This window comes from Acinetobacter sp. 12966, assembly GCF_031196995.1.
GTDB lineage: Bacteria > Pseudomonadota > Gammaproteobacteria > Pseudomonadales > Moraxellaceae > Acinetobacter > Acinetobacter geminorum.
The window spans coordinates 1-44,409 of sequence record NZ_JAVIMC010000069.1; the positions used below are offsets into that span (position 1 = coordinate 1).

Consider the following 44,409-nt stretch of genomic DNA (forward strand, 5'->3'; position numbering starts at 1 on the left):
ACTGACTATTGTCAGCAACAATGCCGGTAATGGCGATTACGGTCTGGCTAAGCTACTTAAAGCTGGTTCGGTTAAAAAAGTCATCTGCTCTTTCCCACGTCAGTCAGATTCTTATGTGTTTGATGAACTTTATCGTGCTGGAAAAGTCGAGCTTGAAGTAGTGCCGCAAGGTAATCTGGCATGTCGTATTCAGGCAGCTGGTATGGGCCTTGGGGCGGTATTTACCCCAACAGGCTTTGGAACACTTTTGGCCGAAGGTAAAGAGACCCGCCAGATCGATGGGAAAGATTACGTACTTGAATATCCAATCAAGGCTGACTTTGCCTTGATTAAAGCTTACAAAGGCGACCGCTGGGGCAATCTGGTTTACCGTAAATCTGCACGTAACTTTGGCCCGATTATGGCGATGGCTGCTGATGTCACCATTGCTCAGGTTTCTGAAGTGGTAGAGCTAGGTGGATTAGACCCTGAGCACATCATCACCCCGGGTATTTTTGTACAGCATGTTGTACAAGTAGCGCCAGCACAGTAAGCAATAAGGAGAAATAACATGAGCTACCAGAAACACAGCCGTGACCAGATTGCACAACGTGTGGCGCAAGATATTCCAGATGGTGCCTATGTGAACTTGGGTATTGGCCTACCAACCAAGATTGCGAGCTACTTACCTGAGGATAAAGATATTTTTCTTCATTCTGAAAATGGTTTATTGGCTTTTGGCCCACCGCCAGCTGCTGGTGAAGAAGATCCTGAACTGATTAATGCGGGTAAAGAGTTTGTGACCATGCTTGAAGGCGGCAGCTTTTTCCACCATGGCGACTCATTTGCGATGATGCGTGGTGGTCACCTTGATATTGCAGTACTTGGTGCATTTCAGGTTGCCGCGAATGGTGACTTGGCGAACTGGCACACGGGAGCACCGGATGCGATTCCTGCGGTTGGTGGTGCGATGGATTTGGCTGTGGGCGCTAAGAAAGTATTTATCACCACAGACCATGTAACCAAACAAGGTGAGCCGAAGATTGTGGCTGAGCTAACTTATCCAGTGACGGGTAAAAAATGTGTTGACCGTATTTACACTGATCTTTGTGTGATTGATGTGACCAAAGATGGTTTGAAGGTGATTGAGAAAGTGAAAGGTCTTAGCTTTGATGAGTTACAGGCTTTGACTGGTGCAACTTTGATTGATGCGACTCAAGGGTAAGTTTAAACAGCAGTAACTATCGTGACAGGCGACATGGATGTCGCCCGTTGGACAGGGAGGCAAGGAAGCCTCCTCTGTTCAACAAAGGTTTTTGTTACTTTTGACCTTTCAAAAGTAAGGTATCGCTTATGCAATAGACCTATGGATATCACAGTAAATTACAGCCGTGATGTTATCCGTTGATATGAAAATTTATAAATCATCACAACGGAGGCTTACCTGTTTAAGCCAGATACCACCAGCTAATTCGTGTCACTTTTTTAAAAAAGTAACCAAAAACCTTTGTTACTCAGACACAACATCCCTGTTGTGCTGAGCAACGAGGCGACATCCATGTCGCCACCGCGAAATACCTACGGAGAATGGCTAAAAGGCCTGAAGTAAAGGACAAAAGTTAGAATGAAAACCGCTTATATCATCGATGCCATCCGTACTCCATTCGGCCGTTATGCCGGTGGCCTTGCTCCTGTCCGTGCCGATGACCTGGGGGCTGTGCCGATTAAAGCCTTCATGCAGCGTAACCCGAATGTAGATTGGGAACAGGTCGATGATGTGATCTATGGTTGTGCTAACCAAGCCGGTGAAGATAACCGTAATGTCGGTCGTATGTCAGCACTGCTTGCAGGTTTGCCATACCAAGTACCGGCAACCACGATTAACCGTTTGTGTGGTTCTTCACTCGATGCCATTGCCATTGCTGCCCGTGCCATTAAGGCAGGTGAAGCAAATTTGGTGATTGCTGGTGGTGTAGAAAGCATGAGCCGTGCACCCTATGTGATGGGTAAGTCTGACAGTGCTTTTGGCCGTAGCCAGAAGATTGAAGACACCACCATGGGCTGGCGTTTCATTAATCCTAAACTTAAAGAATTGTATGGTGTAGACACCATGCCCCAGACTGCCGAAAACGTGGCTGAACAGTTCAACGTCAATCGTGCAGATCAGGACCAGTTTGCCTTGGTGAGCCAACAACGCACCACAAGCGCGCAAGCCAAAGGCTTTTTTTCTAAAGAAATCGTGGCAGTTGAAATCCCTCAACGTAAGGGTGATGCGGTGGTGATTGATACCGATGAACATCCACGTGCATCGACCACGCTTGAAGCTTTAAGCAAACTTAAACCTGTGGTTAAAGCAGATGGCACAGTAACAGCAGGCAATGCTTCAGGGATTAACGATGGTGCGGCAGCTCTACTGATTGCTTCCGATGATGCCATTCAAGCTTACAACTTAAAACCCCGTGCCAAGATTATTGCTTCAACAGCAGTGGGTGTAGAACCACGCATTATGGGTTTTGCTCCGGCACCAGCCATTAAAAAATTACTAAAACAAGCCAATCTGACTTTAGATCAGATGGATGTAATTGAGCTGAATGAAGCTTTTGCTGCACAAGCTTTGGCAGTGACTCGTGATTTAGGTTTGCCAGATGATAGCAACAAGGTAAATCCAAATGGTGGTGCCATCGCTTTAGGTCATCCACTTGGTGCATCAGGTGCACGACTAGTGACCACTGCCTTAAACCAGCTTGAACAAACAGGTGGTCGTTATGCCTTATGTTCAATGTGTATTGGTGTCGGCCAAGGTATTGCTTTGATTATTGAACGTGTTGAAGCACTTTAAGGAGAAACAAATGCCATCTTTTCAATCTGCCGATGCACAAATCAACTATCAAACCTTTGGTGAACCGTCTTCCCCTGCTCTAGTGTTTTCCAATTCTTTGGGCACCAACTATGGCATGTGGCAAAAACAGTTTAATGAGTTAAAAGATCAATTTTTTGTGATCTGCTATGACACTCGTGGTCACGGTTCGTCATCTACCCCTGACGGCCCATACACTGTAGAGCAATTAGGTGAAGATGTTGTTCGTTTACTGGATCATCTGAATATTAGCAAAGCTGCTTTTTGTGGTATTTCTATGGGTGGTTTAACCGGTCAATGGCTGGCGATTCATTACCCTGATCGTTTTAGTCATGTGGTTGTGGCAAATACTGCCGCTAAAATTGGACAAGAACAGGCATGGCTTGACCGTGCAAAATTAGTACGTGAGCAAGGTTTACAACCGATCGCAGCTACAGCAGCTTCGCGATGGTTTACAGATCCCTTTATCCAAAGTCATGCTTCAATTGTCAACAACCTGTGTAACGACTTAAGTGCTGGCAGCGCAATGGGTTATGCCAATTGTTGTGAGGCTTTGGCTAAAGCGGATGTCCAAGAGCAATTAAAAGACATTAAAATTTCTGTATTGGTGATTGCTGGAACTCAAGACCCTGTAACGACTATCGCAGATGGTGAATTTATGCAGCAACGCATTCCACAATCACAACTTGCAGAAATAGATGCCTCTCATATTTCCAATGTAGAGCAACCAGAAGCTTTTAATAAAATCCTAAAGGATTTTTTATTAGGTTAATTTAATGATTCAAAAAAAATGGCCTATAAAGGCCATTTTTTTATATCTCGTAGAAACTTAATATCGAATCATGACCGATTTTAATTCAGTGTAATCTTCAATAAATGCATCTGAAAACTCTCTGCCAATTCCTGAAGCTTTTACCCCGCCAAATGGAACTGATGGATCTAAGAACGTATGCATATTGACCCACAAGGTCCCTGCTTCAATTTTAGGAATCAAACGCAATGCTTTAGATAAATCATTTGTCCAGATACTTGCGGTTAAACCAAAGCGCGACTGATTCATAAGCTGAATAAGCTCTTCATCAGTTTCAAATGGCATTACCCCGACCACTGGACCAAAAGTTTCCTCTGAAAATAAAGGATCATCTGTATTTTTAAAGGAAATCAAAGTCGGTTGTACAAAATATCCTGCCTGATCTAAAGCCTCACCACCGGCAATAATCTGGTTTTTGGCTTTAGCCATATCTAAATAATGTTTCACTTTATTAAAATGTGGCTGATTAGAGAGTGGACCAAACATACTTCCTTCATCCATAGCCGATCCAATTTTGAAACCAGTGAGTGCTTTCGAGAGTTTCTCGACAAGTTCATCATGTTTTGTATGGTGTACAAAAAAACGCTCTGGGGATGCACAAACTTGACCTTGATGCATAAAAGTTGCTTGCAACAAAGTTGGTAAAATCTCATCAATATTTGCATCAGCCAAGATAGCTATCGCATTTTTACCACCCAGCTCCAGACTTACACGGGTTAAATCACTGCTCATCGCGAGCTTACCAATGGCAATGCCAGTTGGTACTGAACCTGTAAATGAGACTTTCTTCACAAGCGGCGATTCAATTAAATATTGTCCAGTCTCCCCCTTGCCTGTCACTACATTAATTACGCCAGCTGGAATACCTGCCTCGATGGCAAGTTCAGCTAAACGCAATAAAGATAAGCTGGCAAACTCACTTGGTTTAAGCACAATGGTACAACCAGTTGTTAAAGCTGAGCCAATTTTCCAAACGCCAATCATCAGTGAGAAATTCCAAGGCACAATACCTGCAACCACACCCACTGGTTGTCTTAAAGTAAAAGCTGTATATTTTTCACCTTGCATAGAAGGAATAGAAGGCTGCATGGTTTGACCATTAATTTTGGTTGCCCAACCAGCAAAATATCTTAAGAAAATAACGGATTGTGCGACCTCAAGATGTCTTGAAATATTGATAAGTTTTCCTGTAGACAACGACTCAAGCTGTGCAAGTTCTTCACCATGTTGCTCAATTAAATTTGCCAACTTATTTAGTTTAACGCCACGTTCATACGGCGTAGTTTCAGCCCAAGCATTTTGAAAAGCATGTTCAGCACTTTTAACGGCGCTTACTACATCTTGTTGACTACCTATACTAATTTGAGCAACAACTTGTTCAGTCGATGGATTCACAATATCCACTTTATCTAAAAGCTCAGCAGCAACTAACTTTCCATCAATAAAATGTCCATGTTGACGTGCCATAAATTGCTGCACGCTTTGTAAAATCTGAACTTCACTCATTTTTATTTCTCTCAATTCATTTAAAAGGATCTATTAATAGATGTATTGCAAAATTAACTGCGCATAGACATTGGTTTTGTCATCGTAGTTTTGAGTACCACCACTATGGATATCGTGTTTCGGTTTATAAAGCCCAACTAAAGGAATAACATTGAATTTTTTATTGACCGACCAGACCGAAAAGATATCTAACTCATGTCCATCCACATTGCTTAAAGACTTATTTACTGTTTTAAACTTATACGCCAAAGCACCCAACATAAAATTTTCTTGCAAGTTCATCATGTAAGAAACTTGATGAATATCTGCATTTTTATTGAATGGCCCAGCATAATTTCCGGCAACTTCACCTTGAAACCATGTGCCAAAGCCGACCGTATTCCCGTAAAACATAGGGTCGTATTGGTCTGAAAAATGGCTAAAACGATAGCCTAATGAGGGCGTATATTTTGAAGATAAAAAGTTATAGTTCAGTGCCAAGTAGCCAGCATTTTCTTGGCCATCTTTTTTATCTTGCACTACAAACTCAGTTTTGAGCTGTAGTTCTGGTAAAGGTTGATAATTCAAACGTAAAGCATAATTTTTAAGATCTTCGCGCCCTGAAACCTGTTCAGCATCATCAAGGTCTAATACATTTAAATAGGTGAACCCAACGCCCTTATCTTTAAGCTGATACATCAGATCAGTCACAAAGAGTTCAGGTGAAAATTGTGCTTTATTGTCGGACTTTAAATAAGCCAGTTTTAAGGTTGTGTTCTCTTGCGGTTTGTATTGAAGCAAACTTGTAAAATCAAAGCTTCGACGAGCTGCCAGATAATATGCCCCGCCACGGTCTAATGTACCATCCGCAGGTGCTTTACCGAGGTTTAACGCATCACCTGCAATGAAGAACCCGTCACCAATCATGATATTTTGCCGACCAATACTTAAATCATAGGTCGTCAACTCATCTTTATTGGTGCCATCTTTAAAACCAATGATCCATTCATTTACATCTGTTTTACGTTCTTTGCCATTACTATTTTGGCCGGCATCACCATCACCAAATGTTGCCGAGCTAATACCGCTCAAACTTGCATAGAGCTGATTGTTTTCAAAGGTGTACTGTCCTTTAGCACCATATTTAAGATGACCTTCTTGCCAATTAATTCTTTCATCCTCTAGATTTTCGCCGTTATAGCTTTTACCACTACTAAAAGCTCCAAAAGTTGCTTCAAAAGTTGGCTTAATTTCAAGCTCACCGGCATGCACAGTTGAAAAAAATGAGACAAAGAGAGTCCCTCTCACAACCTGAGAAAATAAATTTTTCATTGAGAAATTCCTTTTTTGCGAACGGCCTAACCGTGCTCAAGTGTGGGTAACCGATTCATTACCCACTCTAGATCATTTACTCGTTTAGTGATGGTCGTGCTGCGTGTTTTGCTCTTCTTCGCCCAAGTTTAAAGTCGGGGTGCTGTCAAAGAAGTTCCAAGGTTTGATAAGTGTATTGACCCACTCTGTAGGCATGATTGGCCATTCTTCAGCACGTGCTACATGGGTTGTACCAGTTGTCATCCACACCACAAGGTCTTTATTTTCAATATTTTCGTTGTTGCCAATGAATTGTCCTAACCCTGTGTCATGAGTCGAACGGTTTGAATATTTACCTTCAGGATAGCGCTCGTCTGGATTGTACTGAGTCACCCAAATTTGCTTATCCATAAAGTTCAAACGTTTAAATAACCATTCATCTTTAGAGAAATTAGCACCTTTCGCAACAGGGTGTGTTCCACCCGCAAACGGAATAAGTTGGTAAGAAACTGGATTACCTAATTTATTTTCCTTGTTAAAATTCGTGAGTAAGCGAATAGTGGATGGATCAAATTTTTCAGCCGCATTTTGCTCATTCGTAATGACTTTACTGTCAATTTGCATTGAGCTTGTACGGACACCACCTTTGTCATTGGCTTTCACCACAGGGTCCATATGTATAAAGCTGTTGTTTTCCCCGTCTACATCCATATCTAAGCGGAAGTTATAGATGTGTTGATGCGTTGTACCCACAATATTATGGTCAATTAAAGTTCCATATTTGGTGTCTTCTTTGGCGGTACTGTCATGCATGGTGCGTGATTTAACACCTTTAACAGCTTCAATACCCGTCGCACCCGCATTAATTCCAATTACACCATTTTGGGCAAATACCCAGTCAAACATGTAATCGTAGTTCCCAACCGTACTAATCCAACGCACAACAAGCTCACGGCGTGCTTCACTTGCATCCTGATCACCAAAAATTTCTTGGTGTTTATATTCAGGGCCAGCATATCGCTCAAAAATTGCGATTGCATTTGGAATCACTTGTGGCTGACCTTTGTAGTCTGCAATCACAGCATCAAGTAAAACTGCATTTTCAGGTGCATCAGTTCCAAGTTGAATGGCTGATGTGAGCGTTCCCATTCCGTACTCACCGGAGTCCAGATAAGACTTAAAGTACCATCCCATGTCAGGGTCACCATATGGAACCACCATTCCACCAAGGTTACCTTCATACATGACTTTACGTTTTACGCCTTTATCTTTATATGTCACGGTTGAAAGCTGTAAGCCAACACGAGAGTCTAGTGCGACATGGAAACACCAATTACCCCAATGTATAGTTTGACCGGTAATGCTAAAGTTTTTGCCCTCAGGTTCAGTAATATTGAGTGGCTTTAGCTTATTTGGTACTGGCTTATTCGACATATAAGGTCGATTTGCCATTGGTACAGGAATGATTGCACCTTCTTCAATCTTAATAATTTTTTCTTTATCTAAATCGACTACAGCAACTAGATTTTCAATAGGATGCGCCCAGTAGTTACCATCCCCTACATCTAGGTAAGCAACGACTTTTAATATATTAAGTTGTTTATCCAGACCATCTTTACCGCCAAAATATCCAACAGTTAGCGGAGTAGCAATCACTTTCTTCACATCGGTAATGCCACGTTTGCGTAAAGCTTCCTGATATTCTTTACTCGTCTCAATTACACGCTGTACGGCTTCAAAATTATCGAGCAACACCATTCCATGAGTGTTTTTAAGTACATTCCATTTGGTGACTTGTTGAGTATTAAGATTAACTTCACCTTCAATCGCTTGGGTACCTTTTAACAAAATGAAAGATGCAATTCGAGCGTCTGTATATTCTTTGTGATTGATGAAGTAGTCCCAAACTTTGCTTTTTCAGGTTCTTTAAGCTTTAATTCGGCAAAACGCATATTTTTATAGGCATATTTTGAGCGGTTAATCACATCAAATGTCTTTTTAATTTCATCGGAATTTAAACTATTGAGTGGATGAAACGTATTTTCAATTTTAAAGGTTTGATCTAACCCAGACTGGAAAACTTCATTAAAAAAATCTTTTCCAATAACAGGTTTACCATCTTTGACTAATAAAGGGACACTGAGTTTAAAAGGTTTACCATTTATCAAAACCTGATCTGAATTGGGTTTGGCCCGAACCACCATAGAACCTTTGGTGATCATATAAGTATTAGTAAAATCGTCTTTGACAACTTTAGCACCTTGCTCACTCATATTTTGATAAAGTGAGACCATTTCGGCCTTTCCACCATGAGCAAACGCTTGAGTATTGAGTCCCCAAAAGCTTGCAGCGATTGATAAGTTAAGTGCCAGTATTTTTTGTATGTCATTCAATAATCGTTGTTTACGCATTGGTTTCATCCTTTTGATCTATCCCTGAACTATCTGAATCAGACAGTTAAAATGCACTTTCCTGTGAGTGAAATTCATTAGATTAACTTAATAGTTTTATGATTATTAAGCTTATCTAGCCTGCTCTAATGAATTTAATTTCAACACAGTTACATAGGGCTAGCTTGTTCAAGAATGACGTCGAACTTGTCTAAAAATGACATTGAGAGATGAAAGTTTTAAACCGAGATACCCTCTCTAAATTCTTTAGGAGAAATGCCATAAGTCTTTTTAAAGATCTTTGAGAAATGCGCCCCGTCCCAAAAACCCCATTTCAAGGCAATCTGGGTAATCGAACTCTGTTTGTTCTTTTTATCAAGTAAATCTGCTTTGACTTTTTCTAGGCGTTTGAGCTGTATATATTTGTTAATAGATAAATTTTCTTGAAGAAATAGACGATAGAGATGGCGTAGAGATACCCCAATATGTTCTGCAATTAATTTAGGAGTTAAATCTGGTTTTGCTAAGTTCTCAATAATAAAACGCTCGGCTTTTTCCATCAGGTTATTGGAACTATTAATATTTTTATAATTGATTGTAGGTTTAATTAGGGCAATTAACGCATCTTCAAAAGCATTACCGTCTTCGGTTGCGTACCAAAGTTTGATGTTTTCAGCAGACATATTTTTCAAAATATTCTTGAGTAAAAAACCACTCATATTTTGCGTAATCAGTTTTCCAAAATATTCGGTACTAATATTTTCTTTCAGTAATTTTTCACGCGACAGATGGACAGAAATCTGACTTACCAAACCTTGCGGATACATCGAAATGGTTTCGACCGGATCGACCAACACAATATCGCCTTCATTCAGGCTTAGCGTTTCATTTTTATACTCGAGCAGCATTTTTCCCGAATACTGCAAAATCAAAAAACAAAAACGGTTATTCACTCGATCAATTTCATCGGCTTTTCGGACAATTTTATTGGCATTGTTTTTAATAAAAGCAATTTCAGTATCGCCCAATAAAAAGCACTGAACTTCACCAATGAATAAATTACGGGTTCCGTCAAAATCGGTTTCAAAATTGCCGCACACACTTTTAATATGGTGCGTCCATGTGAGTAAAGCATCACTTACATATTGGTTCATCCCTTACCTCTCTATACATGTGCCACCGCTCAAGATTTTGCGTTTGTGGTGGTGCACTGTCTTGGCTTATTTACAATCTTGTTTTATTGATAAACAATTTATGTGCCAAAAATTCCTTATCCTTGGAATTCTTTTGATGATAGTCAGTTAGATGTAAAGAAGCTGATAAATCAATTCAATTTATCAGCTTAATGAGGCTTATGCTACTCCTGCAAAGTCTCGCAGCATGGTAATAAAAATATCCTTTTGTTCCTCAGAATATTTTTTAAACACTTCATTTTGGTGGCTATCGGCAATATCAAATAAATACTGTGCCGTTTGTTTACCTTTCTCGGTCAGTGCGTATAAATTATCGTGATCGACCAGCAATCCTTCAAATTTTAAAATTTCGGCCGATCTCTCAACCTCTTGCATTGGCATAGCAATATCTCGTGGTAAATCTTCTTTACTTGAAGCAGTACCACTTGCCAAAACCAGCAACAGCCGTGATTCACTGGTACGGAATCCAGAAGCCATTTGTTTAGGAATATAGTCAGTCTGATAAGCTTTAAAAGCACGACTCATCAAATAGCAAACATTATTATATAAGTGCCCATAATGTGTTTGGTCTACGCCATTCTCTTCAGTTTGTTTCACTTGAAGGCTTGGATGCGGCATGACACAAGAATATGCGCCTTGATGGTAGACCAACGGGCTTCGACCTTGGTCATGAAAACGGACTACCTTGCCAACAATAATCCAGTGGTCACCACCTTCAATCACTTGATAACGTTCACACTCAAACACCGCAGAACAATTTTCTAAAATTGGTGCGCGTCCAGCACCAAGTTGAAAGTTTGTGTCTGCAAATTTATCAATATTGCGTCTCGAAAACTTATTAGACAGTTCAATTTGCGTGCCCGATAAAATATTGACGGCAAAATGTGTCGCTTCTTCAAATACCGAAAAACTTGAAGACTTTTTATCAATACTCCACAAAATAAGTGGTGGGTCGAGAGACACCGAGTTAAAACTATTTGCGGTTACACCGACTTTCTCACCTTGTGCATTTTGTGCGGTAACAATGGTAACGCCTGTTGCAAAATTTCCTAATGCTCGTCGGAACTGTAATGGATCGACCGTAAACTCATCTATTTGTTGTAATACATTCATCATCTTTCTCCTAAACCTTCTCTTACATCCATATAAATCGCGAGAGCATTAGATATCTAAAACTAATCTCGGTGTTTTAGAGCGTGAACAGCACACCAATATTTGCTCATTGCTGGCCTTTTCTTCATCAGTAAAATAAACATCTCGATGATCGGGTTCGCCTTCAATCACATCACACATGCAGGTTCCACATACGCCTTGCTCGCATGACATTTCGATCTCGATGCCTTCTTTAGCCAAAGCCTGCAAAATGGTTTCACCAGCTTCAACCATAATGATTTTTCCGCTACGTTCAGCCACCACTTCAAATGAATCTCCCGAGGTGTCAGTTTCGACTTGGAAATATTCTTTGTGGATTTGCTGCTCAGGAAAATTGTGAGTCGTAGCAAGGTTAATCACCCAATCCATAAAACCGACTGGACCACAGGTGTAAATATGGCTCTCAAGATCAATATCTTTAATGGCAGATTCAAAAAATGCTCGGTGGCTTGCACCTTCCGATTTAAAATGAAAAGTTGTGTGTTTTGCTAACTCACCATTTTTAATTTCATCAACAAAAGCACAGTTTTCTGGGCTAGCCCCGCAGTAGTGAAGCTCAAATGATTCGCCTTCATGTGCAAGTTGATATGCCATTGTGATTAACGGCGTAATTCCAATTCCACCGCCAATCAATACGCTGTGTTTGGCTTTTAAAAGTGGAAATAAATTTTTTGGCTCACTCACCTGAATTTGCATGCCATCTTTAATTTCATCAAAAGCCGAAACTGAGCCACCACGTGATTCAGGGTCACGTAAAATTCCAAGGCGGAACTTACCTTCATCATTTGGATTTTGGCAAAGTGAATATTGACGCACCATACCATTCGGTAAGTGCACGTCAATATGTGCACCAGCTTCAACTTTTGGCAATGTTGCAGAAGTTGCAGACTCAAATTCCATGACTGCAATATTTCCGCCTTCAACATGGCGATTTTTAACGACAACATCATAAAGTGTAGTCATGATTTAACTCCCTTTTCATGCGTAGCCTATTGGCTTAACGCATGAATAAACCACCGTTAATATCCCATGTTGCACCAGTCACAAAACTCGCATTTGGACTCGCAAGCAACCCACAAGTTTCAGCAATAAAATGCATACTTCCTAAGGCTTTAACCGGAATATTCTGGATGAACTGTTCCATTTTTTCATCTGGCACCACGCTATGAACAATTGGAGATTCCATTGGGCCCGGTGCAACCGCATTGACCGTCACTCCTTTTGCAGCAAATTCTTTAGCAAAAATTTTGGTTAAAGTCACAATCGCACCTTTGGTTGCCGCATAGTGTGCACCTGTTGCAGTACCGCCATTTTGTCCTGCTAACGACGCCATATTTATGATGCGTCCATAACCCTTTTTAGCCATATATTGACCAATAATTTGGCAAGCTTGGAAGGTACCGCGTTGGTTGACTTGGGTCACCCAATCAAAATCGGCTGCGGTAATTTGTAATACTGGCGTTGCTTTGGTGACGGTAGCATTATTAATTAACACATCAAGTTTAGAAAATTTCTCTTCTATCAATTGCACTGCTGCATAAAAATCTGCCTCAACCGAAATATCTAATTTCAAGGGAAACATATTTTGGGCATACTGACTTTGAGCCTTGGCATTTTCGGCTTTTTCAAGCGTACTTGCCGACAAAATCACTTGATGGCCTTGGCTCGCAAAATATTCAGCAATCACATTACCGAGTCCAGAAGCAGCACCTGTCACTAAAACAACCTGTTTCATGTTACCGCTCCTAAAGAATGTAGCTAATACCAGCTAAGGTATCGGTTGAGTTAACCAAGTTAATGATTTTACGGTTAATCTTAAAACCTGTAGCTGCATCACGAGTTAGATGGTAGGTAATATCAGCTGTGTAATGCTTGAGGTTTTCTTTACGGAATTCACGTAAGTTTTGAGCACAGCGTAAAACGATTTCATCATCCTGATCTTGAATCACTCGTACACGAGAAATGCTACGCACAGTATTTGCTTTAGGCGCTGTAGAAATCGCTTCACCATTTTCAAGACGCTGTACACGCAAAGTACGCATATGATTATCGTCATAGGCATAATTTAAGTTGTTTTCGTAGTCCGTTAAGTTTGGGTCAATTGGGATGATATAAACGCCTTTTTCATTCCATAAATTGAGCCATTCACGGTATTCACTGTGATCTAACATATCTGCTTCAGCCCAGATGAAAGCAGTGACTTCATTTAATAATTGCAGATTCATATTCATTGCTCTCTCCTTAAGCCGTCATCATCTTTTTCCACTGCTGATATGCTGCACGCATACCTGTTTCAGCACTGACATCACTTTTTAAGCCATCTTCAGTTTTGACTTCGCCCGGCAAACCTCGGTTGAGCATGATCCATAAATCATTACCAGCATTGGCACCGTGTTGTACGCGTTCCCAAGCTTCAGAGTCATCTGGCGTACCAAAACCAAATGGACCTTGGAAATGTTCATGCAAACGTAAGCGATATTGGTTGGCAATTTGCGGACCACCATCCATCGTAATCACCGAGTGATGAATTTCTGTTTCAGCAACTGAAATTGGCTGTAACACTCGGAAGAACGCCATTGAACATGCAATATTCGGGAATAAATTTAAGTTAAAGCCAGAACCACCAACTGCACGCACAATACGGCGTACTTCTAATTCCTCATGGCCTTCGTCGCGCAAAGCTTGAGCCAAGTCTTCGAAACGCTCTTGAATTGGACGTTCCATGAGCTCTTCTTCTAAATCGACCAGTTCAGGAATCATCACCATGACACTGTGACCGTTTCCTAAGTCTTCAACAAAGCCCGGTTGGTTTTCGAAGTTAAAGAGCTCTTCGGTTTTTTCATCTACAGAACTTAAGAATGACTTGTGTACTAACGGGAAATGATATGCATCTGTAGTATTTTCAAGCTGGATTTTCCAGTTACCCGGGAAACGGAAACGGTGTTCACCCAACACTTTAATTGGATAACCCGCGCCTTGTTTCATAAACAGATCAATCCATTTTTTTGCTGGCCCAAGGAACTCATCAAGCGGTTGAATGTCTTCTTTAAATGAAGCGAAGATCATGCCGTTATATTCTTCTACCCGTAGGCTCACCAGCGGTAATTCTGACTTATCTAAACAATCGCCGTAGCTTTCCGGAGATGGCACACCACGTAAACTACCGTCAAGTGCATAACTCCAACCGTGGTACGGACATACAAAACTATTAGTTTTTCCTTTTTTATGTTCGCATACGGTTGCTGCACGATGACGACAACGATTTAAAAGTACATGGACTTTCTTTTTACGGTCACGCACCACAACAACAGGCTGTTTACCGATATTAATAGTTTTATAGCTTCCGCCTTCCGGAATTTCACTCGCATGTGCAACCCACACCCAAGTGCTATAAAAGATTTTTTCCATCTCTTCATCAAAAATGCGTTCATCTTTATAAAGAGAAGTATGAGCACGGTCACTTTGAACCAAAGCATCGTAATCAGTGCCAATGTTATGCGTTGGGATAATACTGTTCATATCAATAGTCCTTTTAAATATGTCCTGGGTCATTCATGGGAAGGTACCGGCAATTCGGCTTCGCTGTGCCAATGCGATACGGGACGACTGAAAATATTCTGTGTTTGGAAATGTTTAATTTTCCATATTCCATCTGCTTGCTTTTGAAACTTCACGTTGAGCTTTGCTGTATTCAGATGACTACGGCCATCTTTAAATGTTGAAGTTTGCAACATCAGCCAAGAAGCATTTGCATCATTTTGATTTACATAAATTTGTTCTGAATTCACAAAGTGGGCATTCATAACAAAGTGAGATTCTTTTTGGGTATAGCTTTTAAACATGTCGTAAATCGACTGCCAAGAATCATAACGGCCAAAGGATTTGGCATATTTCTCGCCAATACCTTCCCAAATACAGTCTTGATCAAAAAGATTCATGAGTTGATCAAGATCTGTATTTGCATTGAGCTCGTCGCAGATTTCCATATAACGGTTCAGGCAGTTACGAATAGCGTTGTGCGCTTCTAACTGTTCTAGCCGCTCTATGATTTCTGCAATATTCACTTTGTCAGTCATTGCGGTCGCCTTAACGTTGGATAATCAATTCACGCCCAACACGAGCTTCAACTTTGCAATATTTCCAAAGTTTGTATGGCCCTTCACCCACCACGGTCGTTCTAAACAAGTTACACGCCGCGTGTACGGTTTCAATATCTGGAACATCTGCAAGCAAGTAAGTTGTCCAAGGCCAACCTGCACTTGGGCCAACCATGCTTTGGTCATCATCAAGATTTCCAAAAACATGTACGCCCGGTAAGTCATGAATGCCATTCCACATTTCACCAAACGCTGCCCAAACCGCTTTGGCTTCAGCTGGCTCTGCGTCAAAAAAGTTTTGGTTAATACCCATGCAGAACAAGACGCGTAATGATTTTTTAGCTTCCATTTCAATATCCTTTTAAAAATTAAACTTATAAATAACCTGGGGTTGGTTTTAACCCGAAACTGATTGAGCCTGCATTTTGTAAAGTCGCATCGCCCATAAATGCATGCTGAGTCACCACGTTGGTGTCATTCACAAAACGGCTAAATGGATTGTTGGTATAAATTGCTGTCATGCCTGCGAGCATTTGCATTTTTCGGGTGACTTTGGCGCAAACTCGCGCTGCATGTGTACATGCCAAACGCATATCGCTAATTTGTTCAGCAGTTGCTTCACGACCAGCAACAATTTCATTCCAGACAATATCCATGGTTTGATAAAACCAAGATTTTGCAGCCTGAAACTCCGCATCTGCCTGAGCAAACTCATATTGAGTCACTGGACGGTTGGCAATTTCTGAACCGCCTGTAATAGATGCTTTACCCGGTGCTAATTTTTCAAATTCTTCTAATGCAGCAGCTGCAACACCAATACCCACCACGGTTAATACTTGCGTCGCTAAAGACAGTGACGGATATTTAAAAAATGGCTCACTTAGTTTCGAAGGTTCACCACGTACAAAGGTCCATTTCTTTTCGACCAATACATCTTCGACCACCAAATCATGACTTCCCGTACCTTTTAGGCCAACGGTGTCCCATGTCATTTCTATTTTGGCTTTTTTTGCAGGCATCACTGCCATGCGCGGTAAACCTTGCATTTCATTGTTTTTAAGCGGTGAAATCCCCACACCAACAATGTCCGCTCCCATACAACCGCTTGAGAATTTCCAACGTCCACGAACCACTACACCTTCATCGGTAATTTCAGCAGGTTGTGGTGGAAAAATACCTCCAGCAAATACGACATCTGGTCCGTTTTGGTACAACTCTTTAAGTGTTTCTTCAGGCAAACTTCCTAAATACGCAGGACTCATACCGAAACTTGCCACCCAACCCACTGAACCATCAGCTTTAGATAAAGTTTCGATCAACTCACAAAACTGACGTGGTGACCATTCTTCCCCGCCAAAACGTTTAGGCACCAAGGCACGATAAACACCAATTTGTTTAAGTTTTTCGATAATGTCTTGGCTCACATACGCCTGATTATCAAATTCACCTGTACAGGCACGCTCACGAATTTCTTGACACAAAGCATCTAAGTCAACTGCTTTGTCTTGAGAAGCAAACTCCATTTTAGACAACTTATTCATCATCTAACTCCTTGTAATTTATTGCATTGCATCAACAAAAAATTTAGCTATTGCACATAATTGCTCATCTTTTTGATGCTTTGATACGATCTGTAAGCCCACTGGTAGACCTTCACTGGTTTCAAGTGGCACTGAAATAGCTGGATGTCCTGATAAATTAAATGGTCGAACTAAAGCTGTAAGATTCAAAAAAGCGACCGTGTTTTCAGCTTCAGAAACTTTCGGTGGAATTTGCGGAAGTGTCGGTAGAACCAATCCATCATATTTTTCTAATAAAGCATCGAGTTCTTGGGTCAGCTGTACTTTTACAGCTTCTGCTTGTTTTACTTGCTCTAAAGTGGTGTGTGCCGCTTTTAATAAACGACCATTTACATCAGAACCAATTAAGCCGGTTTGAGTTAAATCACCAAAAGCTTGCCAATTTTCATAATTTATAATTTGCATGCCTGCATCAAAAGCCGCTTCAAAATGTTCAACTTTTCCTAAAACAGTCTGTAAATTAGCTTTTTGAAGTGCGTGATGAATACAGTTCCAAATAACGTCATCTGCTTTTACATCGAGAACAGCAATTTTTGGTGCACTAGTAAATTCAGTAGGTTTAAAAGTTGGATCAATAATTTGCATGGCCTTTTCAATCATCTCGACTGAATTTGCAAAAGGGCCAACGCAATCTAAAGAACTTGACGGCGGATATACACCTTTTCTGCTCACGCGACCAAAAGTCGGTTTTAAACCAAAAACTCCGCAGCACGCAGCAGGCATACGAATAGAGCCGCCCGTGTCGGTGCCTAAAGTAAAATCAGCTTGTTTTGCAGCGACGGCTGCGGCTGAGCCACTCGAAGATCCACCTGGGATAAGTTCAGGATATTTAGGATTGATGGGTGTACCAAAAGCGTGATTAATGCCTGTAATACCAAAAGCCAATTCGTGCAAATTTGTTTTCGCAATAATTTCACAATCTGCTTTTAGAATGTTTTTAACTACTTCAGCATCATCTTGAGCAGGTTCAACATTTAATAATGCTCGACTGCCAGCAATGGTTTTTAGGCCTTGAATATCAATTGTGTCCTTGACCATGACCTTGAGCTTGCCACTTCCTTTGTGCACGCTTTGGCTAACAATATTCATTCACTTTTCCATGTATTTTTATTCATTAATTAAAATATCGGAAAATTTAATGGAATTGTCAAGTATTTTTTATAATTTGTTCTCAAGGAAATATGCAAAATTTTGTTTATAATAGGATTACCCTTTTTTCACTAAGTTATTGCTTAGCTATGCTTGATCATTTAGAACAATTTCTTCCTAATAAAGAACCGTCGAGTATTCAAAATTTCCCTTTTTTTTGGGTTTCCCAAGTGAATGGAAAGTATTCACAACTGATTGAAAAATCAATAAAAAAACTAGGTATTGATAATACACGCCGTAAAATTATTTTAAGCACTAATGCCCTTGGGGAAGCCAGTATCACCGACATCGCCAATCTTTCTACTTTAAAGTTAACGACGGCCACAAAAGCTGTATATCGTTTGGTAGAAGATGGAATTGTCGAAGTCTACTCTTCTACTTCTGATGAACGGATCTCGATGGTGAAATTAACGGCCAAAGGTGTCGAGCTGGTTGAACAGATTAATCAAATTAGTGTGGTCACCTTGGCAGGCATCCTGAATGCTTTTTCAGAAGACGAGCTACATAATTTAAATAACCAGTTAAAGAAATTATTTGACCTGATGCCATCCAGCTAAATATTTCTCATCATGATAAATTAGCTCTCTTAGAGCAGTTAAAAATTTCCTTTTCTTTAGCTGCTCTTTCGTTAAAACAATAAAAATAAATAAAATCAATTTTATATCGCAAACTTATCTATATATAATTACTTAACATACTTTTTAGGTATTCTAATATACTCAATAAGTAATGGAATTTTACATATAAAAAGAAAATAATAATTCCATGATCTTAAAAATCCCATTAACTCCTAATTGGGTTTAGACGCACTCTTCCGGTCTGTACGAGACCAAATTACTCATTTCTAGCCTATTTATTATTCTTATCTAAAAGGGGGAAATATCGAAAATTTTAGAGGAATAATAAAAGTTAGATATCAATTTCTTTAAGCGTTTTATACATAAGGATTAAGTGTATGAACCAAAGTAATATCGCTGTTGAAAGGACACAGAAGAAAAGCAATGCATATGCATGGTATGTGGTCATACTTTGTATGTTGGCATATATATTTTCATTTATTGACCGCCAAATTCTGGCGCTGATGATTGAACCCATCAAAGCAGATCTCCAACTTTCAGATACACAATTTAGCTTATTACATGGCCTCGCCTTCTCACTGTTTTATGCGGTTATGGGTTTACCCTTAGCCTATATTGCCGATCGTTTTTCACGACCAAAATTAATTTCAATCGGGATTATTGTTTGGAGTCTAGCAACAGCAACTTGCGGTTTAAGTAAAAACTTTATTCAACTGTTCTTAAGCCGTATGGCGGTAGGTGTCGGTGAAGCGGCTTTATCTCCAGCGGCTTATTCAATGTTTAGCGACATGTTTAGTAAGGACAAACTGGGGCGTGCTGTCGGGATCTATTCAATTGGTGCTTTTTTAGGTGGAGGTATTGCCTTCTTAGTTGGCGGTTATGTCATTAATCTGCTTAAAGGCGTGACACTCATTGAAGTTCCATTATTAGGTGCCCTTAAAGCATGGCAAATTGCCTTTTTAGTGGTGGGTTTACCCGGCATCATTATTGGTTTGCTGTTTATTTTGACCGTTAAAGATCCTGCACGTAAAGGCCAACAGCTCAACCAAAATGGACAAGTTGACCAAGTTAAATTCACACAATGTCTTCAGTTTATTAAAAAACATTCGAAAACATTTGCTTGTCATTATTTAGGTTTTACCTTTTATGCAATGGCACTCTATAGCCTAACTAGCTGGACACCTGCATTTTATATTCGTAAGTTTCAACTCGCGCCGACTGAAACAGGCTATATGCTCGGTACCATTCTTTTAGTCGCAAATACATTAGGCGTATTTTGTGCAGGCTGGCTAAATGACTGGTTTATCAAAAAAGGCCGTCAAGATGCGCCGATGTTCACGGGTGTAATTGGTATTGTTGGTCTGATTATTCCAATTGCATTTTTTACCCAAACAGATCAGCTTTGGCTTTCAGTTAGCTTACTGATTCCTGCAATGTTCTTTGCATCTTTCCCTCTAGTGATTTCAGCAACTGCTTTGCAAATGTTAGCCCCAAACCAGTTTAGAGCACGCCTTTCTGCCCTCTTCCTTTTGGTGAGTAACTTAATTGGACTCGGTATTGGTACAACACTGGTAGCCATTATTACAGATAAAGTTTTTGGTAGCCCATTAATGGTGGGTTCTTCTTTATCTATTGTAGGTGGTCTGTCGTGTGTACTGGCTCTAATTCTGCTTTTTAAAGGCTGCAAATTCTTTAGTGAAAGCATGAAGCTTGAAAAATTAAATTAATAGGCCTCACCTTTAGCAAAAGGTACTCTCTAACTAAACGCTTAGAGAGTACCGAAATATTCAAAATTACGTAGTGCCGAGGACTGGCTTACACTTGGGAAATGGATTATGGAATTATTTCACCGCTTTCAACCACACACTTTAGCTGTTGCCACTTTATTACTGATGTGCAGCAATTCATGGGCTGCAAATCCAAATCAGCAAACTGAAGATGAATGGAAATTCACTTTAAAAAATGCCTATATCAACCGTGATTTTGATAATGATGCACTCAAAGATACGGGTAGTTGGTCTCAGGCAGCATCTTTATTTTATAAATCGAAAATGCATGACACTCCGTTAGTCATAGCAGACAAGCCTATCACCATTGGGGCTGATGCTTCCGTTCAATACGCCGTGCGCTTAAGTTCAGACAAACACGTGGCAGATACTGTTTTGCCTTTTAATAAAGAGACACAATCTCAGGCATCAGACTATTTAAAATACGGCGCGACTTTAAAGCTAGGTTATGACAAAACTCTTTTAAGTGTCGGTGAACTCTGGCTCGATTTACCTGTCACTGCCGTAGATGCGAGCCGACAATTACTTACTTCATATTGGGGAACTAACCTTAAGTCGCAACTTTCAGATCAACTTTATGCAGAAATTGGTCGGGTTGAAAAAGTGTCTCCCCGAAATGAAGAAGACTTTAAAAAGTTTTCTTTCACATCAAATGGAATTACTAAAGAATCTGATGGCCTTAACTACATTGACCTGCGCTATCAATTTACGCCGTCTTTAAAGGGCGAATATTACTTTGGTAATTTGGAAGACCTCTACAACAAACACTATGTGGGGCTGGAACATACGTGGAAACAACCAACTTTTGCTCTAACTTCCAAATTTAAATACTTCAATGCGAAAGATGACGGTAATACTTTTAATATTGATGCCCAGAACATTGGGTTACTTGAAACCGTCAAAGTAAAAAACCATACCTTTGGTTTGGGTTACCAACAAATTATTGGAGAGTCGGCTTACCCACTACCGGATGGTTTCTTACCAGAAACCTATTTCATTAACTGGAATGCCACCGGCTTCTTTAAAGAAGATGAAAAGTCTTACCATGTCATGTATGGCTACGATTTTAAAGACTATGTACCGGGTTTAAATGCGATGGTGAAATATGTTTACGGCAATGACTTTAAAGCAGCAAATGGTGAAAAGAACCATGAAACCGAGTCAAACGTTATTCTAAACTATGCATTTCAGCAGCCATTCTTAAAAGGCGTGGCTCTACAATATATTCGTATTGATTACAATGTAAAACACGGCAATGACTTTGGTGAAGATCGTTTATTTGTTAATTACACCAAAAAGTTCTAAATAAATATTACCCCCTAATTTTAGGGGGTATTTTTTATCCTAATTTATTGACCAACTTTAAAGGCAAAACCTTCATGGCAATACTCATGGGTAACCACGGCCACTGTGGCACATAAGCTTTTACAGGTTGCTTTTCGATCGCTTTGACCAAAGCTTTACATCCTGTTTTGGCATCTACTTCAAAAGGTAAATGTTTAGCACCTTCATTCATTTCTGTGCGAATGTAACCCGGGAAAATTGTAGAAACTTTAATTGGCGTATCCAGTAATTCAGCACGAATACCTTCAGCCAAGTGAGCAACCGCAGCTTTACTTGCCGCATAGGTCGATAAATGTTTTGGTAATCCGCGCATCGCACTCATGGATGACATCACCACCAAATGACCTGCATTTTGCGCTCTAAAAATTTCAATCGCTGCCTCACACTGTGCTAAAGCAGAGATAAAGTTTGTTTCGGCCGTGGCTCTATTAATCTCAAAATTACCTTTACCAATACGGCGACCATTTCCAACTCCCGCATTTACGATAATTCGGTCTAAATAGCCAAATTCTTGTTTAAAGGCACGAAAAACTTCAAAAACCTGATCGTAATTGGTAACGTCCAGACTTTTCGCAATTACCTTAATACCGTACTGATTTTCTAGTTCGGTTTTTAAAGTCTCTAATCGGTCTAAACGGCGTGCACAAATCGCTAAGTTATAACCTTTGGCTGCAAATTCATGCGCCATACCTGCGCCTAAACCAGAACTTGCACCTGTAATTAAAATTGTCTTTGCCATGCTTTTATCCTTATTTTTAAATCCATGTCAGTAAATCTGGACGCTCAGCTTTTATAAAATGATGTTCATTTAAACTTAAAACCTGAGCTTCATTTCCAACCAACCGCAAAGTCGTGAGACTTGTATTAGCAATTGCCCAATTCAACGCAAAAGTTCGATTGGGGCTAAGTTCAAGCAATTTGCCGATTGCAACAGAAATCACACCACCAGATGTAAAAACAATTGCATAGCGAGGTTTGGTTTTTGCTAACTCATCACAAAGTTGCTGCAATGCTGTTTCGACTCTTTCTTTAAAGTGTGGCCAAGACTCATCATATTCATGATGAAAATCTCCATCTGTCCATCGTCCAATTGCGCCTTCAAATATTTTGGCGAGATAAGCGCGAGGATTCTGTTCTTGTGCTACGTCAGCTTTTAACAACTCAGGCTGTTCAAAACGTGGCTCATAACGTGCAAAAACCTGTTGGTGGTTAAACTCATTCCATAAATTATTATGATGAATTACTGTATCTGGGAAGCATTCATTAAGTGCAAGTTGTGCGGTTTGTTCATGACGCTGCATGGTTCCTGCAACCACATAAGGTTGTTCTTTCAATATTTGCTTAAAATATTGTCCTAATAACGTCGCTTGAGCCTCACCATTTTCAGACAGTTCATCATAGTTACTTTTACCAAATGATGCCTGCCCATGTCTTACCAGATAAATTGTGGTCATTTTCTTAAAATACCCTGTATTTTCTGTAGAGATTGCTGAGCAAATTCAGATTCTTGGAGTTTTTGTTGCGCGATAAGTTTTAAAGCTCGAATATGTAGCGCATGAATGACAATCCAGAAATCTTTAAAAGCAGGATTTCGAGTTTGTTTATGGTAATAGCGATAATAGATTTGCTGGGCAATCACTGCTAAACGGAATACACCGAAGACTTCATAAAAAGCCCAGTTCTGAGGCTCCAGACCTGTTTTTTGCAAATAATATTCAACGACTTCTTTACGAGAGAACATTCCCTTTAGATGAGTAGGCTGACGGCGCGTCGATCTAAAAATCATATTATCCGTAGGTTCCACCCAATAGGCCAAAGCGCTACCCAAATCCATTAATGGATCACCCAAAGTCGCCATTTCCCAATCCAACACACCAATCACTTCTGTTGGGTGCTCTGGATCTAAAATCACATTATCAAAACGCCAATCATTGTGAATAATACAAGTCGTAGAGTCTTGAGGGATATTATCGTTTAGCCATTTTCGAACATATTTAAATGAAGGAACGTTAATAGTACGGACTTTTTCATAGCGTTTATCCCAACCTTCAACTTGTCTACGGCAATATCCTGTACCTTTGCCTAGTTCAGCTAAAGGGGTGTTCTCATATGGAACTTGATGCAGCTCAATGAGCTTATCAATAACGTTTACACAAAGTTGATGAACATCTTCTTCATTAAAACCAAGCTCAGGCGGTAATTTTGCACGAGGAATAATACCTTCAATGCGTTCCATGACATAAAAATCACAGCCAATGACCGACTCATCCTGACAAAGTGCCACCATTTTAGGAAGCACCGGATAATACGGTGCAAGGTTTTTCTGCACCATATATTCACGGGCCATATCGTGGGCCGACTTCGCTTTTGTTCCTTTAGGAGGACGTCGTAAAATTAAATCGGTATTTTCATATTTTAAACGATAAGTCCAATTCGACGCACCGCCCGTATATTGAGTAACAACTGCTGGACCAACCAGCTCAACATCTTGGTTCTTTAACCAATTTTCAACTGCCCCAATATCAAGTTCTTCACCTTCACGTACTTCACTGCCTACATCAATTACCGACATATTTATTTCCTTTAAACTTATACTTTCTTATGACGACCATAACCACGTTTGGCTAACTCTAATTTGGCAATCATGCCTTTATGCACTTCATCCGGACCATCAGCTAAACGTAAACTGCGTGCTTGGGCAAAGAAACCCGTTAATGGCGTATCTCTTGAAACACCTGCACCACCATGTAGCTGAATCGCCATATCGACTACTTTTTCTAAAACGCTTGGAGCGACTACTTTAATTGCAGATATTTCTGTTAAAGCAGCCATATTTCCTAAAGTATCCATTTTATAAGCAGCATACAAGGTTAAAAGTCTAGCTTGATCTATGGCTACCCGTGCATCGGCTACGCGTTCGAGGTTTCCACCAAGTTTTAAAATTTCTTTGCCAAACGCCATTCTAGACATGCCTCTATCAATCATCAGTTCTAGTGCTTTTTCAGCAGCCCCGATACAGCGCATGCAATGATGAATACGCCCTGGCCCTAAACGCCCTTGTGCAATTTCAAAACCTTGACCCGCTCCACCAATAAAGTTTTCAATAGGTACTCGAACATTATTAAAGTGAACCTCACCGTGTCCATGTGGCGCATCGTAGTCGCCAAACACAGGTAACATCCGTTGAATCTCCACACCCGCCGTATCAATCGGTACTAAAACCATAGAGTGTTGATGATGGCGGTCTTTGGTTTCATCTGGAGTATGGGCCATAAAAATAATGACTTTAGCATTTGGGTCACCTAAACCAGACGACCACCATTTTTTGCCATTTAAAACAATTTCATTACCGTCGATGAGTGCAGTCGCTTGCATATTGGTTGCATCGCTTGAAGCCACATCTGGTTCAGTCATACAAAAAACAGAGCGAATTTTTCCGTCCAATAAAGGCTGTAACCATTGTTGTTTTTGCTGTTCATTACCATAGCGCCATAACACCTCCATATTTCCGGTATCCGGTGCATTACAGTTAAAAACGGTAGGTGCCAATAAGCTGCGGCCAGTCAATTCAGCAATATGCGCATATTCTTGAACAGTTAACCCAGCACCCAACTTTTCATCGGGTAAAAACATATTCCAAAGACCGGCTTGTTTAGCTTTAGTTTTCAGAGTTTCTAACAGTTCAGGCCACTGCCATTTTTTCCAGTTTCCATCTGGATTTAACTCATGAACCTCTTCCCAAAATTTTGCTTCGCTAGGTTCTATTTCTTCTAAAATAAATTTTTTTGTTCGCTCAGCAAAATCTTGAGCCTTCTTTGAAAGTTCAAACATTCTTTTTTCCTTCACATCATTATCTGGTCTTTACATCAACATAACTTGAAACTTAATATGAATGAAATGATTTTATTAAATAACATCTCATGAATAATATTCATAACCTACATGGCCTAGACCTAAGTTTTTTCCACCGGATTGATATCAATTTATATCCGCTTTTTATCGCGATTTATGAGCAAAAAAGTATTTCAAATGCGGCAAGTAGCCTTAATATTACGCAGTCAGCGGCAAGTCATGCTTTGCAGCGGTTACGTCAGCAACTTGAAGATGATGTATTTATACGAGTAGGCAATAAAATGTCTGCCACTCCTTTTGCCGAGCAGATTTACCCAACTGTTAAGCAAGCACTTTTAACCATTCAAAATATTAGCCAGCAGAAGCATGTGTTCGATCCAACAAGCTTAAAAAACTTAAAAATCGCCGTGCATGATGAAATTGAGCCAATTATTCTTCCAAGACTGGCTCAACATTTTCAAAATCTTAATTTAGATTTGCAGTTTGTGAGTATGAAGCTAGATCGAAAACATATTATGACTGACTTAGCGACACAGCAGCTCGATTTCGTGATTGACCTAGAACAATATTTATCACCCAAAATTACCTTTGATCATTTGGTAACAGACGAGTTCGTCATTTGCAGTCAACTTAAAGAAGTCGATTTATCTACTTACATCAGTGGTCGGCATATTGGTGTTTCCTCACGCCGTACGGGCGCTTTACTTGAAGATATTTATTTAAATCAACACCAAAAAATTTCAAGAAATGTATTTATGCGCTGTCAAAACTACTCAACAGCGTTACAAGTTTTGGGAGCTCAAGCCGACGCAATACTTACTATGCCTCGAATGATTTTGCAGCATTTGTCTTATAGTGCTGCAATTCGCTTACATTCTCTGCCTTTTGAGATAACCAATATTAAAATGGGTATGTTTTGGCACGAAGATTTAAGGGATAATTTAAGGCATCAATTTTTGCGACATGAAATCATTAAACTTTTTCAGTAAAGCAAATTGATCTACTAAGCTTCTATCGTACAAGGATCAGTAATGAGTAAAGATGAACGGATAATCCAGAATCAGGACAACAAAAAAACGATTCGTCATGAAGATTACATTGCTGGCATTGGTAAAGGCATGGCGATTTTAGATAGCTTTAGTAGTAATCAACATCGTTTAAACATTTCTATGGCAGCCGAAAAAACTGGACTCACCCGAGCGGCAGCAAGACGTCATTTATTAACATTAGAATATTTAGGATATCTTGAGTCAGATGGCCACTATTATTATTTAACCCCAAAAGTTCTTAAATTTTCAGGAGCTTATTTAGGTGCGGCTCAGCTTCCGAAAGTATCTCAACCTTTATTAAATCTGTTAACTAACCAAACCTCTCTTATTTATTCAGTGATGGTACTTGATGGTTATGAAGCCATTACCATTGCCCGTAGTGCAGCCCATCAACAAACTGACCGTGTAAATCCATATGGTTTGCACTTGGGTAATCGCTTGCCTGCTCATGCAACCTCAGCTGGAAAAATTTTACTGGCACATTTAAGCCAAGAAGAACAATTAGACTGGCTCCAAAAATATCCACTTCAGCGTCTAACTAAATATACGCATGTCGAAAATGATAAATTTTTAGAGTTATTAAAAGAAATTCGAGAACAAGATTGGTGCTATTCGCGTGAAGAACACGAATTAGGCGTTCATGCGCTCGCCGTACCGATTTATGGGCAAGACTTTAAAGTGGTTGCAGCTCTAAATATTGTTTCTCCGACCATGAAAACAACTGAAGAATATTTAGTTCAACACATTTTGCCGCTATTGCAAGAGACGGCGCGCGATTTAAGACAAGTTCTCTAAATTTTGCTTAGGCTATTTTCATAAGATTAATTTTTTGCTTAGGCTATTTTAATAAGTGAAATGATCGGAATATATGCTTAGGCTATTTCTAAAAATAATTAAATGGGATTTTTAAATAACGGATACCATTCGCTTCAGGTTCCGGAAAATTTCCACCATTCATATTAATTTGAATTGAAGGCAAAATTAATTTTGGCATTGCCAAAGTAGCATCTCTTTCTTGACGCATTTTGATGAATGAGTTCTTGGAAACTCGTCGATTTAAATGAATATTGCTTTGCTTTTGAGTTTTTATATCTGTTTGACAGATATATTCATCACGGCCTTCGGGCTTATAGTCATGGCATAAGAACATGCGCATGTCGTCAGGAAGTGTATAAAGTTTTTGTACCGAATCATAAAGCTCAGCAGCACTTCCTTTAGGAAAGTCGCATCTGGCCGAGCCATAATCGGGCATAAATAAAGTATCACCTACAAAAACAGCATCAGCAATCACATAGCTTAAGCAAGCGGGCGTATGCCCTGGTGTAGGAATGTTATAGGCTTCTATCTCTCCTATTTTGAAATGTTCATAATCATCAAATAAATAATCAAAAGGCTGATTTTCGTTAAATTTCTTAAAATCAAAATTATAGATAGCAGAAAATGTTTCTTGTACTACTGAAATTTTTTGACTAATTGCAATTGTACCGCCCAATTTAGATTTTAAATATTGAGCCGCAGTCATATGGTCGGCATGTACATGGGTTTCTAAAATCCATTGTACTTTGAAGTTTTGAGCCAAGATATAATCAATAATCAGATCAGCATGAGTTGTTTTTGTAGTGGCCGATGCGGCATCGTAGTCAAGCACGCTATCAATAATAGCGCATTGACGAGTCGCTAAATCCGCAACAACATAGCTGAAAGTATTGGTATTTTCATCAAAAAAATCTTTTACTAGAGGTTGTTGCATAGGTTTAATTTCCTTTATTTAAAATTCGATAAATAAACATTCCTAATAACATTGCGACAATAAAATAAAGCGCTTCAAAATGTCCTAATCCAATAAGTGTTAACGCGGGCGCTGGACATATGCCTGCTATTCCCCAGCCTATACCAAAAATAAAAGCGCCTACAATTAACCTTTGGTCAATCTGCGTATTCGTTGGTAATTGAATTTGTTCATTAAAGAGTGTTTTAGGGCTTTTTATAGCCTTTTGAAAAGGGATAAATGCCACAGCAATAGCCCCCAACATTACAAACATTAAGCTGATATCCCATTGCCCAAAGATATCTAGAAAACCTAATACCTTTTCTGGATTAGACATGCCAGAGATCATTAAACCCAATGAAAATAAGCTACCAAATAAAAAAGCAAAAATATTTTTCATAAGATTACCCCAACACATGACGAATGATATAAACCGTTAACATGCCAGCAAACATAAAAACTGCTGTCGCAATCATCGAGCGTTTTGATAGCCTGCTCATACCACAAATACCATGACCGCTTGTACAACCCGACCCTAACCGTGTTCCAAAGCCCACAAGTACGCCTGCTAAAATAAGGGCAAATATATTGGCTTTAATTTCAATTTCAGGCTGATAAAAATAACCATATATGAAAGGTGTAATCACGAGTCCCGCAATAAACCAGAATGCCGAACTCTTAAAGGTGTCTTTAGTAGGATTGATGACTTGAGCAAGCAAACCACTAATTCCGGCTATACGGCCATTTATATATAAATACCCAACTGTTGCAATGCCCAGTAGCAAACCACCTAAGAAAGCATAGACAATATTTGACATATAACTACTCTCATCAATATATGTTTTTATAATATGTATTATACGCTGATTCTTTTAGAAATACTTAAAATAAAACTCTTAAGTATATAATTCGTCTTAACAAGAAAAAGCCCCAAGATTTTGGGGCTTTTATCATTAAATTAGATCTTTAATGCCTAACTGTTCAGGTAACTTTTCCATAACTTTATTCAATCTATTATTTGCTGGAGAGATACAACCTGTGTAATGGCTTAATTTTGTTTCAGTACCATTTGGTTGAATCCAAGTAATGTAATAGCTAGACATATCGGTCGCTGTTTGCTGGCAACCTGCAGTTTTTGATTGAGTTCCTGTTTGAGGACGATAAGTTTTTAAATCCTTTGCAAGTTTTTGATAATCTTTTACGCTACCTTGTATTTCTTTAACACCAATTGCTTTTGTATATTGCTTACCTTCAAAGCGAATTAAACCCGTAGGTGTTACTTCTACAGAATAAATCGGACATGCACCAAAGCATGGGCTAGAAGCATAGCGTATTGTCTCTTGTGTATTCGGTGCTTGCTGAACAGAAGCACAACCCATCAAGGCTAAACCAGATAAAGTTGCAAGAACCAAAAATCTCATTACATCACCTATTATTATCAAGTGGCTTTAATTTATCAAATCATACACTTCTTGTCATTAAAGACTATTTTTTGTGATTTATTCATTATTTAACTTTTAATTTTGCTTAGGCTATTGAGCAGAATTAAAAAATCATTTTGTTTCACCCATAAAAAAAGGCCCATCTTTCGATGAGCCTTAAGCTAATAAGAGCTTAAATTCCTGAAATACAAATTATTACTGGGTAGTAATAATCTGCGTCGATCATTCTAGCTCAACCTAATAAATTATATAAATATAATATAAATATATATTTATGCTCGTTTTTCCTACAAAAAAAACCTAATTTTTAAGATTAAAAACCTAATAATGTTTATTTCTAATTAAAATTCACAACCTTAAGTTAAACAAAACTTAATAAAAGTTAAGTTTTTATTTATAGGTAAAACATTATAAGAAAATGGTCAATCATTAGACTATATCTAGCGTTCAGGATGAAATGACCATAAGGCTATCTTAAGTTTAGCAACAACATCAAGCACTTTTTTACTATTTGGTAAAGCTATCTAGTTAAAAATATAGAAATTACTTTTATCATTTTATACAAAAAATATATTAAATATAAAGACAAAAGAGAAATACTCTCTTTTGCCTAACTTAATTATTGTTCTAAACTATAAGCGATCACATAATCACCATGATCAGGTGATTGACGTGCTCCACCTGCGGTAACAACTACATACTGTTTACCTGTTTTAGGTGAAACATAGCTTATAGGTGTTCCTTGGCTACCTACTGGCATACGTGATTTCCACAGTTCTTTACCTGTAGATGAATCAAATGCACGTAAGTAGTAATCTTGTGTAGCAGCAAAGAAAACCAAACCACCTTGAGTTGCCATCGGCCCGCCAATTGTTGGCATACCGATCGGTGCTTTTAAGCCCATCTTAATTCCCATAGGCCCAGTATCTTCTACTGTACCTAATGGTACCTGCCATGCAACCTGACGAGTTTTCAAATCAATCGCAGTCATGGTACCAAATGGCGGTTTTTGACAAGGAATACTTAGTGCTGACATAAAGCGGTTTTTATTCACTTTATATGGTGTACCTTTCATTGGTACAGCACCCATACCTGTATTTACCTTCTCTCCACCATTCGCCTGAATCTTAATATCTTCAGGAGTTTGCTCCATCAATTGAATCCATAAGCCAAGGCGCATATCGTTCACGAACATATAACGATGAGTCGGGTCAAAAGCGATGCTACCCCAGTTCATGCCGCCCAAAGAGCCTGGGAAGCTTAATGATACATCAGTACCCGGTGCAGTAAATAATCCTTCGTAACGCATTGACTTAAAGTTAATACGGCACATGAGCTGATCAAACGGCGTAGCACCCCACATATCCGACTCAGTTAAAGTCTGATTACCAATTTGAGGCATTTCAACTGAACGTGGTTGAGTTGCGCTGTATTGCTCACCCGGAATATTCGCAGCTTTAACTGGCTGTTCAATTACTTTAGTCAAAGGTTTACCCGTTACTCGGTCAAGAACAAAGAATTGACCTGATTTGGTTCCAATGACAACAGCTGGTTTAGTCGTACCATCTTTTAATGGGAAGTCAACCAAACTCGGTTGCATTGGTAAATCAAAGTCCCATAAATCATTATGAACAGTTTGATATACCCACTTCTCTTTACCGGTTGTTGCATCAAGTGCTAATACAGAAGAATTATATTTATGATCTAATGGATTACGATTCCCCCCCCAAACATCTACTGATGAACTACCCATAGGTAAAAACACCGTATTCATTTGCGGATCATATGACATTGCAGCCCATGAGTTTGCCGAACTACGTTTATAGGTTTCACCCGGTTTAAGAACATAGTTCGGGTTTGGATTACGCGGGTCAAATGCCCAGCGAAGTTTACCCGTAATCACGTCATAACCACGGATAACACCACCCGGCATATCTGCGGCCACGTTGTCGGCAATACGGCTACCCACCACAATGGTTGTTCCAGCAATAGTCGGTGCAGAAGTCACTTCAAAACGTGGAGCTTTTGTTCCAGCACCAAGACCTTCTAGCAAATCAACCGTTCCATTTACACCAAAATCAGCACAGCGCTGACCGTTATCTGCATTCACTGCAATTAAACGACCATCAGGTGTATTAGTATATACACGGCGTGGACATGCTGTATTGGTTGCAACCGCAGTTACTGCATTTGCACCAGCTAAAGTTGGTTGTACAAGCGGTTTAGTTGAATCAAAGTATGCAACACCGCGGCAACGTTCCCAAGCATCGGCTGTAGAGTTCACCTCAGCTTTCCAGAGTTGCTTGCCCGAGTCGGCATCTATCGCAAAAATGTTGTTATGTGGTGTACATAAAAACACTTTATTTCCAACTTGTAGCGGAGTCATTTGGTCTTCAGCCCCATTACCGCTCCCCGTTGTAAAGTCGCCCGTTCTAAAGCGCCAAGCTTCTTTTAATTTATGAACGTTATCTCGGTTAATTTGATCGAGAGCAACAAAGCGGCTACCACCTGCATCATTACCATAATTTTCCCAATTTACCTGTTTTTTTGCAGGATCAACTGGTACTAGAGGTAGTTTTTCACCTGAACTTGCTACTGTTGGATGCGGTTGGAACATTTGATAGAGCGCAATCAACATACCTACAACAACTAGTCCACCTATAGCATAGGATGAAGATGCCAAGCTCGTTTGAAATTGGTAACGTCGAATTGAAGGTAAGGTAAATAACAACGCAGCAAAAAGACCGGCAGGAAACATTAAGCGCGAAAATAGCGGCCAAAATTCCCATCCAGCATCAACAAATGACCAAATTACGGTACCAACAAAAACAGCCGCAAAAATCCAGACACCCAGTGCTTTTTTACGGAAAATACTAATTGCCGAAATGGTTATAAACAGTCCTGAGATAAGGAAATACCAAGAACCACCAAGAGATACTAGCTTTCCGCCACCTACGATATAAAAAACACCAGTAGCCAATAAAACTAGACCTAATATAAAACACCATATTTTGAATAAGATATGAAACTTAGAATCTGATTCAGACATAGATCCTACTCCACATATACTGAACCCGAATAGTTCAAGCATTTGGGCCAGTTAAACTATGTCTAACCAGCCATCAATATTGTTAAAAATTGACTTTCACACTAAGACCAGCCACCCAAGCATCATCAACTTCTTTTACACCAGCAGGTTGATGAATATATTGGATGTTTGGACGTAACATGACGGCCGGAGACCATTGATAGGTATAGTTCAACTCGACATTTAGTTCGTCGTCTTGAATTGGAATATAGTCAGATGCAATCGAATCATAGCTGTAATATCCACGACTTTCATTTGTTGCGATCTGTTTATCTTTAGCACGGTCATTAACTACATAATTGGCTATACCAAAACCAATCGAATCATTTGGACGGCTATCAAATGGCCCCTTATACCAAAGAGCAAGTTGTTGCGTACTTTGAACAAAAGTCGTTGCCTTATCATTTACAACGCCATTAAAACTTACATATAAACCGCGTTTCGGATCTTCGCCTTTATTCGTCAGTTGTTGTTGTACATTAATCCAGAAACTTTGTTTCCCGTCATGCACTTTACCCGCAGTTTTAATATCATTTGCTTCGGCGGTTGAATACAGTGCACCTACTTTATATTCACCCGGCAAGCGATTAAAGGCAGCAAGTTTTGGTTTCCATGCAAGTTCAACTGGTATGGTGGCGCCCTTCACATTGTTCATATCCAGATTAAAACCATCACTATTTGATTCGGTTTTAATGTTGTCTGGATTGACCTCATACACCCCCAATCCCAAAGTCCATTCAGGCGCAAACTGATATTTAACGTTTGTCGCCCAAACACCTACTGGTGAGTTATACCAAATTGAACCGATTGATTTTCCTAGTTGTCCACCGCAAAGCAATAAGTTCTGAAATTCACATTGAGAACTATTAAAGTCTTCTGACATTCCCATACGGCCAAATTTGACCTGTACAGTATTATCGATAAAACCCTTCTTCACCCATGCTTGAGATAAACGCCAGATTTTACCGCGACCATAAATCTCTTGAGCATTACCCAATTGGCTAGAACGTGGGTCTTTAATACGCTCGAGAGTTAATGCATTACCATCACGTTTGGTCACGATTACGCTTGCTGTTGTATCTTTCCATCCAGCAATTTTTTCTAAATCTAGGTTTGCACCTAAAGAAAGTTGTGCAGCATTTTCAAAAGTATTGCTGTCGTTGTAACCACCATCTAAATTTGTGGCACTTTGGCTCATAATAGAAGCTGTAAATTTATAGCCCTGCTGCTCTAATTGCTGGCGTTTTCCATTCCAGTCACCTAGCAACCATTGACGGTCTTGTGACCAAGGCTCATTCGCGAGCGCAAATTGGCTACCTAATACAGCGAGCGTTAAAACACTCAATTTCATTAAATTTGGCATTTCAAGTCCCTTTTATCATTTCTATGCTGCGCCTCATATGAGGCGCTTTCCTTATTGTTATTTAACACTTGTAAAACCAAGCTCAGAAGTTGCGCCAAAACGATCAGTAATATTCGCTGTAATTGAGGCAACTTTTACAGACGGCTTCCAATTCGCTTTTGCGATCCCTTGTGCATCTGTAGCAACAGTTATTGCTCCTAAATATTGCTCAGCTTCTTTTGATGACGCATTTTGATTACCAAAAAATTCAACTTGATAGCGTTGATTTGGCAAGCCATTGACTTCTACAGCAACTGAACCTTTATTTGCAGTTAATTTAGGAGCTTTAATACCCTGATTAGGTTGAGCATTACAGCCTTGTTCATTTGGCTGAGTACATGTTTTTTGTTGTTTAGATGGGTCAACAACCACACCGCCACCACGAGAACCTACAAATCCGGCATGCTCAAGTGCAGGCACAGCAAATACAATTGCACCCAAACGCTGATCTGGTACACATGAACCACCCGCTTCACAGCGTTTAATATCTTTACCATTGTCCCAAATCAGGTTTTTAGTCAATGTAATTTTTGCATTTGCATCTTTTTCAGAACGGATGGCTACACCAATACGATTACCATGTACTTTATTACTATCAAGAATATTGCCATCACCCGTCATGTTGAAACCAATCGAGTTATTGGTCATTTCGTTGTAGGCAATATAGTTACGCTTACCCCAGTTGATCTGTAAGCCATCTGAATAGTTTTCGAATTTATTACCAACTACCGCATTATCATTACCCCACAAAATTTCAATACCTTGTGATGGTTCTGGGTTTGCTTTGGTTGAAACAAAATGGTTATTCGCAATTAAGTTAAACGCAGCACCACGTGTCAGCTCTAGACCATCACCATTGTCTTGGAAAATATTGTCTAAAACTTTGTTGTTATTGGTCGTGGTTGCGGTTGGGTTACCTTGACCATCATCACCAGTGAGCATGACACCAGCACCGCCGTAGTTATTACTAATACGGTTATGTTGGATGAGGTTATTGCTCGAGCGGTTAATCAATACCCCAATACAGAAGCGATGAATGTCTAAACCTTTTAAAGTGACATTGTTGACGTCACGTAGTACCAATCCCGGTAAAGTCATAGTACGTACATTGGTGCCGTACTGCTCAGGGTTTGCACCGGGACAAGCTTTCGCCCCTTCGCCTTTAATATAATTTGAACCATCAATTGCGATGTATTCGCCAGTTTTATCCCACTGTGTACCAATGATTTTGACAGGTGCTTTAATTTCAGGAAGTGCACTATTTAATTTAATCGCATAAGGCGCTTTGCCTACTGCTTGAATCAAAATGTCGCTAGCTTCGCTTGGGTTTGCATTGGCTTGTTCAATTGCCCAGCGTAAAGAGCCTTTATTGCTATCGTCTTGATAACGATCAACAACATAAGTTTGTGCTGCCGCTACTCCTGAAACCATCAAACCTAATGCAAGAGTAGTTAAACGTAATGTATTCATTTCATCATATCCTTATGATTTATGGGTTTGTTGGTTGAACGGTTTGTAAAATCTGTTTGAGCTTGGTCACATCAATTTGACCCGGTGCAGAAGCCTGACCAATCATGCCAAAGCTATAACTTCCGCCCATATTGCCAGTCGCAACACGAGAAATCGTACCTAATTGCCCCATTGACATCGTCAATAAAGGTTTAGTGGTTTGCTGGCTTACCTTTAAAGTTGCGTTCATTAAAGTGAAAACATCTTGTTTAGATTTTGGCATTACGGCAATTTTGAGAATATCTGCACCCATTTGATCTTGTTTTAATAAGCGTTTTTCAATTTCATCTTGGCTTGGTGTTTTTTGGAAGTCATGATTAGACATGACAACGAGCACTTTCTTTTGATGTGCTTTTTGAACAATGTCTAAAACTACTTTTTGATCACGGAACATTTCAACATCTAACCAGTCCATGAACGGACTCTTTAAGTAAGCCTGATAAGTCTTACCATAATCCACATCACTAATTTCAAGCTGGCCACCTTCGTTTTTGGTACGAATTGTGGCGATCATTGGTTTATTGCCTAAAATCTTTTTTAACTCATGACCCAAGGCAATCACTTGTTTTGTATCACTCGCGAAACTGAGTAAATCGATACGAAACTCTGCCAAATCAGCATCTGCTGTATTTGCAATGACCTGAGCTTGTGCCAAAGCTTGTTCTTTGGTTTTTGCGGTAATCGGAACAATCGTTTTAACGGCTGTAGCGGCAGGTTGTGTTTGAGCGGCTAAAGCAACAGGTTCAGCATTCACCTGTGCTGTAAAAAATGGGAGTGCAAGCAAACTTAGGCTTAATAATGCTTTCATGTTCATATGGTTCATCCTTAAAAAGGCTACACGCATCCTTGAATAATCAGGTGTAGCCTTAGGTATTTCTTAAATGTCAAAAAATACAGTTTCGTCATCGCCTTGAATGCGAATATCAAAGCGGTAAACAACTTCACCATTTTCTTCAAAACGTTTCGCAATAAGTGTTTGGCGACGTGGTGCCCACTCAATGCTATTTAGAATCGGGTCGTTGGCATTTGCTTCAGCTTCATCTTCAAAATAAACTCGTGTATGAAGACCTAAGTTAATACCGCGAGCGAAAATGACTAATGCAATATGAGGTGCTTGAGTTGAACCTTTACGGCCTGCTGTCGCGCCCGGCTTAATTGTATTAAAGCTCCAAACACCCGTTTCAAAGTCTGCACCTGTACGGCCCCAACCTTGAAATGCCTGGTCAGCTTTTTGCTCACGCGTATCTGCCTGACTTGGATAAATACCATTCGCATCGGCTTGCCAAATTTCGATCAGCACATCGCGTAGCGGTAAACCTAATCCGTCAAACACTTGGCCTTCAAGACGAATACGCTCACCTTTGGTCTGATCTTGTACTAACTGGTTATTAAAGTTGTTTTCAAATACTTCAATATTTGCTTGTTGTGGCAATAAGCCAATGTGAACGTAAGGTCCACCTGTTTGAGATGGAGTTTCTTTTAGTTCCTGAAAATTCCAGTTATTCATGCTCGTGCTCCCGATTAAGTCAATTCATTTTCGAAGTAAGTCGCTCGACGGCCACGTAAAGTGATGTCAAAACGGTAACAACGGCTATCAGCTTCGATAAAGTTGTTTTTATCTTCTAGTGCAATCAAGGCACGACGTTGATCTTCAGAAGGAATCGTTTTTAAGATTGGGCAAGTGTCAATGAGCGTATCGCCTTCAAAATAAAACTGCGAAATTAGGCGCTGAGCCCAACCATCAGCAATTAAAGAGAAATGAATATGTGCAGGACGCCATTCATTAATACGGTTACGCCATGGGTACGGACCCGGTTTAATGGTACGGAAAATATAAAAACCGTTTTCATCAGTTAAGGTACGACCACAACCACCAAAGTTAGGATCCATTGCACCAATAAACTTGTCGTTTGGATGACGGTAACGGCCAGAAGCGTTGGCCTGCCATACTTCTAGAAGTGCATTTTTTACAGGACGACCAAATTGGTCACGAACATAGCCATGAACAATGACACGCTCACCAATTGGCAAACCATCTTTGGCATAGTTCAAAATCAAATCATTATCTTTCGGGCCAAACAGATTTGAAGAAAAATGCGGTGCAGTAACTTCAGTTAAAGTCTCATTAATTGAGATCAATGCATTTTTTGGCGAACGTAATACACTTGTTTTATAACCTGGCGTATACGCTGGTGGATGATCATCTGTATTACGTTGGGCGTAGGCACCCCAGCTATGTTGTGACATCTTTATCTCCTTAATCCTGTTCTTTCGCTGCAATTGGGTTTACTTCTATCCCCAACTCTTTAAAGACTTCTTCAGCCATATGCATTGCAGCGTTTGCAGCAGGTAAACCTGCATAGAGTGAACTGTGTAAGATCAGCTCTTTTAAATCTTCTTTAGTTACGCCATTGTTAAAGCAAGCACGTAAATGCATGCGTAGTTCGTCTTCACGACCAAGCGCCAATAAAATTGCGATAGTGACTAAACTACGTGTATGACGCGGTAAGCCTGGACGAGACCACACCTCACCCCATGCATAACGGCTAATAAAATTTTGAAAATCTTGGTTAAAGTCATTCAGATTTTGCAAAGACCGACCAACATGCTTTTCACCCAAAACTTCAGTCCGCACCTCAATGCCTTGTTTATAGCGTTGTTCATCATTCATTGTGATAGACCTCTATTAAGTTGCATCGGTATGCGCAACAATTGATTTAACAAATACAGCAACAGCCGCAGCAGTCGCTGGAATTAGTAATAAACTAAGAATGGCGGTAAACGACCAATCATTACCGAGTAACACAGCACCAATCCAAGCACCAAATACTGCACCGAAGCGTCCAATACCAGTCATCCAAGACACGCCAGTTGCACGGCACTGCGTTGGATAGAAACGAGCGCTTAACGCAGGCATTGAAGATTGCGCACCGTTAATTGCGATACCCGCACAAAGCACCAATACTGCAAGTAATGTTGAATTTCCTAAGCTTTGACCAACAGCAATCGCAAATAGACCTGCAGCAAAGTAGAAAATAGCAATCACTCGGTTCGGGTTGAATTTGTCCATCGCCCAACCAATAAACAAGGCACTTACCACACCACCGAACTGGAACAATCCACCGATAAATGCAGCACGCTCCATTGAGGCACCTGTTTCACGCATAAGCGTTGGTAACCAGCTTGTAAGCAAGTAAACAACCACGAGCCCCATGAAATAGGTCAACCAAAGTAAAAGTGTTCCTTTTGCATATGGTTTAGAAAACATAATTCCAAAGACATTTTTCTTTTGAGCTGTTTCAGTTTTCTCTTCAGGTACGTGAAATCCAGTCGCATTTTGGATCTGAGCTGGCGCAATATGATTTAAGATTTTGCGTACTTTTTCAGGATTCTTACCTTTCACAATTAAAAAGCGGTAAGACTCAGGTAAAACTAAAATCACTAAAATCATTAAGATCAAAGGTGACCAGCCGCCAAGTAAAAATAGACTGTGCCAACCATAAGTCGGGATCAGCCAACTACTGATAAAACCACCAGTTGCCATACCTAAGTTATAACCACAGAACATACAGGTCACGAGCAGTGAACGAATGCGAGTTGGACAGTATTCAGAAAACAACGTAGTGGCATTTGGCATCGCTGCACCAAGCCCAATACCTGTCAAAAAACGTAAAACAACAAGACTATCTAAGTTGGTTGCATAAGCAGAAGCTAAGGTAAAACCACCAAATACAAACATTGAAATAGCTAGAACAATTTTTCGCCCAAAGCGGTCAGCTGTTGGGCCAGAAACCAAAGCGCCAATAATCATTCCACCAAGTGCAGCACTCATTACTGGACCTAACTGAGAGCGATCAACTCCCCAGTCTTGTGCCAAAGCTGGTGCAATAAAACCCATTGCAGCAGTATCAATACCATCAGTAAAAATAATTAAGAAACAGATGATTGCGATCATCCATTGATACTTACTGAGTGGAGCATCATTAATTAATGCTTGAGCATCGATACTTTTATTTGGTGCAGCGTAATCCTGAGACGCCATATTTGCCTCCTTAAGGCCAATTCCTTTTAAATCACTAAGCTATTAGATTTGCTGAATAAACCTAGTCAATTCCTGAGTAAATCTTTGCGGTTGCTCAATATTAGAAAGATGAGATGCTTCCAATTTAGCAATCTGACTATTGTTGATAGCGCACTGCATAAACTCAGCATCTGCTACTGTAGTTACTGGATCTTCTGTTCCCGCAACCAGCAGTACCGGAATTTGGATTTGTGCAATTTCATCTCTTAAATCGGCATACGCTAAAGCACGACATGCATTTGCATAACCTTGTGCCGGTGTGTTTGCAAGACTTTGAATCGTCGTCTGCGCAACAACATTATGTTGATAGTCGAATTTTTCACTGAACCAGCGGGTATGCGTGGTTTTTACCAACTCAGCTAAACCATTTTGTTCTACCGAGTCAGCACGACTCAACCAAGCCTCCGCCTGACCAATTTTGGCTGCCGAGTTCGCAACAGTAATACTTAAAAAGCGCTCTGGATGATGAATACCCAACCAAAGCCCAGTAATTCCACCCATTGAAATGCCACAAAAATGAGCTTTTTCAACACTCAAGGCATTTAAAATATCAACCACATCTTCAGCTAAGTTTTGCAATGTGGTGCCACTAACTACATCACTTTCACCATGACCACGTGTGTCGTATGTAATGACATTAAAATGACTTTTTAATTCACTTACCTGTGACTGCCACATACCATGGTCTGTGCCTAATGAATTAGAGAACACAAGCACAGGAGCATCTTTTAAACCGTCAATATAAACAGCTAGCTGTTTTCCTTGGCGATTGCTAATAGTCTGTTTCAATTTGACTCTCCTTGTGCTTCCTGCAAAACTGCATCAATCTGTTGCTGAATATTGCCCAAATAGTTTTCCGGTTTGAAAATATCCCGTATTTCTGCTTGGCTAAACTGTCCTTTCACTTCTTCTAGTTGGCTAACAACATCAAACAAATGCTGGTTTTGTGCTACCGCTGTTTTACATGCAGCTTCAACTAAATGATGAGCATTTAAACGTCCAATTTTAGGAGCAAGTGCCATCATTACAGCTTCTGCCATAATCAATCCATTCGTACATTCAAGATTCTGTTGCATATGCTGAGCATTAACTTCAAAACCTTGTAAGACTTCACCAGTACGACTTAATGCTCCAGCACAAAGCTGAAAGATTTCTGGAACTGCTAACCATTCTGCATGCCATGCACCTAAGCTACGCTCATGTTCCTGCACCATACTTTGATAGATGCTAGACATAAGTGCTGGTACACGATTCGCCGCAGCTAATACGGATGCTGCTGCGACTGGATTACGCTTATGAGGCATAGTCGATGAACCACCACGCCCCTTGGCGGTTGGCTCAAACAACTCTGCAATTTCAGTTTGCATCATCAGTGACCAATCCCGTGCCATCTTGCCCGTATTCCCGACAATCATGCCAAGCACACTTGCAATTTCTACAATACGATCGCGCTCACCATGCCATGTGCTTGTCGGTACAGTCAGATTCAGTTGCTTCGCAAATGCATTAACCACAAGTGAACCTTGATCTTGCAAAGAAGCTAATGAACCCACAGCACCACCTAACTGAGCAGTCAGTACACGTGACTTCATAGCTTGAATACGGTCTAAATCACGTTTAAATGCAGAAGCCCAACGAGCAAGTTTATGCCCCAAAGTAATGGGTAAAGCTTGCTGTAACCATGTACGCCCAATCATGACTTGATGGCGATATTGCTTGGCTTGCTGTAATGCAGTCGCATAACATTGTTGAAGTTGAGCTTCCACAATGTTCAACGCATCACGACATTGCAAAATACAAGCTGTGTCTAAAATATCCTGACTCGTTGCACCCCAATGCACATAACGCGAAGCATCTTCATCAACATCTTTAACAATTGCTGTAAGCTGTTTTACAAATGGAATTGCGATATTTCCAGCTAAGCCAGTTGCGACAGCCAAAGCTGAAAAGTCAAACTTTTCTATTGCCTGCTCAGCTACTTGGGCAATTGTATTAGCCGCATTTTGAGGAATCACACCAACTTTTGCCTGTGCTTGAGCTAACGCAACTTCAACCTGAATCATATATTTGATTAAAGATGAGTCACTAAAGATGTCAGTGACGTCTTTTTGATAAAACAAGCTGGCATATAACTGGCTCATGATTAGACTCTCTCAATAATCAAAGCAATGCCTTGGCCCACACCAATACACATTGAACACAAGGCATAACGACCACCTGTTTGCTCAAGTTGGTTCAAGGCTGTCGTCACGAGGCGTGCACCTGATGCACCCAGTGGATGGCCCAATGCAATGGCACCACCGTTTGGATTTACCTTGTTGCTATCATCTGGCAAACCTAAATCACGGGTCACTGCCAAAGCTTGTGCAGCAAACGCTTCATTGAGCTCAATCACATCCATCTGCTCTAAAGTCAGGTTGGCTTGTTTAAGTAATTTTTTAATGGCTGGTGCAGGAGCAAAACCCATAATGCGTGGTTCTACACCTACGGCTGTTGAAGCAATGATCTTGGCACGTGGTTTTAAGTTGTAAGCCTGAACTGCATCATCAGAAGCAATCAGTAGAGCTGCTGCACCATCGTTGATGCCTGAAGCATTCCCCGCAGTGACTGTGCCATCTGCTTTAACCACAGGTTTAAGTTTGCTTAAACCTTCAAGGGTGGTTGATGCACGTGGATGTTCATCGGTATCAATCACAACAGCATCACCCTTACGCTGAGGGATTTCAACTGGCACGATTTCTTTAGAAAAAAAGCCTTTGGCTTGCGCGCTTGCGGTGCGTTGTTGGCTCACCAAGGCAAACTGGTCCTGATCTGCACGATTGACGTTAAACTGTTCAGCCACGTTTTCGGCAGTCTGGGGCATGGTGTCTACACCATACAATTCTTTAAGTTTCGGGTTAATGAAACGCCAGCCCATGGTGGTGTCTTCAATCTTCTGGCTACGGCTAAAAGCACTGTCTGACTTACCCATCACATAGGGTGCACGGCTCATGCTTTCTACACCCCCAGCAATCACCAAATTCGCTTCACCTGCCTTAATGGCACGGGCAGCAATGGCAATGGCATCAAGTGATGAACCACACAAACGGTTAATCGTGGTTGCCGGTACTTGGTATGGTAAACCTGCAAGCAGTGCTGACATACGGCCGACATTACGGTTGTCTTCACCGGCTTGGTTGGCACAGCCATAGATCACATCATCGACCTGTTCCCAATCTACATTCGGGTTACGCTGCATGAGCGCTTTAATCGGCACAGCCCCCAGGTCATCGGCACGGACAGGAGCAAGGCCACCGGCATAACGGCCGAATGGAGTACGGATGGCATCGATGATATAAGCGTTTTTTAATGTCATTTCCCTACTTCCTTACCCTTGAGTCGCATCAATCAAAGTTGCACCTGTTAAAGCCTGTAAATCATCAAAGCTAAGGCCTTCCACTTTCTCAATCACCTTTAAACCTTCTTTGGTCACATCAATCACACAAAGATCGGTGTAAATTCGGTCAACACATTTTTTGCCCGTAACCGGATAAGTTAGCTCAGCCACAATCTTCGGCTCACCTTGTTTGGTCACATGGTCTGTGGTGATAAATACTTTCTTGGCCCCAACCGCCAAATCCATCGCACCACCAACCGCAGGAATCGCATCCGGTGCTCCCGTGTGCCAGTTTGCCAAGTCACCATTCGCAGCAACCTGAAATGCACCGAGTACTGCAATATCAAGGTGACCACCACGCATCATCGCAAATGAATCGCCATGGTGGAAAAAGCTACCACCTTCAAGCATGGTCACAAACTCTTTACCCGCATTAATCAGTTCAGGGTCTTCTTCACCTGCTGCTGGCGGTGGGCCAAAAGCTAACAGGCCATTTTCAGAATGAAGAAAAATATCTTTATCGTTAGGTAGGTAGCTTGCAATCTTGGTCGGTAGGCCAATACCCAAGTTCACATAGGCGCCATCTGGAATATCTTGTGCCACACGTTGTGCAATCTGGTCACGGCTGAGTTTCTGGTAGCTCATGTTATTTCTCCTTATTGCTTACTGTGCTGACGCTACTTGTACAACGTGCTGTACAAAGATACCCGGGGTGATAATGTGCTCAGGGTCTAATCCACCTAGCTCTACCACTTCAGAAACCTGAGCAATGGTGACATCCGCAGCCATCGCCATAATTGGGCCAAAGTTACGTGCAGATTTACGGTAAACCAGATTGCCCCAGCGGTCGCCTTTGTAAGCTTTAATCAAGGCAAAGTCAGCCTTGATTGGATATTCAAGTACGTAATCTTTCCCATCAATCTCACGGGTCTCTTTACCTTCGGCCAAAAGTGTTCCAAAGCCTGTTGGGGTAAATACCGCCCCAAGCCCCATACCGGCTGCCTGAATACGGCAAGCCAGATTACCTTGCGGGACCACTTCAAGCTCAACCTTTCCAGCACGGTACAACTCATCAAACACATAAGAGTCAGACTGACGGGGAAAAGAACAGATGACTTTTTTAACCGAA

At 40.4% G+C, this 44,409-nt stretch carries 42 protein-coding genes and 1 pseudogene; 9 read left to right on the forward strand and 34 right to left on the reverse strand.

Annotated features, from left to right (window positions below; all coding sequences use genetic code 11):
• The 4 genes from RFW85_RS10675 to pcaD (RFW85_RS10690) form a co-directional block, all read left to right on the forward strand.
• On the forward strand, positions 1 to 532 hold a 532-nt coding region (locus tag RFW85_RS10675), incomplete at its 5' end, for a 3-oxoacid CoA-transferase subunit A (RefSeq protein WP_309171524.1).
• 18 nt (positions 533 to 550) lie between these two features.
• On the forward strand, positions 551 to 1,204 hold the full coding sequence (locus RFW85_RS10680) for a 3-oxoacid CoA-transferase subunit B (RefSeq protein WP_170248783.1): 654 nt from the start codon (positions 551 to 553) through the stop codon (positions 1,202 to 1,204).
• 399 nt (positions 1,205 to 1,603) lie between these two features.
• A complete protein-coding gene (pcaF, locus tag RFW85_RS10685; protein WP_170248782.1) occupies positions 1,604 to 2,818 on the forward strand; it encodes a 3-oxoadipyl-CoA thiolase in 1,215 nt (404 codons plus the stop codon).
• Between the two features lie 10 nt (positions 2,819 to 2,828).
• Positions 2,829 to 3,608, forward strand: a complete 780-nt coding sequence (pcaD, locus tag RFW85_RS10690) for a 3-oxoadipate enol-lactonase (RefSeq protein WP_170248781.1) — start codon at positions 2,829 to 2,831, stop codon at positions 3,606 to 3,608.
• 57 nt (positions 3,609 to 3,665) lie between these two features.
• Here pcaD (RFW85_RS10690) and RFW85_RS10695 read toward each other — a convergent pair whose 3' ends face one another.
• From RFW85_RS10695 to RFW85_RS10755, 13 genes and pseudogenes are all read right to left on the reverse strand, one after another.
• Positions 3,666 to 5,153 carry an NAD-dependent phenylacetaldehyde dehydrogenase gene (locus tag RFW85_RS10695; RefSeq protein WP_170248780.1) on the reverse strand — a complete coding sequence of 496 codons (1,488 nt, stop codon included), beginning with the start codon at positions 5,151 to 5,153 and terminating at the stop codon, positions 3,666 to 3,668.
• 33 nt (positions 5,154 to 5,186) lie between these two features.
• Positions 5,187 to 6,404, reverse strand: a complete 1,218-nt coding sequence (locus tag RFW85_RS10700) for a hypothetical protein (protein ID WP_309171533.1) — start codon at positions 6,402 to 6,404, stop codon at positions 5,187 to 5,189.
• 144 nt (positions 6,405 to 6,548) lie between these two features.
• Positions 6,549 to 8,863 (reverse strand): annotated as a pseudogene (tynA, locus tag RFW85_RS10705) (primary-amine oxidase).
• Between the two features lie 209 nt (positions 8,864 to 9,072).
• A complete protein-coding gene (gene feaR, locus RFW85_RS10710) occupies positions 9,073 to 9,987 on the reverse strand; it encodes a transcriptional regulator FeaR (protein ID WP_170248778.1) in 915 nt (304 codons plus the stop codon).
• 198 nt (positions 9,988 to 10,185) lie between these two features.
• Entirely contained in the window at positions 10,186 to 11,142 is a 957-nt protein-coding gene (locus RFW85_RS10715) for a p-hydroxyphenylacetate 3-hydroxylase reductase component (RefSeq protein ID WP_080592267.1), read from the reverse strand.
• Positions 11,143 to 11,187: 45 nt separating this feature from the next.
• A complete protein-coding gene (locus RFW85_RS10720; protein WP_170248777.1) occupies positions 11,188 to 12,141 on the reverse strand; it encodes a PDR/VanB family oxidoreductase in 954 nt (317 codons plus the stop codon).
• 34 nt (positions 12,142 to 12,175) lie between these two features.
• The gene (locus tag RFW85_RS10725; protein ID WP_170248776.1) at positions 12,176 to 12,913 is read right to left on the reverse strand and encodes an SDR family NAD(P)-dependent oxidoreductase; all 738 of its coding nucleotides are present in this window, start codon (positions 12,911 to 12,913) and stop codon (positions 12,176 to 12,178) included.
• Positions 12,914 to 12,923: 10 nt separating this feature from the next.
• Positions 12,924 to 13,409 (reverse strand): aromatic-ring-hydroxylating dioxygenase subunit beta, encoded by a 486-nt coding sequence (locus RFW85_RS10730; RefSeq protein WP_002120925.1) that lies wholly within the window; start codon positions 13,407 to 13,409, stop codon positions 12,924 to 12,926.
• Positions 13,410 to 13,419: 10 nt separating this feature from the next.
• Entirely contained in the window at positions 13,420 to 14,697 is a 1,278-nt protein-coding gene (locus RFW85_RS10735) for a Rieske 2Fe-2S domain-containing protein (RefSeq protein WP_170248775.1), read from the reverse strand.
• A 29-nt stretch (positions 14,698 to 14,726) separates the two neighbouring features.
• Positions 14,727 to 15,254 (reverse strand): nuclear transport factor 2 family protein, encoded by a 528-nt coding sequence (locus RFW85_RS10740; protein ID WP_309171525.1) that lies wholly within the window; start codon positions 15,252 to 15,254, stop codon positions 14,727 to 14,729.
• A 10-nt stretch (positions 15,255 to 15,264) separates the two neighbouring features.
• A complete protein-coding gene (locus RFW85_RS10745) occupies positions 15,265 to 15,624 on the reverse strand; it encodes a hypothetical protein (RefSeq protein WP_000387554.1) in 360 nt (119 codons plus the stop codon).
• 25 nt (positions 15,625 to 15,649) lie between these two features.
• The gene (locus RFW85_RS10750; protein WP_081405291.1) at positions 15,650 to 16,798 is read right to left on the reverse strand and encodes an acyl-CoA dehydrogenase family protein; all 1,149 of its coding nucleotides are present in this window, start codon (positions 16,796 to 16,798) and stop codon (positions 15,650 to 15,652) included.
• Positions 16,799 to 16,834: 36 nt separating this feature from the next.
• Entirely contained in the window at positions 16,835 to 17,944 is a 1,110-nt protein-coding gene (locus tag RFW85_RS10755; protein ID WP_309171526.1) for an amidase, read from the reverse strand.
• A 149-nt stretch (positions 17,945 to 18,093) separates the two neighbouring features.
• Here RFW85_RS10755 and RFW85_RS10760 point away from each other — a divergent pair, with 149 nt between their 5' ends.
• From RFW85_RS10760 to RFW85_RS10770, 3 genes are all read left to right on the forward strand, one after another.
• A complete protein-coding gene (locus tag RFW85_RS10760; RefSeq protein WP_309171527.1) occupies positions 18,094 to 18,561 on the forward strand; it encodes a MarR family winged helix-turn-helix transcriptional regulator in 468 nt (155 codons plus the stop codon).
• 398 nt (positions 18,562 to 18,959) lie between these two features.
• Positions 18,960 to 20,309, forward strand: a complete 1,350-nt coding sequence (locus tag RFW85_RS10765; protein WP_017399597.1) for an MFS transporter — start codon at positions 18,960 to 18,962, stop codon at positions 20,307 to 20,309.
• 108 nt (positions 20,310 to 20,417) lie between these two features.
• Positions 20,418 to 21,674, forward strand: coding sequence for an OprD family outer membrane porin (locus RFW85_RS10770; RefSeq protein ID WP_309171528.1), 1,257 nt, complete (start codon positions 20,418 to 20,420; stop codon positions 21,672 to 21,674).
• Between the two features lie 34 nt (positions 21,675 to 21,708).
• Here the strand turns inward: RFW85_RS10770 and RFW85_RS10775 are convergent, their stop codons facing one another.
• Genes RFW85_RS10775 through RFW85_RS10790 form a run of 4 tightly spaced genes read right to left on the reverse strand, consistent with a single transcriptional unit; the run spans position 21,709 to position 25,544 of the window.
• Positions 21,709 to 22,452, reverse strand: a complete 744-nt coding sequence (locus tag RFW85_RS10775) for an SDR family oxidoreductase (RefSeq protein ID WP_001140455.1) — start codon at positions 22,450 to 22,452, stop codon at positions 21,709 to 21,711.
• Positions 22,453 to 22,468: 16 nt separating this feature from the next.
• The gene (locus RFW85_RS10780) at positions 22,469 to 23,167 is read right to left on the reverse strand and encodes a histidine phosphatase family protein (RefSeq protein WP_017481016.1); all 699 of its coding nucleotides are present in this window, start codon (positions 23,165 to 23,167) and stop codon (positions 22,469 to 22,471) included.
• The gene (locus RFW85_RS10785) at positions 23,164 to 24,285 is read right to left on the reverse strand and encodes a phosphotransferase family protein (protein WP_309171529.1); all 1,122 of its coding nucleotides are present in this window, start codon (positions 24,283 to 24,285) and stop codon (positions 23,164 to 23,166) included. The genes RFW85_RS10780 and RFW85_RS10785 overlap by 4 nt, the downstream gene beginning before the upstream one ends.
• A gap of 17 nt (positions 24,286 to 24,302) precedes the next feature.
• Complete coding sequence (locus tag RFW85_RS10790; RefSeq protein WP_170248771.1) at positions 24,303 to 25,544, reverse strand: acyl-CoA dehydrogenase family protein; 1,242 nt, start codon at positions 25,542 to 25,544, stop codon at positions 24,303 to 24,305.
• A gap of 89 nt (positions 25,545 to 25,633) precedes the next feature.
• On the opposite strand from RFW85_RS10790, the gene RFW85_RS10795 reads away from it, so the two are divergent.
• Positions 25,634 to 26,554: a LysR family transcriptional regulator gene (locus tag RFW85_RS10795; RefSeq protein ID WP_170248770.1), complete on the forward strand. Its 921-nt coding sequence runs from the start codon at positions 25,634 to 25,636 to the stop codon at positions 26,552 to 26,554.
• Between the two features lie 42 nt (positions 26,555 to 26,596).
• Positions 26,597 to 27,409 (forward strand): IclR family transcriptional regulator PcaU, encoded by an 813-nt coding sequence (pcaU, locus tag RFW85_RS10800; RefSeq protein WP_086265678.1) that lies wholly within the window; start codon positions 26,597 to 26,599, stop codon positions 27,407 to 27,409.
• An 88-nt stretch (positions 27,410 to 27,497) separates the two neighbouring features.
• On the opposite strand, the gene RFW85_RS10805 is transcribed toward pcaU, so the two are convergent.
• The 17 genes from RFW85_RS10805 to RFW85_RS10885 all read right to left on the reverse strand — a co-directional run.
• Positions 27,498 to 28,364, reverse strand: coding sequence for an MBL fold metallo-hydrolase (locus RFW85_RS10805; protein ID WP_170248769.1), 867 nt, complete (start codon positions 28,362 to 28,364; stop codon positions 27,498 to 27,500).
• Positions 28,365 to 28,368: 4 nt separating this feature from the next.
• The gene (locus RFW85_RS10810) at positions 28,369 to 28,782 is read right to left on the reverse strand and encodes a YeeE/YedE family protein (protein ID WP_032003759.1); all 414 of its coding nucleotides are present in this window, start codon (positions 28,780 to 28,782) and stop codon (positions 28,369 to 28,371) included.
• 4 nt (positions 28,783 to 28,786) lie between these two features.
• The gene (locus RFW85_RS10815) at positions 28,787 to 29,200 is read right to left on the reverse strand and encodes a YeeE/YedE family protein (protein WP_170248768.1); all 414 of its coding nucleotides are present in this window, start codon (positions 29,198 to 29,200) and stop codon (positions 28,787 to 28,789) included.
• Between the two features lie 135 nt (positions 29,201 to 29,335).
• Entirely contained in the window at positions 29,336 to 29,794 is a 459-nt protein-coding gene (locus tag RFW85_RS10820; RefSeq protein WP_170248853.1) for a DUF6438 domain-containing protein, read from the reverse strand.
• Between the two features lie 649 nt (positions 29,795 to 30,443).
• Positions 30,444 to 32,873 carry a glucose/quinate/shikimate family membrane-bound PQQ-dependent dehydrogenase gene (locus RFW85_RS10825; RefSeq protein WP_170248767.1) on the reverse strand — a complete coding sequence of 810 codons (2,430 nt, stop codon included), beginning with the start codon at positions 32,871 to 32,873 and terminating at the stop codon, positions 30,444 to 30,446.
• Between the two features lie 82 nt (positions 32,874 to 32,955).
• Positions 32,956 to 34,275 (reverse strand): carbohydrate porin, encoded by a 1,320-nt coding sequence (locus RFW85_RS10830; protein ID WP_170248766.1) that lies wholly within the window; start codon positions 34,273 to 34,275, stop codon positions 32,956 to 32,958.
• A 57-nt stretch (positions 34,276 to 34,332) separates the two neighbouring features.
• Positions 34,333 to 35,784 carry a right-handed parallel beta-helix repeat-containing protein gene (locus tag RFW85_RS10835; RefSeq protein ID WP_309171530.1) on the reverse strand — a complete coding sequence of 484 codons (1,452 nt, stop codon included), beginning with the start codon at positions 35,782 to 35,784 and terminating at the stop codon, positions 34,333 to 34,335.
• Between the two features lie 19 nt (positions 35,785 to 35,803).
• A complete protein-coding gene (gene aroD, locus RFW85_RS10840; protein WP_170248852.1) occupies positions 35,804 to 36,631 on the reverse strand; it encodes a type I 3-dehydroquinate dehydratase in 828 nt (275 codons plus the stop codon).
• 69 nt (positions 36,632 to 36,700) lie between these two features.
• Complete coding sequence (gene pcaG, locus RFW85_RS10845; protein WP_170248765.1) at positions 36,701 to 37,330, reverse strand: protocatechuate 3,4-dioxygenase subunit alpha; 630 nt, start codon at positions 37,328 to 37,330, stop codon at positions 36,701 to 36,703.
• A 14-nt stretch (positions 37,331 to 37,344) separates the two neighbouring features.
• Positions 37,345 to 38,070, reverse strand: coding sequence for a protocatechuate 3,4-dioxygenase subunit beta (gene pcaH / locus RFW85_RS10850; RefSeq protein WP_000077913.1), 726 nt, complete (start codon positions 38,068 to 38,070; stop codon positions 37,345 to 37,347).
• Between the two features lie 10 nt (positions 38,071 to 38,080).
• Positions 38,081 to 38,494, reverse strand: coding sequence for a 4-carboxymuconolactone decarboxylase (gene pcaC, locus RFW85_RS10855; protein ID WP_000997505.1), 414 nt, complete (start codon positions 38,492 to 38,494; stop codon positions 38,081 to 38,083).
• Between the two features lie 15 nt (positions 38,495 to 38,509).
• Entirely contained in the window at positions 38,510 to 39,865 is a 1,356-nt protein-coding gene (locus RFW85_RS10860) for an MFS transporter (protein ID WP_309171531.1), read from the reverse strand.
• A 42-nt stretch (positions 39,866 to 39,907) separates the two neighbouring features.
• Positions 39,908 to 40,693 carry a 3-oxoadipate enol-lactonase gene (gene pcaD / locus RFW85_RS10865; protein ID WP_170248763.1) on the reverse strand — a complete coding sequence of 262 codons (786 nt, stop codon included), beginning with the start codon at positions 40,691 to 40,693 and terminating at the stop codon, positions 39,908 to 39,910.
• A complete protein-coding gene (locus RFW85_RS10870) occupies positions 40,690 to 42,045 on the reverse strand; it encodes a 3-carboxy-cis,cis-muconate cycloisomerase (RefSeq protein ID WP_170248762.1) in 1,356 nt (451 codons plus the stop codon). The genes pcaD (RFW85_RS10865) and RFW85_RS10870 overlap by 4 nt, the downstream gene beginning before the upstream one ends.
• 2 nt (positions 42,046 to 42,047) lie before the next feature.
• A complete protein-coding gene (pcaF, locus tag RFW85_RS10875) occupies positions 42,048 to 43,259 on the reverse strand; it encodes a 3-oxoadipyl-CoA thiolase (protein WP_170248761.1) in 1,212 nt (403 codons plus the stop codon).
• A gap of 12 nt (positions 43,260 to 43,271) precedes the next feature.
• Positions 43,272 to 43,925 (reverse strand): 3-oxoacid CoA-transferase subunit B, encoded by a 654-nt coding sequence (locus tag RFW85_RS10880; protein ID WP_170248760.1) that lies wholly within the window; start codon positions 43,923 to 43,925, stop codon positions 43,272 to 43,274.
• Positions 43,926 to 43,943: 18 nt separating this feature from the next.
• A partial coding sequence (locus RFW85_RS10885) for a 3-oxoacid CoA-transferase subunit A (RefSeq protein WP_309171532.1) occupies positions 43,944 to 44,409 on the reverse strand: 466 nt, incomplete at its 5' end.

What these genes read in the sequence shown, in the direction of transcription:
- RFW85_RS10680 (WP_170248783.1), top strand. Translation starts at nt 551, where the DNA reads ATGAGCTACCAGAAACACAGCCGTGACCAGATTGCACAACGTGTGGCG.
- pcaF (WP_170248782.1), top strand. Translation starts at nt 1,604, where the DNA reads ATGAAAACCGCTTATATCATCGATGCCATCCGTACTCCATTCGGCCGT.
- pcaD (WP_170248781.1), top strand. Translation starts at nt 2,829, where the DNA reads ATGCCATCTTTTCAATCTGCCGATGCACAAATCAACTATCAAACCTTT.
- RFW85_RS10695 (WP_170248780.1), bottom strand. Translation starts at nt 5,153, where the DNA reads ATGAGTGAAGTTCAGATTTTACAAAGCGTGCAGCAATTTATGGCACGT.
- feaR (WP_170248778.1), bottom strand. Translation starts at nt 9,987, where the DNA reads ATGAACCAATATGTAAGTGATGCTTTACTCACATGGACGCACCATATT.
- RFW85_RS10715 (WP_080592267.1), bottom strand. Translation starts at nt 11,142, where the DNA reads ATGATGAATGTATTACAACAAATAGATGAGTTTACGGTCGATCCATTA.
- RFW85_RS10720 (WP_170248777.1), bottom strand. Translation starts at nt 12,141, where the DNA reads ATGACTACACTTTATGATGTTGTCGTTAAAAATCGCCATGTTGAAGGC.
- RFW85_RS10725 (WP_170248776.1), bottom strand. Translation starts at nt 12,913, where the DNA reads ATGAAACAGGTTGTTTTAGTGACAGGTGCTGCTTCTGGACTCGGTAAT.
- RFW85_RS10730 (WP_002120925.1), bottom strand. Translation starts at nt 13,409, where the DNA reads ATGAATATGAATCTGCAATTATTAAATGAAGTCACTGCTTTCATCTGG.
- RFW85_RS10735 (WP_170248775.1), bottom strand. Translation starts at nt 14,697, where the DNA reads ATGAACAGTATTATCCCAACGCATAACATTGGCACTGATTACGATGCT.
- RFW85_RS10740 (WP_309171525.1), bottom strand. Translation starts at nt 15,254, where the DNA reads ATGACTGACAAAGTGAATATTGCAGAAATCATAGAGCGGCTAGAACAG.
- RFW85_RS10745 (WP_000387554.1), bottom strand. Translation starts at nt 15,624, where the DNA reads ATGGAAGCTAAAAAATCATTACGCGTCTTGTTCTGCATGGGTATTAAC.
- RFW85_RS10750 (WP_081405291.1), bottom strand. Translation starts at nt 16,798, where the DNA reads ATGGAGTTTGCTTCTCAAGACAAAGCAGTTGACTTAGATGCTTTGTGT.
- RFW85_RS10755 (WP_309171526.1), bottom strand. Translation starts at nt 17,944, where the DNA reads ATGAATATTGTTAGCCAAAGCGTGCACAAAGGAAGTGGCAAGCTCAAG.
- RFW85_RS10760 (WP_309171527.1), top strand. Translation starts at nt 18,094, where the DNA reads ATGCTTGATCATTTAGAACAATTTCTTCCTAATAAAGAACCGTCGAGT.
- RFW85_RS10765 (WP_017399597.1), top strand. Translation starts at nt 18,960, where the DNA reads ATGAACCAAAGTAATATCGCTGTTGAAAGGACACAGAAGAAAAGCAAT.
- RFW85_RS10770 (WP_309171528.1), top strand. Translation starts at nt 20,418, where the DNA reads ATGGAATTATTTCACCGCTTTCAACCACACACTTTAGCTGTTGCCACT.
- RFW85_RS10775 (WP_001140455.1), bottom strand. Translation starts at nt 22,452, where the DNA reads ATGGCAAAGACAATTTTAATTACAGGTGCAAGTTCTGGTTTAGGCGCA.
- RFW85_RS10780 (WP_017481016.1), bottom strand. Translation starts at nt 23,167, where the DNA reads ATGACCACAATTTATCTGGTAAGACATGGGCAGGCATCATTTGGTAAA.
- RFW85_RS10785 (WP_309171529.1), bottom strand. Translation starts at nt 24,285, where the DNA reads ATGTCGGTAATTGATGTAGGCAGTGAAGTACGTGAAGGTGAAGAACTT.
- RFW85_RS10790 (WP_170248771.1), bottom strand. Translation starts at nt 25,544, where the DNA reads ATGTTTGAACTTTCAAAGAAGGCTCAAGATTTTGCTGAGCGAACAAAA.
- RFW85_RS10795 (WP_170248770.1), top strand. Translation starts at nt 25,634, where the DNA reads ATGAATAATATTCATAACCTACATGGCCTAGACCTAAGTTTTTTCCAC.
- pcaU (WP_086265678.1), top strand. Translation starts at nt 26,597, where the DNA reads ATGAGTAAAGATGAACGGATAATCCAGAATCAGGACAACAAAAAAACG.
- RFW85_RS10805 (WP_170248769.1), bottom strand. Translation starts at nt 28,364, where the DNA reads ATGCAACAACCTCTAGTAAAAGATTTTTTTGATGAAAATACCAATACT.
- RFW85_RS10810 (WP_032003759.1), bottom strand. Translation starts at nt 28,782, where the DNA reads ATGAAAAATATTTTTGCTTTTTTATTTGGTAGCTTATTTTCATTGGGT.
- RFW85_RS10815 (WP_170248768.1), bottom strand. Translation starts at nt 29,200, where the DNA reads ATGTCAAATATTGTCTATGCTTTCTTAGGTGGTTTGCTACTGGGCATT.
- RFW85_RS10825 (WP_170248767.1), bottom strand. Translation starts at nt 32,873, where the DNA reads ATGTCTGAATCAGATTCTAAGTTTCATATCTTATTCAAAATATGGTGT.
- RFW85_RS10830 (WP_170248766.1), bottom strand. Translation starts at nt 34,275, where the DNA reads ATGCCAAATTTAATGAAATTGAGTGTTTTAACGCTCGCTGTATTAGGT.
- RFW85_RS10835 (WP_309171530.1), bottom strand. Translation starts at nt 35,784, where the DNA reads ATGAATACATTACGTTTAACTACTCTTGCATTAGGTTTGATGGTTTCA.
- aroD (WP_170248852.1), bottom strand. Translation starts at nt 36,631, where the DNA reads ATGAAAGCATTATTAAGCCTAAGTTTGCTTGCACTCCCATTTTTTACA.
- pcaG (WP_170248765.1), bottom strand. Translation starts at nt 37,330, where the DNA reads ATGAATAACTGGAATTTTCAGGAACTAAAAGAAACTCCATCTCAAACA.
- pcaH (WP_000077913.1), bottom strand. Translation starts at nt 38,070, where the DNA reads ATGTCACAACATAGCTGGGGTGCCTACGCCCAACGTAATACAGATGAT.
- pcaC (WP_000997505.1), bottom strand. Translation starts at nt 38,494, where the DNA reads ATGAATGATGAACAACGCTATAAACAAGGCATTGAGGTGCGGACTGAA.
- RFW85_RS10860 (WP_309171531.1), bottom strand. Translation starts at nt 39,865, where the DNA reads ATGGCGTCTCAGGATTACGCTGCACCAAATAAAAGTATCGATGCTCAA.
- RFW85_RS10870 (WP_170248762.1), bottom strand. Translation starts at nt 42,045, where the DNA reads ATGAGCCAGTTATATGCCAGCTTGTTTTATCAAAAAGACGTCACTGAC.
- pcaF (WP_170248761.1), bottom strand. Translation starts at nt 43,259, where the DNA reads ATGACATTAAAAAACGCTTATATCATCGATGCCATCCGTACTCCATTC.
- RFW85_RS10880 (WP_170248760.1), bottom strand. Translation starts at nt 43,925, where the DNA reads ATGAGCTACCAGAAACTCAGCCGTGACCAGATTGCACAACGTGTGGCA.